Origin of the sequence: Methanohalophilus mahii DSM 5219 (assembly GCF_000025865.1) — an archaeon.
Classification (GTDB): Archaea; Halobacteriota; Methanosarcinia; order Methanosarcinales; family Methanosarcinaceae; genus Methanohalophilus; species Methanohalophilus mahii.
In genome coordinates, this window is record NC_014002.1 from 921,305 (window position 1) to 978,975 (window position 57,671).

55 protein-coding genes, 1 tRNA gene and 1 pseudogene (2 of these 57 running past the window's edge) are annotated in these 57,671 nt (G+C 41.2%); 30 read left to right on the plus strand and 27 right to left on the minus strand.

Annotated elements, in window-relative coordinates:
* A protein-coding gene (locus tag MMAH_RS04550) for an amino acid permease (RefSeq protein ID WP_013037367.1) crosses the window boundary here: on the plus strand, nucleotides 1-1,339 show its 3' portion. It extends 911 nt beyond the left edge of the window; only the last 1,339 of its 2,250 coding nucleotides appear in the window; its start codon lies off the left edge, out of view; the stop codon is at nucleotides 1,337-1,339.
* A gap of 33 nt (nucleotides 1,340-1,372) precedes the next feature.
* Here MMAH_RS04550 and MMAH_RS04555 read toward each other — a convergent pair whose 3' ends face one another.
* Nucleotides 1,373-2,932, minus strand: a complete 1,560-nt coding sequence (locus MMAH_RS04555) for a hypothetical protein (RefSeq protein ID WP_013037368.1) — start codon at nucleotides 2,930-2,932, stop codon at nucleotides 1,373-1,375.
* Between the two features lie 176 nt (nucleotides 2,933-3,108).
* The gene (locus MMAH_RS04560; protein ID WP_013037369.1) at nucleotides 3,109-3,894 is read right to left on the minus strand and encodes a hypothetical protein; all 786 of its coding nucleotides are present in this window, start codon (nucleotides 3,892-3,894) and stop codon (nucleotides 3,109-3,111) included.
* 110 nt (nucleotides 3,895-4,004) lie between these two features.
* Between MMAH_RS04560 and MMAH_RS04565 the strand changes: the two genes are divergently transcribed.
* Both MMAH_RS04565 and MMAH_RS04570 read left to right on the plus strand, forming a co-directional pair.
* Nucleotides 4,005-4,748, plus strand: a complete 744-nt coding sequence (locus MMAH_RS04565) for a hypothetical protein (RefSeq protein WP_013037370.1) — start codon at nucleotides 4,005-4,007, stop codon at nucleotides 4,746-4,748.
* Nucleotides 4,749-4,796: 48 nt separating this feature from the next.
* Nucleotides 4,797-5,984 carry an MFS transporter gene (locus tag MMAH_RS04570; protein WP_013037371.1) on the plus strand — a complete coding sequence of 396 codons (1,188 nt, stop codon included), beginning with the start codon at nucleotides 4,797-4,799 and terminating at the stop codon, nucleotides 5,982-5,984.
* Between the two features lie 83 nt (nucleotides 5,985-6,067).
* Here MMAH_RS04570 and MMAH_RS04575 read toward each other — a convergent pair whose 3' ends face one another.
* The 3 genes from MMAH_RS04575 to MMAH_RS04585 all read right to left on the minus strand — a co-directional run bounded on the left by MMAH_RS04575 (nucleotide 6,068) and on the right by MMAH_RS04585 (nucleotide 8,631).
* The gene (locus MMAH_RS04575) at nucleotides 6,068-7,168 is read right to left on the minus strand and encodes an ATP-binding protein (protein ID WP_013037372.1); all 1,101 of its coding nucleotides are present in this window, start codon (nucleotides 7,166-7,168) and stop codon (nucleotides 6,068-6,070) included.
* 41 nt (nucleotides 7,169-7,209) lie between these two features.
* The gene (locus MMAH_RS04580; RefSeq protein WP_013037373.1) at nucleotides 7,210-7,707 is read right to left on the minus strand and encodes a hypothetical protein; all 498 of its coding nucleotides are present in this window, start codon (nucleotides 7,705-7,707) and stop codon (nucleotides 7,210-7,212) included.
* Nucleotides 7,708-7,773: 66 nt separating this feature from the next.
* Nucleotides 7,774-8,631, minus strand: coding sequence for a cobalamin B12-binding domain-containing protein (locus MMAH_RS04585; protein ID WP_172632575.1), 858 nt, complete (start codon nucleotides 8,629-8,631; stop codon nucleotides 7,774-7,776).
* Nucleotides 8,632-9,218: 587 nt separating this feature from the next.
* Between MMAH_RS04585 and MMAH_RS04590 the strand changes: the two genes are divergently transcribed.
* The 3 genes from MMAH_RS04590 (at nucleotide 9,219) to MMAH_RS04600 (ending at nucleotide 13,809) form a co-directional block, all read left to right on the plus strand.
* The gene (locus tag MMAH_RS04590) at nucleotides 9,219-10,679 is read left to right on the plus strand and encodes a PAS domain-containing protein (RefSeq protein ID WP_013037375.1); all 1,461 of its coding nucleotides are present in this window, start codon (nucleotides 9,219-9,221) and stop codon (nucleotides 10,677-10,679) included.
* Between the two features lie 21 nt (nucleotides 10,680-10,700).
* Nucleotides 10,701-12,911, plus strand: a complete 2,211-nt coding sequence (locus tag MMAH_RS10215; protein ID WP_013037376.1) for a sensor histidine kinase — start codon at nucleotides 10,701-10,703, stop codon at nucleotides 12,909-12,911.
* A 613-nt stretch (nucleotides 12,912-13,524) separates the two neighbouring features.
* Nucleotides 13,525-13,809 (plus strand): hypothetical protein, encoded by a 285-nt coding sequence (locus tag MMAH_RS04600; protein WP_013037378.1) that lies wholly within the window; start codon nucleotides 13,525-13,527, stop codon nucleotides 13,807-13,809.
* 60 nt (nucleotides 13,810-13,869) lie between these two features.
* On the opposite strand, the pseudogene MMAH_RS10665 reads toward MMAH_RS04600, so the two are convergent.
* Nucleotides 13,870-14,418 (minus strand): annotated as a pseudogene (locus MMAH_RS10665) (GNAT family N-acetyltransferase).
* 106 nt (nucleotides 14,419-14,524) lie between these two features.
* Here MMAH_RS10665 and MMAH_RS04610 point away from each other — a divergent pair.
* Entirely contained in the window at nucleotides 14,525-15,088 is a 564-nt protein-coding gene (locus tag MMAH_RS04610; protein ID WP_013037379.1) for a class I SAM-dependent methyltransferase, read from the plus strand.
* Nucleotides 15,089-15,141: 53 nt separating this feature from the next.
* Here the strand turns inward: MMAH_RS04610 and MMAH_RS04615 are convergent, their stop codons facing one another.
* Nucleotides 15,142-15,699: a flavodoxin family protein gene (locus MMAH_RS04615; RefSeq protein ID WP_013037380.1), complete on the minus strand. Its 558-nt coding sequence runs from the start codon at nucleotides 15,697-15,699 to the stop codon at nucleotides 15,142-15,144.
* A 224-nt stretch (nucleotides 15,700-15,923) separates the two neighbouring features.
* Between MMAH_RS04615 and MMAH_RS04620 the strand changes: the two genes are divergently transcribed.
* Nucleotides 15,924-16,334 carry a GerW family sporulation protein gene (locus tag MMAH_RS04620; RefSeq protein WP_013037381.1) on the plus strand — a complete coding sequence of 137 codons (411 nt, stop codon included), beginning with the start codon at nucleotides 15,924-15,926 and terminating at the stop codon, nucleotides 16,332-16,334.
* Between the two features lie 80 nt (nucleotides 16,335-16,414).
* Nucleotides 16,415-16,978 (plus strand): DUF2953 domain-containing protein, encoded by a 564-nt coding sequence (locus tag MMAH_RS04625; RefSeq protein WP_172632576.1) that lies wholly within the window; start codon nucleotides 16,415-16,417, stop codon nucleotides 16,976-16,978.
* A 125-nt stretch (nucleotides 16,979-17,103) separates the two neighbouring features.
* Here MMAH_RS04625 and MMAH_RS04630 read toward each other — a convergent pair whose 3' ends face one another.
* Nucleotides 17,104-17,508 (minus strand): cupredoxin domain-containing protein, encoded by a 405-nt coding sequence (locus tag MMAH_RS04630; RefSeq protein ID WP_013037383.1) that lies wholly within the window; start codon nucleotides 17,506-17,508, stop codon nucleotides 17,104-17,106.
* 160 nt (nucleotides 17,509-17,668) lie between these two features.
* Between MMAH_RS04630 and MMAH_RS04635 the strand changes: the two genes are divergently transcribed.
* Entirely contained in the window at nucleotides 17,669-18,745 is a 1,077-nt protein-coding gene (locus MMAH_RS04635) for a (Fe-S)-binding protein (RefSeq protein ID WP_013037384.1), read from the plus strand.
* Between the two features lie 2 nt (nucleotides 18,746-18,747).
* On the opposite strand, the gene pyk is transcribed toward MMAH_RS04635, so the two are convergent.
* Genes pyk through MMAH_RS10325 form a run of 3 tightly spaced genes read right to left on the minus strand, consistent with a single transcriptional unit; the run spans nucleotide 18,748 to nucleotide 22,355 of the window.
* Complete coding sequence (gene pyk / locus MMAH_RS04640) at nucleotides 18,748-20,181, minus strand: pyruvate kinase (protein WP_013037385.1); 1,434 nt, start codon at nucleotides 20,179-20,181, stop codon at nucleotides 18,748-18,750.
* Between the two features lie 34 nt (nucleotides 20,182-20,215).
* A complete protein-coding gene (locus MMAH_RS04645; protein WP_013037386.1) occupies nucleotides 20,216-20,401 on the minus strand; it encodes a hypothetical protein in 186 nt (61 codons plus the stop codon).
* A 4-nt stretch (nucleotides 20,402-20,405) separates the two neighbouring features.
* Nucleotides 20,406-22,355, minus strand: a complete 1,950-nt coding sequence (locus tag MMAH_RS10325) for a diphthine--ammonia ligase (protein ID WP_172632577.1) — start codon at nucleotides 22,353-22,355, stop codon at nucleotides 20,406-20,408.
* 353 nt (nucleotides 22,356-22,708) lie between these two features.
* Here MMAH_RS10325 and mpgP point away from each other — a divergent pair, with 353 nt between their 5' ends.
* Genes mpgP through MMAH_RS04665 form a run of 3 tightly spaced genes read left to right on the plus strand, consistent with a single transcriptional unit; the run spans nucleotide 22,709 to nucleotide 25,316 of the window.
* Entirely contained in the window at nucleotides 22,709-23,533 is an 825-nt protein-coding gene (gene mpgP / locus MMAH_RS04655; protein WP_013037388.1) for a mannosyl-3-phosphoglycerate phosphatase, read from the plus strand.
* A 23-nt stretch (nucleotides 23,534-23,556) separates the two neighbouring features.
* Nucleotides 23,557-24,087 carry a hypothetical protein gene (locus MMAH_RS04660; protein WP_013037389.1) on the plus strand — a complete coding sequence of 177 codons (531 nt, stop codon included), beginning with the start codon at nucleotides 23,557-23,559 and terminating at the stop codon, nucleotides 24,085-24,087.
* Nucleotides 24,084-25,316, plus strand: a complete 1,233-nt coding sequence (locus MMAH_RS04665) for a glycoside hydrolase family 15 protein (protein WP_245526258.1) — start codon at nucleotides 24,084-24,086, stop codon at nucleotides 25,314-25,316. The genes MMAH_RS04660 and MMAH_RS04665 overlap by 4 nt, the downstream gene beginning before the upstream one ends.
* Nucleotides 25,317-25,407: 91 nt before the next feature.
* Here MMAH_RS04665 and MMAH_RS04670 read toward each other — a convergent pair whose 3' ends face one another.
* From MMAH_RS04670 to MMAH_RS04685, 4 genes are all read right to left on the minus strand, one after another.
* The gene (locus MMAH_RS04670) at nucleotides 25,408-26,832 is read right to left on the minus strand and encodes a ribulose-bisphosphate carboxylase (protein ID WP_013037391.1); all 1,425 of its coding nucleotides are present in this window, start codon (nucleotides 26,830-26,832) and stop codon (nucleotides 25,408-25,410) included.
* A 61-nt stretch (nucleotides 26,833-26,893) separates the two neighbouring features.
* Complete coding sequence (locus tag MMAH_RS04675) at nucleotides 26,894-29,719, minus strand: DEAD/DEAH box helicase (RefSeq protein WP_013037392.1); 2,826 nt, start codon at nucleotides 29,717-29,719, stop codon at nucleotides 26,894-26,896.
* Nucleotides 29,719-30,555, minus strand: a complete 837-nt coding sequence (locus MMAH_RS04680; RefSeq protein WP_013037393.1) for a metallophosphoesterase — start codon at nucleotides 30,553-30,555, stop codon at nucleotides 29,719-29,721. The genes MMAH_RS04675 and MMAH_RS04680 overlap by 1 nt, the downstream gene beginning before the upstream one ends.
* A 13-nt stretch (nucleotides 30,556-30,568) precedes the next feature.
* Nucleotides 30,569-30,970, minus strand: a complete 402-nt coding sequence (locus MMAH_RS04685) for a hypothetical protein (protein WP_013037394.1) — start codon at nucleotides 30,968-30,970, stop codon at nucleotides 30,569-30,571.
* A 199-nt stretch (nucleotides 30,971-31,169) separates the two neighbouring features.
* Between MMAH_RS04685 and MMAH_RS04690 the strand changes: the two genes are divergently transcribed.
* Nucleotides 31,170-32,405, plus strand: coding sequence for an ABC transporter substrate-binding protein (locus tag MMAH_RS04690; protein ID WP_013037395.1), 1,236 nt, complete (start codon nucleotides 31,170-31,172; stop codon nucleotides 32,403-32,405).
* A gap of 120 nt (nucleotides 32,406-32,525) precedes the next feature.
* Nucleotides 32,526-32,599, plus strand: a tRNA-Val gene (locus MMAH_RS04695).
* Nucleotides 32,600-32,607: 8 nt separating this feature from the next.
* Here the strand turns inward: MMAH_RS04695 and MMAH_RS04700 are convergent.
* Complete coding sequence (locus tag MMAH_RS04700) at nucleotides 32,608-33,258, minus strand: YggS family pyridoxal phosphate-dependent enzyme (RefSeq protein ID WP_013037396.1); 651 nt, start codon at nucleotides 33,256-33,258, stop codon at nucleotides 32,608-32,610.
* A 318-nt stretch (nucleotides 33,259-33,576) separates the two neighbouring features.
* On the opposite strand from MMAH_RS04700, the gene MMAH_RS04705 reads away from it, so the two are divergent.
* The 6 genes from MMAH_RS04705 to MMAH_RS04730 all read left to right on the plus strand — a co-directional run bounded on the left by MMAH_RS04705 (nucleotide 33,577) and on the right by MMAH_RS04730 (nucleotide 38,401).
* Entirely contained in the window at nucleotides 33,577-35,355 is a 1,779-nt protein-coding gene (locus tag MMAH_RS04705) for a thiamine pyrophosphate-dependent enzyme (protein WP_013037397.1), read from the plus strand.
* A gap of 108 nt (nucleotides 35,356-35,463) precedes the next feature.
* On the plus strand, nucleotides 35,464-35,808 hold the full coding sequence (locus MMAH_RS04710; protein WP_013037398.1) for a hypothetical protein: 345 nt from the start codon (nucleotides 35,464-35,466) through the stop codon (nucleotides 35,806-35,808).
* A gap of 148 nt (nucleotides 35,809-35,956) precedes the next feature.
* A complete protein-coding gene (thiM, locus tag MMAH_RS04715) occupies nucleotides 35,957-36,748 on the plus strand; it encodes a hydroxyethylthiazole kinase (RefSeq protein WP_013037399.1) in 792 nt (263 codons plus the stop codon).
* Between the two features lie 27 nt (nucleotides 36,749-36,775).
* Nucleotides 36,776-37,438, plus strand: coding sequence for a thiamine phosphate synthase (gene thiE, locus MMAH_RS04720; protein WP_013037400.1), 663 nt, complete (start codon nucleotides 36,776-36,778; stop codon nucleotides 37,436-37,438).
* Nucleotides 37,439-37,452: 14 nt separating this feature from the next.
* Nucleotides 37,453-37,644, plus strand: coding sequence for a hypothetical protein (locus tag MMAH_RS04725; RefSeq protein ID WP_013037401.1), 192 nt, complete (start codon nucleotides 37,453-37,455; stop codon nucleotides 37,642-37,644).
* Nucleotides 37,634-38,401, plus strand: coding sequence for an ATP-binding protein (locus tag MMAH_RS04730; protein WP_013037402.1), 768 nt, complete (start codon nucleotides 37,634-37,636; stop codon nucleotides 38,399-38,401). The genes MMAH_RS04725 and MMAH_RS04730 overlap by 11 nt, the downstream gene beginning before the upstream one ends.
* A gap of 191 nt (nucleotides 38,402-38,592) precedes the next feature.
* On the opposite strand, the gene MMAH_RS04735 is transcribed toward MMAH_RS04730, so the two are convergent.
* Nucleotides 38,593-39,078, minus strand: a complete 486-nt coding sequence (locus MMAH_RS04735; RefSeq protein ID WP_013037403.1) for a LabA-like NYN domain-containing protein — start codon at nucleotides 39,076-39,078, stop codon at nucleotides 38,593-38,595.
* A 229-nt stretch (nucleotides 39,079-39,307) separates the two neighbouring features.
* Here MMAH_RS04735 and MMAH_RS04740 point away from each other — a divergent pair, with 229 nt between their 5' ends.
* Nucleotides 39,308-40,492 (plus strand): NosD domain-containing protein, encoded by a 1,185-nt coding sequence (locus tag MMAH_RS04740; protein ID WP_013037404.1) that lies wholly within the window; start codon nucleotides 39,308-39,310, stop codon nucleotides 40,490-40,492.
* A gap of 130 nt (nucleotides 40,493-40,622) precedes the next feature.
* Here MMAH_RS04740 and MMAH_RS04745 read toward each other — a convergent pair whose 3' ends face one another.
* The gene (locus MMAH_RS04745; RefSeq protein ID WP_013037405.1) at nucleotides 40,623-41,276 is read right to left on the minus strand and encodes a hypothetical protein; all 654 of its coding nucleotides are present in this window, start codon (nucleotides 41,274-41,276) and stop codon (nucleotides 40,623-40,625) included.
* A 224-nt stretch (nucleotides 41,277-41,500) separates the two neighbouring features.
* Here MMAH_RS04745 and MMAH_RS04750 point away from each other — a divergent pair, with 224 nt between their 5' ends.
* On the plus strand, nucleotides 41,501-42,346 hold the full coding sequence (locus MMAH_RS04750; protein ID WP_013037406.1) for a YihY/virulence factor BrkB family protein: 846 nt from the start codon (nucleotides 41,501-41,503) through the stop codon (nucleotides 42,344-42,346).
* Between the two features lie 34 nt (nucleotides 42,347-42,380).
* On the opposite strand, the gene MMAH_RS04755 is transcribed toward MMAH_RS04750, so the two are convergent.
* From MMAH_RS04755 to MMAH_RS04770, 4 genes are all read right to left on the minus strand, one after another.
* A complete protein-coding gene (locus MMAH_RS04755) occupies nucleotides 42,381-42,701 on the minus strand; it encodes a hypothetical protein (RefSeq protein ID WP_013037407.1) in 321 nt (106 codons plus the stop codon).
* Nucleotides 42,702-42,807: 106 nt separating this feature from the next.
* A complete protein-coding gene (locus MMAH_RS04760; protein ID WP_013037408.1) occupies nucleotides 42,808-42,987 on the minus strand; it encodes a PLDc N-terminal domain-containing protein in 180 nt (59 codons plus the stop codon).
* Nucleotides 42,988-43,063: 76 nt separating this feature from the next.
* The gene (locus MMAH_RS04765) at nucleotides 43,064-44,266 is read right to left on the minus strand and encodes an MFS transporter (RefSeq protein WP_013037409.1); all 1,203 of its coding nucleotides are present in this window, start codon (nucleotides 44,264-44,266) and stop codon (nucleotides 43,064-43,066) included.
* Nucleotides 44,267-44,341: 75 nt separating this feature from the next.
* Nucleotides 44,342-45,274: a UbiA family prenyltransferase gene (locus MMAH_RS04770; protein ID WP_013037410.1), complete on the minus strand. Its 933-nt coding sequence runs from the start codon at nucleotides 45,272-45,274 to the stop codon at nucleotides 44,342-44,344.
* Nucleotides 45,275-45,497: 223 nt separating this feature from the next.
* On the opposite strand from MMAH_RS04770, the gene MMAH_RS04775 reads away from it, so the two are divergent.
* Nucleotides 45,498-46,799 carry a phenylacetate--CoA ligase family protein gene (locus MMAH_RS04775; RefSeq protein ID WP_013037411.1) on the plus strand — a complete coding sequence of 434 codons (1,302 nt, stop codon included), beginning with the start codon at nucleotides 45,498-45,500 and terminating at the stop codon, nucleotides 46,797-46,799.
* A gap of 16 nt (nucleotides 46,800-46,815) precedes the next feature.
* The gene (locus MMAH_RS04780) at nucleotides 46,816-47,664 is read left to right on the plus strand and encodes a methanogenesis marker 8 protein (RefSeq protein ID WP_013037412.1); all 849 of its coding nucleotides are present in this window, start codon (nucleotides 46,816-46,818) and stop codon (nucleotides 47,662-47,664) included.
* 1 nt (nucleotide 47,665) lies between these two features.
* Here the strand turns inward: MMAH_RS04780 and MMAH_RS04785 are convergent, their stop codons facing one another.
* Genes MMAH_RS04785 through trxA form a run of 5 tightly spaced genes read right to left on the minus strand, consistent with a single transcriptional unit; the run spans nucleotide 47,666 to nucleotide 50,579 of the window.
* The gene (locus tag MMAH_RS04785; protein ID WP_245526259.1) at nucleotides 47,666-48,064 is read right to left on the minus strand and encodes a molybdopterin dinucleotide binding domain-containing protein; all 399 of its coding nucleotides are present in this window, start codon (nucleotides 48,062-48,064) and stop codon (nucleotides 47,666-47,668) included.
* Nucleotides 48,061-49,308, minus strand: coding sequence for a formylmethanofuran dehydrogenase subunit B (locus MMAH_RS04790; protein ID WP_013037414.1), 1,248 nt, complete (start codon nucleotides 49,306-49,308; stop codon nucleotides 48,061-48,063). Before MMAH_RS04790 ends, MMAH_RS04785 begins: the two co-directional genes overlap by 4 nt.
* Nucleotides 49,309-49,324: 16 nt before the next feature.
* Nucleotides 49,325-49,786, minus strand: a complete 462-nt coding sequence (locus MMAH_RS04795; protein ID WP_013037415.1) for a (Fe-S)-binding protein — start codon at nucleotides 49,784-49,786, stop codon at nucleotides 49,325-49,327.
* 30 nt (nucleotides 49,787-49,816) lie between these two features.
* Nucleotides 49,817-50,137, minus strand: a complete 321-nt coding sequence (locus MMAH_RS04800; RefSeq protein ID WP_013037416.1) for a ferredoxin-thioredoxin reductase catalytic domain-containing protein — start codon at nucleotides 50,135-50,137, stop codon at nucleotides 49,817-49,819.
* A gap of 16 nt (nucleotides 50,138-50,153) precedes the next feature.
* On the minus strand, nucleotides 50,154-50,579 hold the full coding sequence (gene trxA / locus MMAH_RS04805) for a thioredoxin (protein WP_013037417.1): 426 nt from the start codon (nucleotides 50,577-50,579) through the stop codon (nucleotides 50,154-50,156).
* 142 nt (nucleotides 50,580-50,721) lie between these two features.
* Between trxA and hdrA2 the strand changes: the two genes are divergently transcribed.
* From hdrA2 to carA, 5 genes are all read left to right on the plus strand, one after another.
* A complete protein-coding gene (gene hdrA2, locus MMAH_RS04810) occupies nucleotides 50,722-53,076 on the plus strand; it encodes a CoB-CoM heterodisulfide reductase HdrA2 (protein ID WP_013037418.1) in 2,355 nt (784 codons plus the stop codon).
* Nucleotides 53,073-54,386, plus strand: coding sequence for a 4Fe-4S binding protein (locus tag MMAH_RS04815; RefSeq protein WP_013037419.1), 1,314 nt, complete (start codon nucleotides 53,073-53,075; stop codon nucleotides 54,384-54,386). Before hdrA2 ends, MMAH_RS04815 begins: the two co-directional genes overlap by 4 nt.
* A 51-nt stretch (nucleotides 54,387-54,437) precedes the next feature.
* The gene (gene gatE, locus MMAH_RS04820; protein WP_013037420.1) at nucleotides 54,438-56,339 is read left to right on the plus strand and encodes a Glu-tRNA(Gln) amidotransferase subunit GatE; all 1,902 of its coding nucleotides are present in this window, start codon (nucleotides 54,438-54,440) and stop codon (nucleotides 56,337-56,339) included.
* A gap of 14 nt (nucleotides 56,340-56,353) precedes the next feature.
* Nucleotides 56,354-57,436: a TolB family protein gene (locus MMAH_RS04825; RefSeq protein WP_013037421.1), complete on the plus strand. Its 1,083-nt coding sequence runs from the start codon at nucleotides 56,354-56,356 to the stop codon at nucleotides 57,434-57,436.
* Between the two features lie 95 nt (nucleotides 57,437-57,531).
* Nucleotides 57,532-57,671 carry the 5' portion of a glutamine-hydrolyzing carbamoyl-phosphate synthase small subunit gene (gene carA / locus MMAH_RS04830; protein WP_013037422.1) on the plus strand. The gene runs 958 nt beyond the window's last position, so 140 of the gene's 1,098 nt are visible here — the first part of the coding sequence; its start codon is at nucleotides 57,532-57,534; its stop codon lies beyond the right edge, outside the window.

Sequence of the window (57,671 nt, forward strand, 5' to 3'; positions counted from 1 at the left end):
TTCCACTATCAGTGCAATGAACGCCACTGTTTATTCCTCTTCCAGGGTGGCTTTTGCTCTGGGAAGAATGGGTTTTTTGCCAAATTCCCTCTCGACTATCAATGAAAAAAGGAGGACGCCTCATTTTGCAATCCTTTTCAGTTACCTGATTATAGCTTCAATGGCGCTGCTTCCCATCGAAACTGTGGCCTCAGCTGCAAATGTGATGTTTTTGATTCTCTTCATTCTGGTCAACGCAGTTCTTATAATTCTCCGTTTCAGGAGGCCTGACCTGAAAAGGGCATTCCGGATGCCTTTTGCACCCTATCTTCCCCTGATTGCAATCGTTGTGCAGATTTTTATTGGCTACTATATGGTAACTGAAATCGAAAATACTGCATTTGTAGTTGCAGTTACTATCCTCTGGGTTATACTGGGTTCTTTCATTTATTTCTCTTACTCAGAGAAGGAGCTTAAAAAACGTGCTTTGGTCAGCCGTAAGAAAATATATGAAAGAAAGCCTGCTCGAGAAGAAGGTTATAAAATACTGGTCCCTGTAAAGGATGAGGAAAGTGCCTTTAAACTTGCATCATTTGCCCGTGACGTGGCAAAGGATAAAGATGGGACAATCCTTTTTTTGAGTGTGATAACCCTGCCTGAACAGACGCCTTTCTCGGCTGCTGATGAGTACCTGCCAGAAAAACAGGAATTTATTCACAGGCTTATCGATTCAGTTGATGTACCTGCAGGAGGTATTATTAAGGTTAGCAGGTCTGCACCTGGCACCATACTGGATACTGTGGAGGAAGAAGAATCCAACATGTTGGTTATGGGATGGAGAGGCCGTACCTTCAGAAAAGACGTTGTTCTTGGCAGTACCATTGACCCATTGTTGCTCAAGGCTCCCTGTGACGTGGTAGTTGCCCGTTTCGAAGCTGACAGGGAATGGAAAGACATGAAAAATATACTCCTTCCCACAGCAGGAGGTCCTCATGCTATTCTTGCAGCAGAGATGGCAAGCAGCCTTGCCAGGAAAGAAAATGGTATTGTCACAATGCTCAATGTTGCTTCTTCGGATGAGGGGAGGAAGGTTGCAACAAAGGTATTCCAGGGAGTTTCCACTCATCTATCGGGAGTGGAAACAGAAAGCAAATTTATTGTTGGTGATGATGCAGTTTCAGTAATTGATGAAGAGGCAAAGAATCAAGATGTTATCTTTTTGGGAGCAACCACCCGTCCATTCCTCAAGAACTTCCTGAGGGGTGTGTTCCCTGAACAGGTCATTCGTGGCACTGATAAAACTGTTATCATGACTCGCAGATGGGTCAAGTTCAGGGATATGCTTAAAAAGAAAGTATAAAAATGTGAAAAGGGCCATTTGACTTTTTTTTCTTTATATTCCAAAAGCCGAACGTGTAAGCACTATAAGTCCCATCAGTAAATTCAGTACAACAAGTCCTCCAATTGCCATTACTCCGTATTTGAGCCATGTGGTATTGAAATCGAATATTGAAAGGGATTGTTGTACAGAATCCATTGTATCGTTTGCTTTTGAAAGTGTCTCTTTTGATTCTTCAAGATTGTCATTCAGGTTGTCCAGTACGGTATTGATGCGTGGTTGCTGGTCGCTATGCACACTTTCCAGGACCTCATGTGCTTCATCAAGTGCTTGAGGGATAATTCCGGGTGTATCCTTCCACACATGGGTAAGCAGCAATTCTTCTTTTTCGATTTTATGCAATTGCCTCTCATAAAGGGATCTTTGGGCCCTGATGTGGTCAAAATTACGCTGGTAGCCATCAAACTTTGTTGCAATGGAAGCTGAAACTCTTGCACCCGCAGGCTGCACTTTTTCCAGAGATAATTTTCCTGAAGATCCTAATGATTTCCTTATAGCGGAAATATTTGCCTCTGTGCTTGCAGGTATTTTGTCTTTTAAGGCCGATACCTCTTCGGTTTTGTAATCCTCTTTTCCTGTGTCGATCTTTGCAAATCGTTTCTCTTCATTTATTTTCAGATCGTCAGGATTAAAGGTTCTTTTAACTTCATCATCATCACTTACTGGCATGAAACTGGATGAATACTGCCTTAACACACCGGATTTTGGAAATTTAAGGTAGTCCGATGCATCAATCATTCCCGCAGGTTGAATTATGTCTTTGTTCTTTTCAAATTTTGCAGCAGGCATTTCTTTCATTACAGATTGCAGGGATGATGCTACCTCATCTTTGCGTTCTATCAGGTCGTTGAAGTAGGCTTTACGTGCAGTTATCCTGTCAAGTTTCAGTTTCTGTGCGGGTTTGAGGTCTGTAATTGATATGGGTACCTTTTCTCTGGTAACAAATAGTTTTTTTGCTTCCGTCAATACTTCTTCACTAACCTCCAGGTTGTCATCAATTCCTCCGAGAACATCTTCTATCATAGGCTGTTCAACGGTATTCAGGCGCTCAAGAACTTCTTTTGCATTGTATATCCCGCTGGTAAGTACTCCCGGTTCCTTGTAGAGAATATCCATTATCTGAGCGTTGATAGCTGCGATTCTTGAAAGGATTTCGAATTTTTCAAGTACATTTTCCATATCTGAAATCATATCCCAGAAATTGAAGGAAAAATCCAAAGGGTCTTCCACACCCAGACTTTGAAGTTGCTGCAACAATTCCTGCTTTTCAACTTTTAATTCATCAAGTCTGTCTTTTTCTTCTTCCCAAAGATCATTTTCTGCTCGCGGGCTCAGCCTTTTTATGGATATGAGTTCTTCTGTTTCCTGAAGGAAAGAATTTAGCTGTTCTCCTACGGATTGGATTGTTGATCCAATTATAGCAATGGATATACCCGCGGCTTCTGCGGCATCCCCGGCAGATTCACTGCTCTCATAAATCGATTTGCCAAGCGTGTATAATCCGCCTGTTGCCACTCCTGCTACTACGTCAACAACATCCCCAAAACTTACCATTTCCACTCCTCCTATAGTTTACGTACTTTTAAAACAATTCAAATCCAAAACAAAGTATAGATTAGATGGTAAATTTATGTTTAATAAGCACCAAAAAGATAACCCTCAAAAACGGAGTAATTAATATTAATCTGTTATATTAATGAAAAATAAATGAGGAGGAATAAATCCGTCGTTCAACGGTAATTTCCCTCACCAGTAACGATTTCTCCTTCTATTGGGGTCCACCCATCCTGATCTCCTTTCAGGGTTATGTGAAGATGTTCATGATACTGGTTGCCGTTCCAGCCGTAGACCCACCAATTGTTCATTCCTATAAAACTCATGGAAATATCTACCGTGTTTTCTGCAGTTGTATTGTACTGTGCATAGATGCGGCTTTCGTATTGGTACGTCTTGGCATTTTCATTTTCATCATTGGGGAATTGGTTTGGAACTTCTTTTATGCTGTATTTTGGTATGAAAGTAACTTCATTTTCCAGAGGATTTTTTGTGTCCAATTCATGATCACTATTCTGGTAGATGCTGAAACCCTCTGGATAGGGAATAGGCGTATCTTCTGAATATTCAGTGGATTCTTTTATTGTACGGTTCAGTCCTTTATCCTGACCTTCTTCTATTGGGACCGGAGTTGAATGGAATTCAGGGTCTATTTTCTGTGCTGTGATTTGCAACATTTTCCCGTGTTTGGTTTCTGTAATGGTACAGTTCCATCCGGTTGGCTTATTAAGATTATTTTCTGATTTAAGGCCCTCTGAAAAAAAAGATTCATTACCATCAGAAGGAAGAGGTAAATACAGGGTCACATTGTGGAGGGGTTGCAATGTTTTAATGCTTATATCATACTGATATTCACTCTGGAAAGTATCTTCGTACATCTGGTTCTGGTGGTTGATCCATAGAACCGAGGCTGCTATAATTAAAATGGTAAATATTAGCAATATTTTAATTAATTTGTTCATAGATGCTTTTAGTAGTATAATTATAAGTTTTTATCTCTTGAAATCCTATATAGGAAGAACAAACATATTTGATTGCTTAAGAATATCTGTTATACAGGAGATACCAATTTATGGACATTTCAAAAAGTTATAAAATATTTGGAATAACCCTGGTGGTTGCATCAACCATTCTTTACTTCTTCCATTACCTGATTTTTCACGACCCACACCACATATTCATATTCCTTGTGAGTGATATAGCATTTGTTCCAATAGAGGTTTTGCTTGTCACGATGATATTACATAAACTGCTTAGTGATATGGAGAGAAGTAAGCGGCTTGAAAAATTGAATATGGTCATCGGTGTTTTTTTCAGCGAAGTGGGAACGAAATTGCTCACTTTCTTTTCAGACGCCGATCCAGGTCTTGAAAATGTTCGAAATCGGCTAATCGTAAGGAAAGACTGGACCGACGAAGATTTTGAGGAAATTACTACATTCCTGCGCAATTATGAATATTCGGTGAATATAGGCAACGTAGACCTTGTCTACCTGCGTGATTTCCTGCGAAAACACCGCAGTTTCATGGCAGGTTTACTTGAAAATCCTTCACTGCTTGAACATGAATCCTTTACGGGTCTATTGCGTGCAGTATTCCACCTGATGGAGGAACTGGTTAATCGTGAGGATTTGCAAAATCTCCCCGAGTCGGATTTCGATCATCTTGGCCTGGATATAGAAAGGGCTTATAGCAGGCTTGTCATAGAATGGCTGGATTACATGAAGTATTTAAAGGACAACCACCCATATCTCTTCTCCCTGGCAATGCGAACCAATCCTTTTGACACAAAGAGCTCTGCAGTAGTCCATTCGTGAAGTGACTGTATTTAGTTTCCAGCTGCGGATAAATAACGAGAGAAAAAAATGAAAATTCTATCAGGAAAGCACCCATCCAGACAAATTACCCTGCTATTCCTGGGAACTTTCTGTGTTTTTCTGGCCCTTTTATCTTTTATTCCCCTGCTGCCACCCATATCTGCAGAACTCAACATTTCCCGCTCAAACCTGGGATGGGTGGCAGGAATTTTCATGATATGTATGGCCTTTTTCCAGATTCCCTTTGGCATGATGTCAGACAGGTTGGGAAGAAAGCCCATGATAATCGGCGGGATATTCATTTTTTCCAGCGGATTATTTGTGACTTCATTTGCTTATTCCTTTCTAACCCTGCTGGGGGCCCGTGCTATTTCAGGAATAGGGGCTGCAATCTTTTTTTCAACCTCATTCACGATGATCGGTGATCTTTATGAATTAAAAGAGAGGGGAAAAGCCATGGGTGTAATAGCCATTGCTGTGGGGTTGGGTACGATTTCCGGATATATAGCCGGGGGGACGCTAGGAGAAGAATACGGATGGCGACTTGTCTTCAAGACACTTTCATTGATCGTTTTTCTTGTATGTGCTATCTTTTTCCTGCTGGAAGAGACTGCTCCTGAGTATCGGGAAGGTACCCATTTCCTGAAACTTATGACCCTGTCAATCAATCTTTTCAAAACCCGCACCATTTTATTTGTGACCTTTATAGCGATGTTCTGCAACATGGCTTCCATCGGTGCCACCTACGTGCTGCCCTTTTTTGCCCAGGACCAGGGTATATCTACATCAACTACCGGTTTATTGTTCGTACCCTTTGCAGCGGTCAGTTCAATAAGTGCTTCAGGTTGCGGCAAATGCTCCGATACAATCGGCCGGAAAAAACCTCTGGTCGCAGTCACGTTCGTGGCAGCGGTAGCTTTACTCCTGTTCTGCAGGATGCCCGTGGACCCTCTGGCAATCGCCCTGAATTTCGCCCTGGTGGGTTTGTGTTTCAGCCCGGTTGTAACACTCACCTCAACCATCCTGGTGGATGAGGTGGTACGTACCGATGCAAGCATACTGGGCACCACGATGAGTACGTTCAATATGATTCGCTGGCTTGGTGCAGCGCTGGGTCCGGTGATAGCAGGGGTGATGCTGGACCAGTACGGTGCACGTGCTTCATTGCTGGTGCTGGCGTTGCTTGTGACGGCGGCGTTTGTGCTGGCGGTGGGGTTGAGGGAGAAGTGGGAGTGAAGGCTGGTTATTTTGCGTGTGGTACAAGAGTGTTGCGTCCTGATTGTAAGCATTTGTTATTTTTTGCTGTGACAGGTGAAATTTTAATTTGGGCCTGGGATTTTGATAGTGAATATTGTTCCCTTTTCTTTTTCACTTTCTACCCAAATATCTCCACCATATCTTTCGATGACCTTTTTTACTATGTATAGGCCAAGTCCTGTATTTCCGGTAGTTCCATGAGTGAAATTTTCATCAAAAATTTTATCGATTACATCATTGTCAATACCGTTTCCATAATCTCTTACACTAATTTGACAATGGTCACTTTTATCAGTTATGACAAATCTCATTTTTTCAGTATTGCCATGTTTAATTGCATTTCTTATAAGATTGTCAAATATAGAATAAATTGCTTCATCCGCTACAATATCTCCATTACCAATGATGTTAAATTCGATCGGATAATTGGAACTTACGTCTTCTATAACTTCACGAACATGGTAAACATCAAGATTTCCACCTTTAGAAATCGTATACTCCAGATTTTTCATATCGTTAACTAATTTTATACTTGCTTCAACCGACATCGTTGCTTTATCAAGATAATTAAAATCATTTTTTTCCTTTGATAGATATATTGCCATTTGAATGACATTTAGGAAATTCAATACATCATGTCTCAATATCTTGTTAATTACATACAAAAAATCTTTTATTTCTGTTTGGCGCAGTTCTATCTTTTTTCTCTCATCTATGGAATGGATTATTATTACGTACCCACTAATTTTTTCAGGATCTTCCTTTATTGGAGAAACACTAAGTTCAACAAAAACCTTGTTGTGATTAGCGGAAATAAACAGCATTTCTTTGTTCTTCAGGGGATATTGAGATCTATGTTCAGAAACCCTGAACGTTTCATTATCAGTGTCCTGTATTATTTCTTCAAAATACAATACCTCATCTACCGGTCTATCAATCATATCCTTTTCATTTCCGGTAAAAGAAATTGCATTTTGGTTTGTTAACACAACATTGAAATTTGCATCTGTTACAATTACGGGATCTGTTATATTTTGTAGTGTAACTCTGAATCTCTCGATTTGGTATTCTAAGTCCCGATTTGTTTTTACAAGATCGCGTTGAGTATTTACCAACTCATTATTCAGCTGCGAAATTTGGTTATAGATTTCATTGTCATCCATGATTATCCTAGTACTAAACATATTTCATTAATTCGTTTACTTTATTGAAATGAATGGCGACTACAAATTGATCTGTAACCACCTATCTTTTCTTCACATATTTCTATATGTTTTTCGTTATCAACCATTATTTTATCAAGATTTGAGAAGAATGAATCTATGTCTTTATCGGCAATTACTTCATCTACTGATTTAAAAACTTTTACCATTTTTATCGATAAATACGCTTTTCGTGCTAGTTTCAGGTACTTTAAAATTTCCTGAAAAATTTCCGGTACATCCAGTCCTTTAAAATCAATATCTTCTTCAGGGAGGCCGGGAGGTTTTTTATCCGGAAAAGCTTTGCCGATTTCTTCAAACCACTTGGCAAGTAAATTCACGTGTTTTTCTGTAGCAATTGCCATCATTTCTAATTCTTCATCTGAATTATCATCGATTTCGATGAGTGCTTCCCATATGCTTAATTGAACCATTTCCGTTTCTATCCAGTAGAATTTTTCAAGCATTGAGATGAGTGCTTTTTCTTCTCCTATAGTCATCAAACCATCCTGCACATTTTGGCATATGAAAACCACTTACATTGACCTAACAAATTGAAGGATATTTCATTCAAACAATTCATTTGCTACTTCCATGGATTGTTGTGCATCTGGAGCGCTAAGATCTGCACCGACCTTTTCCCATAAATCAGGGTCTATGTTAAAAGGATGCCCTCCTACCATGATTTTTGTATCATCTAAGTCTTTTGACCGTCTCAGGTCTTCAATCAGGTTCTTTAGCTTATGGACATTGATCGAAAGAGTGGCAGAAATAATAACCAATTGAGCATTTGTATCTTTGACCATCTGAATTATGCTTGATGCGGGTGTGTTTGCTCCCAGATAGTAACTATCCCAACCATCCATCTCGAAAAAATCAGCAACCATTCTGATACCCAACTCATGTAATTCACTACCTATACAGGTAGCTATTACAGTATGTCCATTCTTTTGTTGTGTCATTATTCTGGGATAAAGCTGGGACATTATGTTCTGCGTAGAAGCGGTTATATAGTGTTCTTTAGCCACACTGATCTTATTTGTTTGCCATAGTCTGCCCACTTCATACTGCGAAGGTTGAAATATGTTGAGGTAAATATCTTTTATGGATGCACCTTCCTCCAATATTTCAAATATTAAGTATGATGCTTCCTTTTTTTGCCCTTCAGTCAAAAGGTCAAGATATTGTCCGGCTAATTCTCCATATTCTGTACTCTTATCAATGTAGGAGGGAGAAAAGGTATCTTCATTTTTGAATGCCATCAGGCCTGCATCCAAATATTCAAAAACAACACTTATATCTTCTTTTGTAATCTGGCCCTGTGAAGCACATTCAGATATAACTTCTTTTATAATTTCAATATTTGTAATCAAATATTTTTCATGAATTCCCAGATTGCTCATCAATACCTTTACCCATTGCATGTAGTCTAAAAAAAGAGTTTTGCTACAAAGGCAAATTGATTCTCCCAGATAAAAAATATGATATTTGCAATCCTGCAAAGAAAACTTTTTGCCTTTCTCACCATATTTTGAATATAATTCAGACTGTCTGGAATATTGTATTTCTACAGTTTTTTCTGCAAGCATGCTGCAATTGTTATAGAGGAATTGACCGATTGCTGTACATTTTAATGGAATGTTATTGTTTTGTGGCATATTTCTCCATATGAATTAGTCATTCAGGTGTTTAATTGGAATAACCATTCAATTTAGCATTTTTAGCAAGTATCCCATATAAATATGAACAGCCAAATTATTTTATCTATTTTGTCTTTTATAAGAATTAATTCATATATTAGACTTGTGATTAGCAAGATGAACATTTTCCATATCGTATTACTATACAGCAAGTTGCTTTTTGTGAACCTTTCTGACCCTTGTTTATAATATAATAATCTCAGTGTTAAATTTATAAATTAGTTAGAAAGGAAAAGTTTAATATAGTTAATCTAATATAATATTTTTAAGTAGTTGATTTTTGTTTTTTCATAAGATATGTGGAGTGGAAATTGATTTTATTTAAAAAACCTTCGATTGATACTGCATTATTTGATCTGTGGGAAGATAATATTGCAATTATCTCTCCCGATGGCATAATTATTTACACGAATAAAAGCTGGAAACAGTTTGCTCAAGACAATGGTCTGGATCCATTAGAATGTAGTGAGGGTACCAATTACCTGCAAATATGTGATAAAGCAATCGGGGAATTTTCAAGTGAATCATCCATTGCAGGTGAAGGTATAAGGGACATAATATCTGGAAAAAAACATATTTTTAAGCTTGAGTATCCCTGTCACAGTCCGGATGAAAAACGCTGGTTTTTACTAAAAGTAACCCCACTCTCAAAAACATATCCTACGGATGTTTTTATACAGCATATCGACATCACTGAGAGGAAAGAAGCTGAATTGCTGGCAAAGAAAGAACAAAGGCAGTTAAAAAAGGCACAATCTATCGGGAATATGGGAAGCTGGCAATTTAATCTCAATACCGGTACTATAACTATTTCAGAAGAAGCTTGCAGAATATATGGACTCGAGATTGGTAAAATTTATACCATCACAGAAGTGCAAAAAATTCCTCTTCCTGAATACAGACCAATGTTAGATGATGCACTGGAGAAACTTGTTAAAGGGGAACGGGAATACGATGTTGAATTCAAAATAAAAAGGCCCAGTGATGGTCGTATTGTCGATATACATTCAGTTGCCGAATATGATTCACAAAATAATACTGTTACAGGTATTATTAAGGACATAACAGATAGCAAGAAATCTGAAGCACAAATCCTGAAAAATGAACAAGAACTTGATGCGATCTACCAAAACGCTCCCGTTATAATGATGCTGGTGGATAAAGAAAGACGAGTTCGCAAAATAAATGATTCGGGAGCTAAGTTTGCAGGCGAATATCCAGATGAACTTATTGGAATGCGAGGTGGTGAAGCTTTAAGGTGTATTCATTATCTTGATGATCCAAAAGGTTGTGGATTTGGACCTTTCTGTGATGAATGTACTGTTCGAAACACAGTAATGGATACTTTTGCTACGGGTCAATCCCATGAAATGGTAGAAGCTACACTCCCTTTTTTACTGGATGGTAAAAATAAAGAATTGACATTTCTTCTTTCGACATCCCTCATTCATTTTGAGAAAGAACCGATGGTTCTGGTTAGCATTCTGGATATTACTGCACGTAAAGAAAGTGAAGCTAAATTCAAAAGTTACATTAACAACGCTCCGGATGGCATTTTTATAACTGACAAAAATGGTTATTATGTAGATGTCAACCCTGCTGCCTGCGAAATTACAGGTTATTCAGAGGATGAATTACTTGGAATGAATCTGCTGGACCTACTGCCTCATGATATCCATGAATATGTAATTAATAAGTTTGAAGATGTAAAAAATAAAGGAAAAGCAGACATTGAAATCCCATATTTGACTAAAGAGGGAGACAGAAGGTGATGGAGGGTTACAGCTGCTGCTTTGTCCGAAAATAGGGTAATTGGGTTTGTAAAAGATATAACCAAACAAAAAAGCACAGAATCAGATCTTTCTGAAGCACTAAATCGTTCCCAACAAAAAGAAAAAGAAATCACTGAACTTTTGAATTCTACCACTGCCATTCTGGAAATTGACGATTTCGAGGTGGTGGCAAGAAAGATACTTGATGCGTGTTCAAGGCTCATAAGTGCACAAGCAGGTTATGTGGCTCTGTTCTCAGATTCAGGGAAAGAAACTGAATACCTTTTCCTAGAAGATATAGATATACCTTGCTCTTTGGATCCAAATACACCCATTCCACTTAGAGGTCTGCGAGCAAAAGTATATGAGACAGGTGAAGTGGTTTATGAGAATAACTTCATGGCAAGTGAATGGGTCAAATATATGCCTGAGGGTCATATGGTTTTACCAAACGTTCTTTTCTCTCCATTAAACATAGAGGGTAAAACAGTAGGGTTACTGGGTTTTGGCTATAAAGACGGTGATTTCACAGAACATGACGCCAGGCTTGCAAAAACATTTGGTGAGCATGCTGCTATTGCCCTGCGAAATAGCAGGAATTTTGAATTATTGAAGAAAAGTGAGCAGCGTTACAGATCCATCTTTGAGACGGCTGCAAACCTGATAACGTCTGTAGATTCAAAGGGCATAATTGTGGATTGCAATAACCAGATCAAAAACTTCCTTGGTTATGAGAAAGATGAGATAATCGGACATCCAATGTCAAAAATACTCCATCCTGATTATCACGACAAAGCTTTTGGATCTCTTCAAAGAATCATTGTAACTGGATATTCTAAGGATAAAGAGTACAAGATGGTCAAAAAGAACGGTGAACTTATTGATGCAATTATAAATTCATCAGGTATCAATAAAAGTGCTGAAGGATATGAAAGAATAAACTGTATCATTAGTGATATAACTGAACGTAATCAAAATTTGCAAAGGATAAATTTTCTTACCGACACACTACGCTGTATACGTGATGTCAACCAGACAATTGTAAAAGAATCAAATCCAGATGATTTGTTACAGGGAATTTGTGATAGTCTGGTTAGATATAACACTTATACTAATGTTTGGTTATGTCTTTTTGACGAAAACAAAAAAATAAATATAATCAAAGAAAGTGGCTTCAGCGATAAATTTGAAGAATTTGTTCATAGTCTCAAGAATGTTGGTTTACCATATTGTGTCCAACGTGTTTTGAAAGAGCGTGACTATATCATTTTAGATAATCCTGTTAATGAATGTATAGATTGTCCGCTTAAAGATGAAAAAAATGGTACAGCTATTTTTGTATCGAAATTACAATATGGCCCTAAAGAATATGGAATAATTTCATTATCTATACCTGAAAAACATGCAAATGATGAAGAGATAATTTCTTTATCTAAAGAAGTAGTTGGTGACATTTCCTTTTCTCTTTACAATTTAGAACTGGAGGCAACGAGACAAAAAGGGGAAGAATCATTAATTGAAGGAAGGATTGTGGCTGAAGAAGCCAATCGTACTAAATCCGAATTTCTTGCCAACATGAGCCATGAATTGCGCACTCCTCTAAACTCGGTCATTGGTTTTTCTCAGGTACTGGAGACGAACTCATCTAATCATCTTGACGATAAAGAACAGAAATATGTAAAAAATATTTATGAAAGTGGAAGCCATTTGTTAGAATTGATTAATAATATCCTTGACATTTCAAAAGTTGAATCTGGCAAAATGGATTATCTGCCCGAAACAGTGAATCTTACAGAAATAATTGATGATACAATAGTCCTTGTCGAGCCTATGGCAAAAAAGAAATCAGTAGATTTACACTTAAATATAAAATCTGAAGATCTGGAAATACATGTTGATAGATTGAAATTTAAAGAAATAATGTATAATTTGTTGAGTAATGCCATTAAATTTACACCTGAAAAAGGTACGGTCTCTGTTAATTCTAAATGTGTGAATAAAAATTTTCAAATCTCGGTTTCAGATACCGGAATTGGTGTGCCCAAAGAGAAATTTGAAAGTATATTTGATCCTTTCAAACAGGTAGATTCGACTTCTTCCCGTTCTTTTGGCGGAACTGGTCTTGGACTTGCTCTTGTGAGAAAATATGTGGAGATGCATGGTGGAGAAATCTGGGTTGAAAGTGAAGTTGGAGTTGGCAGTACTTTTACTTTCACACTACCATTTGCTTGATAAAAAGATATTTTATCTGGCAACAATTGCTATATTTAGCGCTTTGCCGAATACCATGATACAAAAAAGTAATACCATGGATGACATAAATAAAAGGCAAATCAAACCCATTATTTGATAATTTACACCCCGGTTCGAGTTATTATTCGTTGAATTTGATTTGTTTTTTTGAATAATAAACTCCTTTTCTCCCATACTATACATAATAATGTTGGTAATTGTGATTTTATTAAATGAGTTTACGATTATTTACAATTATATCTTAGTTATTTTTGAAGGTTAGTGTTTTCAATATTTTGTTCTCAATATCTATGATTGAAAGAGAACTTACTATAATTGCTGTAACTACAATTATTGTAACAATCATAAAATCATCCCTCATTTTATATTTGATCTGATAGCTGAGAATATGTTATAAAAAATTTATACATATTTATATAAGTATACACATCCAAAACAATATACTCTGGCATCAAAAGTAAGTGAAGCAATTGACGTTAAGGTCCAGGTATAAAAAGTTGAAAATACAAGTCCTGCCATACAAACCTGTCGCTATGTTTAATTGTAATAAATTAGAATATCAAATTGTGGTTGGAATTGGAGGGGAACAAAGATGAGACAAGGGGAATTCTATAAGAATAATGAAACTGGCAAGATTGGGAAAATTGTAGAAACAAGCCCACTGGCAATTTTTTTAAAAATAGATGGTAATTTTGTCGAATTTGAGAGGGATATATTTTTGGATTATTGGTCCAGAGTCAAGGACGAATCGGAATACGAATTGGAACTTACTCTGTTATATGATGAAATATGCCAGATCGCAGACAAGCAGAATGTGGACACCAAAAAATTAATAACCTATCTAAATAATCTGTCCGAAAAGCAAAGTAATTCTTAACTTTTTGGAATCAATAGTTAGTCAATTTTTTGATGGAAAAGGTAGATTGAATGTTCCTATTCAATCTTCACAATTGTCCATTGTATAACACAGGGGTCTATGTTTAACCCCTTTTACCCGTGTAGGTCCTTCATTTTTCATACCGATTTTTATTGCAACTTTCCTCGAAGCAATGTTGTCCTTATGTGAAAAAGCGATGAACTGTTTGCAATCCAGTTTGCGGCAAGCGTGATGCAAGAATATTTGGATAGCTTCGGTTGCAAATCCCTGGTTCCAGTGTTTTGGTAAAATGGACCAGTAAACCTGCTATGCTCCCTTGTCAGGGTCAGGAAGCATTCCAACAGAACCGACAAATTCATCACTGCTCTTTTTTGCAACAGTATAGGCATAGACCTCATCTGGTTCATCGTAATTTTCCATTGTTTTATGGAAAAACCTGCGGGTATCTTTATAGGATACCGGTTTTTTACTGAAGAAAAAATATTTTGTAGCTTTATCATTTGAGATAAACCTGTAGAAACCAGCAAAATCTTTCTCCTCCAGCGGCCTTATGACAAGCCTTTTGGATTCTATGATTTCATGTATTCTTGCTGGCATGGGCATACACATGGGTCAAAGACTTATGTGTTTTACTGTTGCTGATATCAAATGCAATTATATTGCAATGTGTAAAATATGGCGAAAAACTAATGAAATAGATTATTGATTATATCACATGAGCTTTGATAACCCTGGTTTTTTCGAAAAGTTGCGAATGGAAGTGCTCTGGAACCGTCTGGGAAGTTTCCGCTATAAGCAATATATTCAGGGTCTACAGTTGAAGGGTGATGAAAATATTCTGGATTTTGGATGCGGAGGAGGCGCGGCTTCCAAGCATATAGCAGAAGCCCTTTCAGACAGCGGCAATCTGGTTTGCATTGACACCTCAGCCTTTTGGATGGAGAAAGCAAAAAAAAGAATGAAGGATTTTTCAAATGTTGAATTTATCTGTGAAAGGATCGAGGATGCAAATCTGCCTGATGATTATTTTGATTCTGTTTTTATCCATTTTGTCCTCCATGACATTGATGAAAATGACAGGCAGGAAATATTAAACTCCCTTGCATTCAAACTTAAGAAAAACGGTCTTATTTACATCAGGGAACCAACAAAAAATGATCATGGTATGTCCCCTGTAGAAATAGTAGAACACATGAAAAAAGCAGGCCTTGCAGAACTTTCCGGCATGCATGGGGAGTATTTCAGGTGGCCCCATTATACCGGAGTTTTCCGTAAGTAAAAAGTAAATTTATGCCTGTGATATGAAAATACACAGGCAGAAATCTTCGGGAATTAGTCGAGCAGTTCTTTTCCGGCAGTTTTTGCCTCATCCATTAATTCCGTGTTATCTTTAACTGCTCCGGGCTCGTAGTAACCGGCACCAAGCAATGTATTCCTGATTTCCATCCCGAAAAACTGGTTCATCAGTCCCCCGAACTCGTCAAATACCGGTTTGTACTGGTTCTTTTCAGGGAACCCCTGGGAACCCACCAGTACAAGTTTCTTTCCGGCATTGATACGGGGAGAGAAATCCGGGTTAATCAGGGAATAGAACCTGTCTATGAATGAACGTGCCTGACCCGTGAACTGGCCGAAATAGATGGGTGAGCCAAAAACAATACCATCAGCATCTATGATTGCATCCAGGGCTTTTTCCATGTCGTCTTCAAGTTTGCATCTTTCGTGGACCTTACAGTAGCCACATGCCTGACATCCGGTGAAATCCATCTCATTTATATTGAACTTCCTGACATCAGCCCCGTTCTCGGAGGCACCATCAAGAACTTGCTGTACGAGTACATCTGTATTCCCATCTTTACGTGGGCTTCCTACAAAACCTACAACTTTCATTGTTCCACATCCATCTGGCTTTAATAATTATTTTCAGTTTCCTTTAGAAACATTATGTGGTGTGTAAGTATGTGCTCATATACTTAAGTGTTTATTCATGCACATACTTCTGTTTGATATAAACTATCAGTTTTTTATTTTCAGAAAACGCTGGATTATCTTTTTAAATAACAGTACTCATCTTATTATATCAATAAAACTATCGAATATAAGGGAGTGTCAATATGGGAGTAGAAGATGTAATGAAAGAGGTCTCTGAGGAACTTGAGAGACTTGTCAGCACTAAAACCGTTGTAGGCGAAGCGATGGAAGCAGGTGGAAAAACTATCATACCCATCAGCAAAGTGTCCTTTGGCTTTGGTAGCGGCGGTGGTGAAGGTAAGAAAAGTGCAACCGAATCGAGCTTTGGTGGTGGCGGCGGTGCAGGTGCAAAAATAGAGCCTGTTGCATTTCTTGTTATATCTGAAGAAGATGTCAGGTTGCTGAAATTGTCCAGTAAGGGGGACATAGATAAACTAATTGAATCCGTACCGGAAATTATCGGAAAGATAAAAGACATGAAGGGTAAGATGAAATCTTCCGATAAACCCAGTGAAACACAAGAAGAAAGTTCGACAGAAGAGGAAAAGAACTGATCTTCTCCTGTCGATAAATAAGGGTTTACAGGTCTATGTGGCCTACAATTCTTTTTTTTGTTTTATTATTACTGCTGTTAGTGATATTTGTAATATTTTTTGCAGCGTTTGATCTGGTATTCAGTTTCAAAATCGACAAAAACGGATATAGAGGCAATTTAAGGGTAAGTTTCTTACGCTTATCCAGAGTCATCAGTATCGAGGATTCCAAAAAGGAAGAAGTAACAGAGTCCTTTGCTGTTGCAGGTAGGGCCGACAAATCTAATAGCGCAACAGTTAAGAAAGTTTCATCGTTTATATCGGTATTTCATGATATTAAGTTTCCTCTTCTAAGGTTGATGAATGATACCTTAAGAGCTATCCGGTTTCGCAGTTTTTCCTTTAACCTTAAATGGGGTTTTTCTGATCCTGCAGCTACGGGTATTACTTGCGGGTTTTTGTATGCAATACTCTCGATAATCAATACCAGAGCTATCCATTGTGATTATCAAATCTTGCCCCTGTTCGATGAAGAAAAACTCGAAATGGATTCAAAGGCATCTTTGCGTTTTCGGTTTTACAGATTTGTTCCAGGAATTATTCGTTTTACCACAAAAAAAACAGTCCTCAAAAATCTTTGGATTTTGCTAAGAAAGAATTATTGAATAATTTGGACCCTAAAATAAGATAAAGAAATTATACTCTGTTTATTGGGAGGGGACCTTGACAGGGCAAGGTCACACTTCCTCTCCAAATGGGATTTAACAGGGTCGGATTTAATTTAATTACTTTAGTACCCACCGGTATTTTCATCATCCTCAGTACCGGAATCTGTAGTATTCTCCCCTACAATAACTGTACCTGTCATTGAGGGATGTATGGTACATTCATAATCATAGGTTCCGGCTTCATCAAATGTATAAGTGAAAATTTCCCCCTGGCCCAGGTTACCGGAATCAAAATCCTGGCCTGTTACTGTATGTGTGGCTGAATCTTCATTGGTCCATGTAACAGTATCCCCAACTGATACCTGTATGGTAGCTGGTTTGAACTGGATATCTTCCATAATCACATTGGTCGTTTCTACAGCTTCGCCGCTTTCTTCTGCTTCGTTACCGGATTGCTGATACCCAGCACATCCTATAGCTAGAAATACAGCTATTAGCACTACTAAAATCATAGATACTTTCTTCATTACACTACCCCTGAAATATTAATTTAAAAATCAATGTTGATAAGTCTTTTTCTTGATTTTGCGGAAAATCTGTTTTTGTACAATTTTAACATAATTAAATCAGTACTTATTTATTGATACTGAATCACAGTAAAAGACAGTTGGTATTCAGAGGCAAATTATGAAAAGTTACCAAGAACTTGCAGATTCATGTATTGAATGTAACAAATGTCTTGATGTATGTCCTGTTACAAAAGTTACGGGCAATGACTCTTTTACACCCCGGGCTAAAATATCCCTTCTTAACCGTATTGAGGAAGGAAAAGAACTTACAGAAGACGAAATGAACAATGTGTATCTTTCGACACGCTGTGGTGCCTGCGATGATGTCTGTCCCGTGGACATTCCAATCACGGATATCATACAGAGGGAAAGACAACTGCTCGCAGAGCAGGGCAGGGAACCGGAGAAAACCGGAAAGATCTGTCAGAACATTCTGGTAAATAATGTGCCGGGACACATGGACGATGCTCATCGTTTTGACTGGATAACCAATAATCTGGAAATCGCTGAAAAGGCAGAAATTGCTTATATGGGTGGCTGCTGGGTATCCTTTGCTCAGCCGGAGATTGCACGTTCAACGATACAATTACTGAATGCTGCAGATATCAGGCCTATGTTACTTGAAGAGGAAAAATGCTGTGGTCTTTTCCTGATTGACAATGGCCATCTGGATGAAGCTGCAGGACATGCACGTAAATATGTGGATTACATCGAATCACAGGGAGTAAAAAAACTGGTGGTCTCCTGCCCGGGATGTTATGAGGTCATCGGGAAAGAGTATGCAAAATTAGGCCGAAAACCGGAATTTGAAGTGGTATTTTCTCTTGACCTCTTCAGTGAGCTTGTCAGGGAAGGCAGATTGCAGCCACGTAAGACCACGGGTACGGTTTCTCTGAGGGATGCATGTCCCATGAGGAAAGAAAAGAATGTTCCCAGACAGTTGATTTCATCGATGGGATATTCCATAGAAGAACTGTTTGAAGGTACGGTTTGTTGTGGTGCACCTGCAGGTGTCAAACCCAATTTCCCGGAAATATCAGGTAAAATAGCAAATCTAACCCTTGAAAACCTTCAGGAAGGCAACACACTGGTAAGTTACTGTCCCTTTTGCCAGTATCATCTGGACGGTGTTTCCGGAAAGCCAAAACCAGTGATAAAAGATATCTCTACGTTGCTTGCAGAACAAACACTTTGAAATCATTCGATCTGCAAAATTTTCAGCATATTGGTACCTCCCGGTTTACCGGGAGACTGGCCTTCTGTGAAGACTATAAGATCGCCCTCTGATGCGATCTGATTTTCTTTCAGTAACCTGTTTGCGGTTTGTTCCCAGCTACCGCCTTTATTCGGGGAATATATAGGATAAACCCCGTATGAAAGGGTAAGCGTTTCACATATTTCCTGCCTTCTGCTCATAGCGAATATCCAGCAATCGGGTTTAAGCCGGGAAATCCTGCGTGGAGTCTGGCCGGAAATGGTGGGTGTTACAGTGTGGTCTACTTTCAAACGCTTGATGGCCTGATAAACCTGCAGGGCAATAACATCACTTACTGACATGGTAAGTTCATCGATGCCCTTTGTAAGCAACTCGGTCCCCCAGCCGGTTTCATTCCTCCATTTTTCGGTCCTTGAAGCGATTCCAGTCATCATCAATACAGTTTCAATCGGGTATCTTCCTACTGCCGTTTCCCCGGAAAGCATCAGGGCATCTGTACCGTCAAGTATTGCATTTGACACATCAGTTGCCTCTGCACGTGTTGGGCGAATATTTTCTGTCATTGATTCAAGCATATGTGTTGCAGTAATGACAGGTTTGCCCCGCAGATTTGCCTTATGTATAATCTCTTTTTGCAAAACCGGCACTTGCTGGATCGGGGTTTCCACTCCCAGATCACCTCTTGCAAGCATTATGGCATCGGTATGATCAAGAATATCATCTATGTTTTTTACAGCTTCTTCCCTTTCTATTTTTGCCACGACATAAATGGACTCACCATGCTGCTGGGCAAATTGTCGCAGTTTTTCAATATCAGATGAATTTTCTACAAACGAGAGACTGAATATGTTTATTCCTTCCTCAAGGGCAAACTTCATGAACCTCAGGTCGTCATCTGTCACAGCATCCAGAAATATCTTGGACCCTGGCAAATTTACCCCTTTGTGGGATGTGAGATAACCCCCGATTTCAACCTTGCATTCCACTCCTTTATCTGTATTTCCCAGGCATCGAAGCTGGATAAAACCGTCATTAAGAAATACATTGCTTCCCGGGCTCACACTTTCATAAAGCCTTTTGTAATTAACAGGTATGATGTTTTTCCCACCTTCTATATCCAGAGGAGTGAGATAAACAGTATCTCCTTTTTCAAGGGTTAAAGGTTCATTTTCCAGATCGCCAACCCTTATTCTGGGACCTGGCAGATCGGCAAGTATGGCCACAGTTACTCCCAATTCAGTTGATAAACTACGGATCCTGTGAATAACTTCCCTGTGTTTTTCCAGATCACCATGAGAAAAATTAATCCTGGCTACATTCATCCCCTTAAGTATCAATTGCCTGAGTACGGGTTCGGGACTGGAGGCCGGTCCAATCGTGCATACAATTTTGGTACGGTGATCTGGTAGTTCCATATTTATACTCTTGTGTTTGTAAGAAGGTCAACTATTACTCTTCTTTCTTTTTGGATGTGGTGGCCTTGCACCATTCTTTCATCTCGCGGTCAGCTTCTGTTGTTTCTTCTTCATTACTGCTTACAAGTTCACACCAGTCATCTATTTCCTCTTCAGCAGTTTCCCCGGGCTCTTCTTCCTTTTTCTTAATAGGTTTTGGTTCATTTGATGGTGTAGGCATATAATCACTCCCTTTGCGGCTTGTCCTTTTGTACAAGTATAGTATCCTCTATATTAAGGCGTGCAGTATACTCATCGATATCTATGACAGTGCTCTTTTTTATTTCTATTCTTTTGGAGTATAAGGGACAGTCAAGAACGAAACTTTCAAATTCTCCACCTTCTCCGGCGATGTTCAGTCCGATTTTTTCATTCAGTTTTACCAGTTCATAGATCTCGTTTTTGGTAATTTCCTTGCCCAGCCACTTGCTGCTTAAACCATAGGCTGCAATGCTACTGAATAGAAAATGAAAATTTTCTTCCATTAATTTGTACATTTCTTCTTCCTGATCCATGTGCCAGAGGGGTGAATATACATGCATCCCAAGTTCTGAGCAGATATTTTCGATTCGCTCTTTCTGGTAAGTTGAATACAGGGCACCGGTTACAACTCCTTCGATCCCGTATTCTTTTTTTGCCCTTTCGATTGCTTTTTTCAAGTCGCCAAGCTCAACTTCCTTTTCACCTGCGGTTTCCTGTTCCAGAAGGGGGATTCCCATGGCCTGGGATTGCAGGGATGCCATATTGATATTGGGCGTATGGAACATATAGGAATCCGGATTCTTGCTTTTAACTGTGATCAGGCATTCGATCGGATAACCTGCCTCTTTCATTTTGTACATTGCGAAGTGACAATCTTTTCCTGAACTGAACAGTACTCCCAGTTTGGGTTTGTAGTTTTTTTCCATGCTCTTCAGATAATCCGTTTTATTTTTATAACCAGCTCGTTTTGCCAGTTTTTCAATAGCCCTGTCAAACTTACTCCCATACTGGGCCGCCTTTTTACCCCTGAATGCAAACTGTGCAGGAATTCCAGATATTTCAGCCACCTGGCGCAGTATCATCTTATTGCCCTTTTCATTAAGCTTAAGGGTAGCAGGAATCCCCAGGGCATATTCTGCAACATGCCTGTTCAGGAAGGGGGAGCGTAAGTCCAGTTGCAATTCGGATACAATCAGCCCGTCCCTGTACGTATCTTCCAGATGGATATTTAAGGCATCCTTCAGGCATTCATTGTTCAGGTCAGTTGCTCTTTTGTGCCTGTTATAGCCACCGAAAATTTCATCTGCCCCGCTACCTGTAAAAAGAACGTTGATCCCGTCCTCTTTTGCTGCCCTGGATGCTATATAAGTCGGCAGGGCAACCCCAACCATGGGTACGCTTGTAGTTTCTATCAGAGGAATGAGTTTTCTAAGTATTTCTTCTGTATCTTCAAGGGATGTTTCAATAACTTTCAGAGGTAACTCCAGCTCTTTTGCTATTTTTAGGGCATGCTGCACATCGGCTGCTTGTACCTCACTTTCAAGTCCTGCTACATAGCAACAAATATCTTGCTTGCTATATTTTTTACACAGCATGCTTACAAGTGTGGAATCCACACCTCCTGAAAACAAAATTCCTATCTTGGAAGAAGGAAGACACCTGTTGACAGAATCCCCAAGCAGACGATATAACTGGTCTATGATTTCATCAGGTTGTTTTGTTGCAGGTTCAGCTGATGGTTTCAGTTTACAGTCAATGTATGTATCTAATTTCCCTTCTTCTGTATCATAGCTAAGGGTACTTCGGGGGTCAACCTTCTCAATATTATAGTAACCAGCCATTTCAAGATATTTCTTTTCGGATGCAACAGCAAAGCCATCTTCTGTGGAATACCAGAGAGATTTCACTCCTAACAGATCAGTTCCACAGGTAATCCACCTGTTGTTTCTTGTTATAAAAGCAAAACCACCAATTAAGTTTTCCTTAAAATCTTCGAGAAACGCTGTATCTTGCAGTCTCCCTTTTTTATCTCTCAGGAGAGTATTCAGTTTTTCTGCAAAATCATGAGATTTGATTTCACATAAACCGCTATCTATAATTGTTGTAGTTGATTTCTTATTTCCGTTGGTATTGGATTTTCCATTTATTTCCATTAATAAATGATTTGCAGTGGAAATTATAATTTCAGTTTGCCCTTTCCCAATTTTTTCAATGATGTTATTTTTTGTTGCAATACTCATATGAGGATTGAATATTGAAATTAGCTTTTGCATCATGTGAATTAATACCTGCCACTTATTATTTCTTGTCCATCCAGTTGGTAAACATTGTCATTGTTTATCGTGGACTTTGTTTTGTATTTTGTTACAGGTCCAAACAGTTTCTTCTCCAATTATTTATATACTTCTTCTAACAAATGAAATCTACAGAGACAATAAACCGCAATCAAATATGTTTGCAGAATTTTGAGACTCTAAATGTGATACCTGTATGGGAGTGTTCAAAAATGGAATATATTATTTTTACTGATCTTGACGGCACTTTAATCGATCGTGATAGCTATTCATATGAAGCTGCCCTTCCTGCAATAAAATTGATTGATCAGAAGAATATCCCTCTGATTTTCTGTACCAGTAAGACCCGCGCTGAAATAGAAGTTTATGTCAAAGAATTAAATATTCATCATCCCTTTATTTCTGAGAATGGTGGGGCTATTTTTATCCCTCGTGGTTATTTCAATGTGGACTTTGAGTATACAAGAGAAAACGGGGATTATGAAATAATTGAACTTGGAACCCGCTATGAAGAGCTTCGCAGGGTACTTTCAATTATTCGGGATCGTACCTCTCTTCCTATTACTGGTTTTGGTGATATGAACGCTGAAGAGGTAAGTAAGGATACGGGTCTTGACATAGAATCCGCAACCCTTGCCAAAAGCAGGGAATATGATGAAGCGTTTAAAATGGAAGACGATGCAGGAACAGAACTGCTCAAAGAGCACATTCTTGCACAGGGGTTGAATTTCACCAGAGGCGGAAGATACTGGCATTTGATGGGAGATAATGATAAAGGAATGGCAGTTTCGATCCTGACTGAATTATACAGGAAAATTCATCCCTCTGTGGTAAGTGTGGGACTGGGGGATAGCCAGAACGACCTGCCCATGTTACAGACAGTGGATGTGGCTTTCCTTGTCCAGAAACCTGGCGAAAGGCATGATCCAACTATTGAAGATGATGATATAAACAGGGTTGACGGCATAGGACCCGAGGGATGGAACCGTGCAATTCTTAAATTAATCGGATCTAATGAGAGCAGAGATACAGTTTGATCTTAAAATAAGGGGGAATTATTGTGATACGACTTGAAAATATGCTACCCAAGGCTTTTCTTGTAGGCATAATCGAAATGGTGGATATGGTAGGGCCGGAAAAGACTTACCACTGGATTGAATCCATTGGTTATAGGCTTGCTGAGATTGAAGGTCCCGGATTTGAGGGCGCAAGGGATGACAATATAAACTATTTACCTGTATGTCCGTTTGGCAATGATCTTGTCGAGTTTATAGAAATATATGGGGAAAGGCCAGAAGAATACCAGCAACTAATTGATTATGTAAAGGATCAGAAACAACAATCTGAAGAGGGATGGAACTATCCTGCGCTTTCCAGTGCCCTGGGGATATTGCATTACAGCTACAGTAGAAAACGTGCGGAGCTGGCAGGTGCCAAACTCCTTAATCTGGGTAGTAAATCACCTGTAAGTAAAGCAAAAGAATATAATGAACAGGCCATTGAAAGGTCCGGTATCTCAAAGGATGAAGTTTCCGGCTATCTTGATAAATCATTTTCCGTATTTAAAATCGAATATCCTGAAGAGGAGTGATCCTATTGAATTATCTGGAAGCCCACAGGCTTTATGAAAACAGTGTCAAGATTCTACGTAAAAATCAGCATGAAAAGGGTGGATTCTATGCAAGTCCTCCCGGTACAAGATATCCTTTCATCTATCCCAGGGATCATTCGATGGATATCCTTGGTGCAATAGATGCTGATCTTATGGACCAGGCCCGCAAAGGGCTCGAATTTATGTTGAATGCCCAAAAACCTCTGGGTGAATTTTCCCAGAGGTATGATATAGACGGTAATGATGCAAGTTATAAGGATTTGCAGATAGACGGAAACGGTCTTGTCCTTTATGCGCTTGGGAAGTATTTTGAGGCCACAGGTGGCTCATTTTTTGATAAGATGGCTGATAAGAAGTTCATCGAAGAATACTGGCATGTTGTAGAAAAAGCAGTCGGTTTTATCCTGATGAATAAAAACGAAGAAGTTGATCTTATCCATACAGTTAACAGCATTCATGAATATCCGGCTTATGAGCATGGTTTTGAGATTTATGCCAATTGTGCATGCTGTGCAGGTGTACTGGAAGCCGTGAAGATGGGTGAGGCTCTGGGCAAGGACGTCTCAAATTGGAAGGAAGAAGGAGGAAAGATCAGGAACGCCATCATGACACGTCTCTACACTCCCCGCAGGCGTTCCTTTATAAAATGTATCCGTGTGAAGGATAAGAGCAGTAACCCAATAGGTTATGATGCATTTGCCTCCAGTGTTATTGATGTGGATGCTGTGGAATATGCACCTGCCTATTTCGGCCTCCTCCCGGATTCGGATATTAAGATAAAATCTACAGTAAAAAGAATTCATGATAATTTATGGGACAAGGAAATCGGCGGCCTGAACCGTTACCCCGAACACTGGGACCGGAATAATGGTGGCTATGGTCCGTGGTGCCATTTTACCTGTGAACTTGCAAATCATTTCATCAACATTGATCAGAAAGAAATGGCGGAAATGTACCTGGGATGGGTAGTTGATATGGCTCATGAGTACCAGTTACCTGAACATATTTCAACCATAGAACGGTTTGAGATGTGGCTGGAGGATTATACCAATGCCAAAATTCTCAGGGACAGCAAGATGAAGATGATAGAACATGTCCGTGCCCATCCCAAGTGGAATGATGGACTTGCGTATGTCACTATTCCGCTGATATGGCCTCATGCCGAATATATCCGGGCCTATAAAAATTACATGAATAAGTACGGCTGATCTTTTTTATTTCTGGCAATTTGCTGCGAAGCCGCAATTTATCGGCCCGCAGCAATTGCACGCACAGGAAGCACTTTTCAATTACATGATGTTATTTTTCCGGGAAGAATTCAATAGCCTGCTCGAGTTCCCTGTGATTTTTGGCATAATCCTTGATATCAATTCCCTGCAGATAGGCATCACATGCCTGTATCAGTGCTTTGGCTCCTGATCGGGTTCCTTCCGGATGGGCATGTACTCCCGATCCCATGGTCGTGATGAAATCAACGTTGCCCATCACATCGATGAAGGGCTTCAGCCTTACGGGGTTCAATCCTCCGGAAACAATGGGACAACATTTTTTCATACCTCTCCAGCTGTCTTTTTCCAGGATCACATGGTGGGCTATGTCTTCATTCACAAGTTCTATGGCATCCTTGTCCGTTTCCATGATCTTGGCCCAGCTCTGGTCGAAGAAATGGCCATGTGAACTCAGGTACTGGATACCGTGGGCCGCAACAACATCTTCCTCGGGAGTTCCTTTCATTTTTCCGACTCCAGCGGTACCTGTGTGGATTCCGGAGGCGCCTGCCAGGCGTGCGAATTTAGACAGTACCAGCACGGAAAAACCAATTGGGTTCTCCGGACGTGTGAAGGCACCGTGGGCAGCCCTGTGGAAATGCAGGAAAACATCGGGATACCTTCTCCTGATGGTCTGGACAGCCATCCATCCGGCGGTAATACCGTCGATAAGGAAAGCGTAACTTCCCGGTTCAAACCCTGCATTCCTGATCATTTCGCAGCGCTCGATCATGGTGTCAAAGTCCGGTGCCGAGACGTTGAATGAATGCACTTTTTTCTTCCCGGTTTCCTTTACTGCTTTGTCCATGGCTTCCTTAACGTGCTTTACCATCTTGTCGTAGGGGCAGAAGTCCTGATTGGCCTGTGGCTCATCATTTTTGACAAAATCTCCCCCACCTGCCCAGAAGTCATAACAGACTTCGGCATATTCGGCAGATGTCAATCCCATCTTGGGTTTCACGATGGTACCGAGGATAGGCCTGTCGTAAACTCCGAGATAACTGCGCATGTCATCGACTGTGAAACCGGGTCCGTCATATTGTTCAAGCATTGAGGGGGGAAACCAGACATCCAGCAGTTTGAGGGCTGATATCTCTTTCATGCCCAGGACGTTTCCCACGATGTAGGTCAGGATATTCTGTACATTGCCTCCCCTGTCAAACAATCTCCATGGATAGGCTATCCATACAAGTTCTCTTTCCAGGTCCATCTGGTAGACCAGGGCATTCATGACCTTTGAGAACTTTGTCTCGGTATTTACCCTGAAATTAGTACCCGTTGATGATTCCGCTGCGATTTCAGCAGCTGCCTGTAACATATTCATTTCCCCGCCGGGAACGAGCCTGAAAACCGTAAGCAGGTATTCACCGTTGGTAGGGTCGGGCAACTCAAGGTTCACATAACCTTGCTGTTTGGGATTCAATGACTGGACTAACTCTTCAATTTTTGAGCTCATGATAAGAATAACAGTTTGTAATGTATTTTAGTTTTTGGAAGGAAACAAAATGCAGACTTCATCAACCCCAAAAACGTTTCGTTTTTGCATAGTTGCGTTCGGCTTCCATGATGTCCCTGTAAAAATCTTCCTCATCCACCTGCATCTTCTGGATGATACGGGTGGCGGTTTCCGGCCCAACGCCGCGGCTTGCCAGTGCAACAACTGCTGTCCTTCCCTGGGTCATTACGATGTTGGCATTGCGAAATACTTTCTGGATGCGTTTCTGGTCCTCTTTTGAATCCATTAGATCTTTTTTCTTAACCAGTTTAATCTCTTCTTCCTCCCAGGGTTTCAGGGCAGCTACCATCCGGGATTCACAGATCGGACATACAATATTCTCAGGTACATTTTTGACTTTTCGGCGGGATACCCATTTCGTACAGTGTACACAGAACAGGATCACTCTGTCGTTCTCAATACGGTTTTTCAGTGCTGTTATGATCGAACCTTCAGCTCTTTCCGGTGCTATCAGATCTTTTTTCGCATCGAAGCCTGCTCCACCCAGAGGTGATGGAGGACCAGTTGTAATGTTGATTTCTCCCTGTTGCACCTTTTCCAGTATTTCCTTTGTGCGACTTACATCCAGCATATTGTGGAAAATCTCTCTTAATACTTCATCGTACATAGCCGAGTTTTCATAAATGTCGATAAGTTTTTTCATGCTGATCTTATCGTAGTCCACTTCTTTGCTGATGGCACCGAATTTGCGGGCTACCTGCACCATCTTCCATTTCAAAAGGGAGGTATTTTTCAGTGTCATCTCCAGGATAGGTTCCACATGTTCGGGAAGTGTATCGGCTATCATGGAACGTATCTGTTCGGCACGGAAACTTACCGGCAGGGCGAGTTTAATGCGATAGGGATCTGTCTCCTGTCCAACACTGCTGCCAAAACGGGCCGCAAGAAGGGCTGTCAGTACCTTGCCCAGGGTCTCGTTGGTATTGTGCCCGAAACAGGCATTGATAACCATTCCATCTTCCTGCTTCTCGATAATGACCTGTCGGTCATGTGGCATTGGGCATTCCTGATCCACATGTTTTTTGATTAGCCTGAAAAAACCATCTGCTGAATATTTATCCACAGGATAGCGTTCCATCAATGTATTAATGATTTCCTTCTCTTCTGCACCTGTTGTAATCAGGTCTGCAGTTTCCCGGCGCAGTTTCCCGACTTCCTGTGCCACCTCGAAGGGAACGGGGATTTCCTCCCCCACCCAGCTGGGAATTTCCCCCATACTTCTCACCGGTTCAACCTTTATGCGCCCTCGTTCAGGATCGAGTTCCAGTACTCTCCACACCTCTCCCCGGGTTATGAAAATCGCTCCGGGATTGGCAAAGTTAACCACAAAGGCCTCATCCAGTGTCCCGACCGCCTTGCCGGTGACGATATCATAAACCTCGAACTTTCTCTCATCCGGAATCATGGAAAGGTTCTGGTAGTAATACTGCCAGCTCCTTTTGCGCCGACTGATGGTACTGGAACCTTTATCCCGCCACACAAGCCTGTTGTATGTTACCTGCTCCACAATCTTTTCCAGCGCCTGCAGGCTCAGGTCTTTGAAAGGGTAAGTTCGTCTGAGAATGGAAAGTATACGGGGAATCTCTATATCCCCGAAGTCCAGCACGATGCCTGAAAGCTGATTGGCAATTACATCCAGGGCCCCGCTCTGGGGAGAAATATCTTCCACTTTACCTTCTCTGGCAGCTCCAACGATGGCCATACTTTCGGCGATATCATCAAATTCCAGTGCAATGATCGTTCCTTCCGAAATTTCATGAATGCGATGTCCCGCCCTGCCAACCCTTTGCAGCAGCCGGGCAACCTGTCTGGGTGAGCCATACTGGATTACATGATCCACACTGCCGATATCGATTCCCAACTCCATAGAGGATGTACAGATAAGGCCTCGCAAATCCTCGTTCTTGAAGTTCTCTTCTGCTTCCAGACGGGCTTCATAGGACAGGGAGCCGTGGTGTACCCCGATGGGCAGGTCCAGCATCCTGAAACCCGATGCGAGCACTTCGGCACTTTGACGTGTGTTGACAAAAATCAGGGTGGATTTTTTTTGCATTACAATATCCTGAATGCAACGCAGATGTGTGGCCAGTTCCGCAGAACATCCTATATTACGTGCGGTTTTGAGGTCTTCATCTTCCATATGAGGGGTGACCACTTTGAACTTGAGCAGGCTGAGCATTTCCACTTTTACAATCTGCATATCTCTTTCTGCTCCTGCAAGGAAGGCTGCCACGACATCGGGATTGCCGACTGTTGCAGAAAGCCCTATTCTCTGGAATTCTCCCGACAGTTCCACCAGCCTTTCCAGCCCGATGGCCAGCTGTGCTCCCCTTTTGGACTCGGCAAGTTCATGGATCTCATCCACCACGATAAAACTCACATCTTCCAGGTTTTTGCGCAGCCTTTTACCTGTAAACATTGCCTGCAGGGTTTCAGGAGTGGTAATCAATAAATCCGGAGGATTCTTTGATTGCTTCTGGCGCTCATACTGGCTGGTATCCCCGTGTCGCACCATGACCTTGATATCGAGTTCCTGGCCCCACCATTGTATACGGTGCAGCATATCCCGGTTCAGTGCCCTCAGGGGTGTTATGTATAGAGCAGAAATGCCTTTCCTGTCTTCTGGTTTTTTGGAAAGGATGTGATCAAAAAGAGGAAGGATAGCAGACTCTGTCTTTCCCGAACCGGTGGGCGCAATAAGCAAAACGTTCCTGTCTTCCAGTATGGGTGGAATGGACTCTTGTTGGGGTTGGGTAGGTGTATGGAATTGCTGTTTTTCAAGGGCTTGTCTGATATGAGGATGTAACTGGCCAAATACCGTATCCATCACCGGTTCCCCCTCCTTTTGGATTTACGCTTTTTAGTAATACTGAGTTTTTTTATATCTTTCAGTTTGCCCATGTACATTCCGTCAAGCAGGTAAATGTCCGCATTTGCCACGTCAATGGAACCTGACGAGAATGCAGGACCGAGCAGGTCATCAAGAATCGCTTCGTTAAAAGCTACCCCTCCGCAGAGTTCATTGAATGCAGGAATAACTACAACATCAGGTTGTGTATCACTTTCCGGTATTTCAATACCGATCTTTTCAAAATGGTTTTTTAGTTTTTCATGATTCAATTTAGTTTTCACCCAGACCTGCTCGGATGTGGAATACCCCAGGCAGTCGGTGATTCGCAGGGTAGGATGATTGTGGGCTACAATTAGATGTTCTGCTGTGATAAGTCGTGGATCGGGCCATGTGTGGCCGTGGAAATATCCAACCCCCTCTATTATGTCACCTCTGGAAGGATGGAGGTGAATACCTTTGTTTTTTGGCAGCAGGAATTCAATTCCGCCGTCATGGTTTCCCGGGAAAATGTCGATTTCTGCATGGATGGCGAGTTTTTCGAGGAACATGGGTATCTCATCTCGCTCCTGCCATGAAATTTGTGGGACATTGTGCTTTATATCACCCAGCAGCACTATCCTGTCGGGTTTTGTCTGTTCGATATAACTTTCTATCTTTTTGAGTCGCCTTTCAAGACCGCTGGGAACCAGAAAACCACTGTTGTAGAGGTCCCACTCGATACCAATATGGATATCCGATATTACAAGGGAGCGGGATTGGCCCTTTACCAGCAAGGCAGGTTCATCCACTAGCGGCTCGATCTCAATTGTCATTTATTCCTTTCCTTTAACGCTGGTGTTTTTCAAGTTCATCAAGTCTGTTTGATAGGTCCTGTAATTTACTGTCAATGCCTTTGAGGTCTTCATGTACTTCTATCAGACGGTTGTACATCGGGCTGCGTGCGTCCTTTACTGCCTGCTCTTGGGAGAATTTCTGCTTACTGGGAACTATATAAACATAGGCAAACCACATACCTGTGAAAGCCACGAGAAACAGGGCTATTACAAAGAATAAATAATGAGGAAACAGGGTGCGTATGAAAGAATCCCCTTCGCTATAATATTGCAATCTGGTGATCATCAGGAAGTTCATCAAGGAGAAAAGGAACATTGTTTCTCCTACAAGTACAAGTAGTCCTCCCAATTTTGTGGACATGCTTTTTTGCCGGGGTAATATCTTATCGAACATAATTCATTTCTCCCTGTGGAATAATGACACCTGTTATATGATTATTTTTTCAGAAGGTAGAAATCTGACTATTATCATTTTTCCTAATTGTATATTTGATTGTCGCGCATAATATTCATGCACTTTTATATATTTATAACTTGAATATAGAAATAAATATATAAACAAGCTTTATGTTATCTTGTCTGGCGATTATTTTATGAAGCGAATAACAGGTTTTTTAATAGCTATTTTAATTTTGTCAACTCTGGGAATGGGTTGTACCGAATCGACAGAAGAACCTGCCACCGAATCGGCAGATATCACCATAGGTGCTCTTTTACCAGTAACAGGTGACCTTGATTCTATCGGTGTGGCAAGCCAGACAGCTCTTGAGTTATCCAGTAAAGACATTAATGATTATTTCTCAGGACTTGGTTCAGATAAGCATGTGGAAGTGGTAATTAAGGATACTGAGGACAATCCGGCTAAAGCGCTGGAACAACTCAAAGCACTTGATGAGATGGGTATAAAGATTGTTATTGGTCCCCAGTCAAGTAACAATGCAGAAGCAGTTTTGGAGTATGCTGAAAACAATGGTATAGTTCTCTTGAGTACTGCCTCCACAGCTCCTTCTCTGGCTGTAGCTGATGATAACCTCTTCAGGCTTGTGCCTGATGACAGTAATCAGGGAATGGTTCTCGCTACAATGATGAAAGAAGAAAAAGTCGATACTGTAATTCCAATTTACAGGAACGATACATGGGGTAATGGTCTGAGTGAAGAAACTGCAAAGCACTTTGATGGAACAGTAATGGAAGGAATCAGCTATGACTCTGCAACTGAGGATTTTTCCGCAGAAGTTAAAGCCTTGAATGAAAAGGTAATTTCTGCAACATCCGATTCCAATGAGGATTCAGTGGCAGTTCTCCTGTGTTCTTATGAAGAGGTTATGGAAATCTTCTCACTGGCCGAAGAATATCCTGCACTATCAAATGTCAAGTGGTATGGTAGTGATGGTGTAGCCCTAAATGAAAAGTTACTTGAAGAGGAAGTTGCCGGTTTTGCTGTGAAAACCAACCTCAGAGCACCAATCTATGGCTATGAGGAAGAAAACGACCGCTACCAAGTAATCGAATCCAGAATTGAGGAAGAACTCGGCAGGGCTCCTGAAACTTATGCACTGGCTGCATATGATGCTCTTTGGCTAACCACATTTGTGGACCTCGATGCATTGCCTGAGAATGATGAAAGCACAAAACTGGCAATGAATACCCTTTCAGATACTTACTTCGGTGTCACCGGCTGGACAAAGCTGGATGAAAATGGTGACAGGGTACACTGGGATTACGACATCTGGGCAATCAATGAGAATGATGGGAATTACGAATGGAAACTTGATGCCAGGTATCAGGTCGACCCAGGAGAAGAAGGTAAATTGATGTACGTTGAATAAAAGTGGTGTCTGTCACCACACGTTTTCTTTTTTGTCTTCCTATAAAGTCACCGATTCCCATTTTTAATTTGTCGAAAACCTTATATTTTATTGTGGTTCACTTGGGTGAATATCTTTTATGGGCCCGTAGTCTAGCCGGTTATGACGTCGCCTTCACACGGCGGAGATCCTGGATTCGAATTCCAGTGGGCCCATTGAATTCTCAATACTTCCTTTCCCCGAATATAGCCGAACCCACACGCACCATCGTAGCCCCTTCCTCTATGGCTACCATGTAGTCATTGGACATACCCATTGATAATTCCTGAATATCGATGTTGCCCCCGTTTTCCTGCTTCATTTCATCAAAAAGGGCTTTCATCTTTTGGAAATAGGGACGGGTTTGTTCGGCAGGGACAAAAGGAGGGATGCACATCAGCCCTTCCACACGGATATTTTGAAGGGAGCGAATTTCGTTTATCACTTCTTTGATCCTGTCCAGCCTGAAACCATGTTTCTGTGGCTCATTGCCTATGTTTACCTGAAGGAAGACCCTTTGCACCTTATCGATATCCCCGGCTCTAGTGTCAATATTATTTATTACTTTCAGGGAGTCGACTGACTGGATAACATCAAAATACTCCACGGCCCTTTTGACTTTGTTAGTCTGCAGATGGCCTATCAGATGTGTTTCACAGGGCAGGATTTTCTCACTTTTATCTTCATATTCCTGAACCCGGTTCTCTCCGATTATGGTAGCTCCGGCCCGGATGGCTTCGTTGATCCTTTCAGGTTCAATAGTCTTGGTGACACAAACAAGTGTCTTGTCCCCGATTTCCTCGAGAATCCTCTTGATATTTTCATCGACTGGCATTGATGTCCCCGTGATGCTTTATTCAAAATCTGGTATATTTAAATCATTCTGATTGTGAATTTTATTCTGGTATCTGCCGGCAAGATGGGAAGTGATAGGAATACTTTTTCAAAGCATTTTATTAAAACCACAGGAAAAATTATCATTCATTAGTATCAACATAGTTTCGGTATATAATTGTTAGACTTGCAGCTATTGACAAATCTCAGGGGTAGATGTTTGTGTTAAGGGAAATTCATTGTTTGGAGTTCCCTGCATTTGATAAACAATCCTGTCACATGAATGCTACATATAATAGGGGAATTTTGGAGGAAATGCATGGCAAAATACAGATGTTCGGTTTGTAACTGGGTTTATGATGAGGAGGCTGAAGGACAGGATTTTGATTCACTGCCTGATGACTATACATGTCCGGTATGCGGGGCTCCCAAATCCGCTTTTGTTCCTGAAGGCGGGGAAAAGGAAGATGAATCGGTAGAAACGACTGTTGCCGATAAGATCGTCGAACAACTGGAAGCATTCGGTGTCAGGTTTGTCTATGGGATTCCCGGGGATTCCAACCTGCCCCTGATAGACTCCATCCGCAGGAGTGATAAAATAAAATTCATTCTCACAAGACACGAAGAGACCGCTGCTTTCATGGCTTCTGCGCATGGAAAAATCACCGGCGGGCTGGGGGTCTGTATCTCCATAGCGGGTCCCGGCTCTACAAACCTTATCACCGGCTTAATGGACGCTGCAACTGATAGAAGTCCGGTACTTGCCTTTGCCGGTCAGGTGGCAGAGGTCTATCTTGGTAGTGAGGCCTTTCAGGAGATCGACCAGATAGAACTGTTCTCCCCCTTTGCTGAATTTACAGAAACCATTGCCCGGGAGAATCAGGCGCTCGGTCTGGTCACAAGGGCTACTAAATATGCCTTCAAAAAACCCGGTGTTGCGGTACTCAGCACACCCACTGATATCCTTGCCGGCAAACTTAACGGGGATGTATATTCCGCAGAAAAGAGGTTGTTTTCAAACCAGACTGCTCCCAGGTCTGAAGATGTAAAAAAGGCTGCAGAATTGATAAACAATCACGGGAAAGTCACTCTCTTTGCAGGTTGGGGCTGTCGCCACAGTGGTGAATTGCTAACACAACTTTCACAAAAAATCAAAGCCCCAATTGCCACCACTTCTAGGGCCAAGGGTGTGGTACACGAAACCGATCGTTATAGTCTGGGTGTACTTGGTTCAATAGGGTCAAAACATGCAGCAAAAGCTGTACAAAATAGTGACCTTCTAGTTATCATAGGTTCGGGTTTCAGACAGGCCAACCTTGTTCCTTCAGGAATCAAAATTGTCCAGATAGATATCGATCCGACCAAAACCGGAAAGACCTTTGATGTAGATGCAGCTATTGTCGCAGATGCGGATCTTGTACTAAGGGATCTTCTCCCCCTTGTTGATGAAAAGGAAGAAAACACTGGGTTTTTAGAACACATCGACCGGATGAAAAAGGAGCATTATGAGGAACTGGAGGCTGATGCAAAGGACCTCTCCATCCCTGTAAATCCCGGTTATGTGATACAGGCCATTAAACGCCATGCAGCCACTGATGCTATAATTTGTTTAGATGTGGGCGACCATACATACTGGTTCTACAAGAAATTCATGTGTGAAGGGCAGAAGACTTTCATGTGTGCTAATATTGCCAGTATGGGATTCGGACTGCCGGCGGCCCTTTCGGCAAAACTTGATAATCCTGACAGGCAGGTAATTTGTGTCACAGGAGATGGCGGGTTTGGAATGCTTATGGCTGATTTCACCACTGCTGTGCGTGAAGAGCTTGGGATCAATGTCATTGTCTTTAATGACGGCAAACTCAAGAACATAAAAAAAGAAGAACTAAGGTCCAGTTATCCTGAATTTGGTGTTAGTTTCCCCAATCCCAATTTTGCGGAATATGCAAACACTACCGGAGGCGAAGGTTACAGGATAGAGGATCCGGCAAAACTGGATGAAGCTCTTGAAGAAGCATTCAAATCCACCAGACCTACTCTTATCGATGTGGTTGTAGATCCTGATAAGACTGCTGCAAGTACCAAAAGAGCGGATTGAATATAACAGTGATATATGCCGGCTATATGATGTCCTGCCGGCAAAATTCATTTTTTTGGTTTGGGTAAAACGCAACTTTTTAACCAATAATTCCCAAAATAGAAGTATATGGCACGTAAACTAGATGAAAAAGACATAAATTTACTGAAAAAGCTTGCACCTGAGTGCAGTGATCTGGAATGTAGCAGTTCAGGTGTCAATTTCAAGTCAATCCTGCCACCTGTTGCAAATCATTTCTCCAAGGATATATCTGATTTCTCCCATCGTCTGGAGTCACTCTCAGAAAAGGAACTGGAATATCTGCTGGATCTGATAAAAGATGGCAGAGAAAGTCTTGGTTGCTTGAGACCGGATTATGTCATGGCTTTTCAGGAAATAATTGCCAGTAGGGTGGGAGGAAAACAGGCTGGTGAAATTATCAGGATTTATACTGCTAATGATATCTGTGAATAAATTGTAGAAAGGCAATAAACCTGTAAATCCTAGCATTCTATCTTAATTCTCTTTTTACCATCTGGCTGACGTAAGGTTTATTAGATATTATGCAACATCTATTCACGATTGTGAAAAACCAATAATGGAAATTTTACGGAGGAAGGCAATGAAGGATGCATTAAAAACACTGAGAGAAACAAAACCATTGGTCCATCATATCACCAACTGGGTTACAATTTATGACTGTGCAAATATAACAAGGGCTTTTGGCGCTCTTCCCGTAATGGCTCATGCTGTAGAAGAATGTGCTGATATGACTAAAATTTCCTCTGCTCTTGTACTTAACATCGGAACCCTGACGTCTGAACTTATTGAATCCATGATAATTTCCGCAAAGGCTGCAAACAAAAAACAAATTCCTGTTGTACTCGATATAGTAGGAGTAGGGGCAACCCAATTCAGAAACCAAATGGCTGCAAAGATCCTTGACAGTGCTCATGTTGATATCATTAAAGGCAACTATTCTGAGATTGCAAAACTGGCAGGTGAAAATGCCCGCACAAAAGGAGTTGAAGCAACTTCTATCAATGCTGATCCCGGCCGGCTTGCAAAGAATTTGGCCATCTCAAGATCATGTACTGTTGTGATGACCGGCAAAGAAGATATAGTCAGTGATGGTTCAAGGATATTTTCCATAAAAAATGGCCATGCAGAAATGGGTTCAATTGTGGGCACCGGTTGCATGGCTGCTTCAATAATTGGTTCATTTGCAGCTCTGAACGATGATTTCTGTGATGCAGCAATAGATGCTTTATCTTTCTTTGGGGTTGCCGGGGAATTTGCGGCTGCTAAGTCAACCGGCAGCGGCAGTTTCAAGATGCATTTATATGATGAAGTATCCGGGCTTACTGATGAAAAAGCAGGACCTATGACTAATGTTGAGAGTATTGAAGGCTGAATTATAGATTTATGAGGGTCTACATTTATGGCATTCTGGAAATCTTTGCTTAAAGATATTGATTTCTACCTTGTGACAGATTCCGGCCTATCCAGGAAAGGTACATTGTCCGATGTAAAATGTGCAGTAGCGGCCGGGTGTAAGATTGTTCAGTATCGGGAGAAAGACAAGACCACAAAAGAGATGATTGAAGAGGCGATCTTGATCAGGAAAATATGTGGCGAAAATGCTATCTTTCTGGTAAATGACCGTATCGATGTAGCCCTGGCTGCAGGAGCTGATGGGGTACATATCGGACAGGACGATATGCCGATTGATTCTGCGAGAAGGATTCTAGGTGAAAATAAGATAATCGGACTTACAGTCCATGATACAGATGAAGCAATCGAGGCAGAAAGAAAAGGAGCTGATTACGTAGGTTTCAGTCCGGTATTTGATACTACTACTAAAAAGGATGCGGGTATGGGTGTTGGGCCGGAAAGAATTCAGGCTGTGAGAAAGACAATTAATATTCCGATCGTTGCTATAGGGGGTATCAATAAAGACAACTGTATTTCAGTTATTGAAAAAGGAGTCGATAGTTTGGTTGCTATTTCCGCAATCGTTTGTAGTGATGATGTCAGGAGAGAAACAGAGTATTTCATTGAAACTATACGCAAAACAAAACAAAAATATATCCAGCAAAGTTAATGTAAAGTGATAAAATGATTCTGCATTTATCAGATAATTCTATAGAAATCCGGGCTGATAGTATACCGTTGAAAGATGTACTGGAAATGGCAGGTATAAATCCTTTATCTGTTATTGTAGCAAGGGAAGGGACCGTAATACCAGCAGAAGCAACTGTACATTCTGAAGATACCCTTAAAGTATATACGATATCCCATGGTGGCTGAAACCCCCCTTCTATGCAAAATCTGTGGAGCAAACGCAGTATCAGGAAGGGGCAACTTCCTTTGTGAAATTCATTTCTGTGAAATGGTAGAAAAGAAAGTTAGGGCACATATCGAAGATCAAAACCTTATTCTGAATAATGAGCATATAGCAGTTGCATTATCAGGGGGTAAGGACAGTAGTGTTCTTTTGTACATCCTGGCTAAAATACTTCCAGAATTTGAGGGAGTGAAACTTACTGCTATTACTGTTGATGAGGGTATACCGAATTACAGGGAAGAAACCCTTACTTATGCACAAGAACTTGCAACTTTTTTGAATATTGAGCACAGGATAGTATCTTTCAGAGAAAACTTTGGTGCACCCCTTCCCGACCTTTTGAAAAAAAGAAATGTTTCAGCTTGCACTCTTTGCGGTGTTCTCAGGAGAAAGATACTGGAACAGGAAACCTTTAGCATGGATGTCCCAAAACTTGCGACAGGACACTCTTTAGATGATGAGGCGGAAACCGCCATGATGAACATACTTACCGCAAATATAGATGCAATAATTAATACCGCATCCCCAAATTCCGGTAAGGAATCATTGAGGATAAAGCCCCTTTCAGTCTTAAATGAGCATGAAATTGCATTATATGGAATCCTCAAAGGCATATTTCATGAGTTTCCCGAATGTCCCTACGCAGGCCCTTCGCTTCGTGCAGAAGTCAGACAAATATTTTTGGATCTCGAAACAAAATATCCAAAAATCACCGGGTAGTTTGCGAATAATTATAGCTCCTTAATATCCTCGATAGCAAACGTAGAGAAACCTTTTGCCAAAAGTAAAAAAGAATGCAATATATGTGGTGGGCCCACATCAGGTGAGATATGTCGTGCCTGCCTCCTGGTCGGCACAAAAAAGTAATTTTTTAAACCAGCCAGTTCCAGGGAATCAGTATAGTACTTTATTCATCTATCCAGTAACATCCTTCTTTCAATTGGATAATGGGCTGTAGCGGCGTTAATAAGTTCTTCGGCTGTACTTTCTTTAAAGGAGTGAACTTCAACCCGTACGCCAATAGCTTTTAGGTGGTTTATCAGATCGACAAAATCGCCATCTCCACTTACAAGCACAATGGTATCTACTTTGGGTGCAATGGAAATCGCATCAATTGCTATCCCCATATCCCAATCTCCCTTGGTGGAACCATCAGGTCTGACCTTCAGGGCCTTGCTTTTTACTTCCCATCCAATTGAACCAATAAAACTCTTAAAACCTGACTGGTCGATATCCGGGGTTTCTACAAGATATGCTATTGCTCTTGTCAATTTTCTTTCCATAACGACAGCACGTAAAAGTTTTTCGTAATCAAGTCTTCCGTAATGGATATTTCTGGCAGAATAGAACATATTCTGCACGTCTACAAAAACCGCTAATTTTTGGCTGCTAAACATGGATTACCTATAATATTTTGTGTTTAATTATTTATTATCTTTCTTTCTCTTTTGGAGTAATGTTTTGACTGTTTTTTATGTTTCATAATATAAAAAATAAAGGTTCAAATTTATTTGTTGCGTACTATTGGTTAGTACCTGTGGTTCTCAAGTTTTATACATATAGACGACTGTATAATACATCAAGGATAAAACATGTTGGATATAAGTCTCAATTGGGGGTAAAGGTATGCAAATCAAACTTTTGCTGGTCAGCGTGATAGCACTGGCATTACTTTCATCAGCTGCAATGGCGGTTGAAATTACTGTGGATGACAGTGGCAATGGCAATTATACAACAATTCAGGATGCTGTAAATGCGGCAAATGATAGTGATACGATTATTGTCTATCCAGGGGCATATAATGAAAATGTGGATGTGAACAAATCAGTAATCATTATCTCACAGTCCGGTAATCCGGATAATACCAAAGTTCAGGCGGCTTCTTCAGCAGATTATGTTTTCAATGTGACCAGAGATAACGTGACAATCAGTGGTTTTAATATAACAAATGCTGCAGGAACTTCTAAGGCTGGAATATTTCTTGATGGTGTCCAGCACAGCATAATAAGTGACAATAAATTCTCTGAAAATTATTATAACATCTTCCTCAATGATTCCAGAAACAACGAGCTGACCGGCAACATCGTATCCAGCAGCAGTTCATCAGGTATTCAATTGGTAGATAGTGGTAGTAATGTTATTTATAACAACTATTTCAACAATACAATTAACATTCAGATGTCCGATAGTGCAGGTAACTCCTGGAATATCGCAAAAATGGCAGGTCCAAACATTGTAGGCGGGCCTTCAATTGGTGGTAACTATTGGGCACATCCTGATGGTACAGGACATAGTCAGATATGGACAGATGCAAACAATGATGGCTTCTGTGATTCACCATTTTATATCACTGACATTGATATTGATTATCTTCCCCTTACGACCAATGCAGCCATTGATATTGAAAAACATACCAATGGTGAAGATGCTGATGAGAGATACGGTCCATACATAAGGTGGAATTATGAGGTCAGATGGGATTTTTATGTCAGCAATACCGGCAATGTCAACCTGACAAACATTGTGGTAGAAGACAATAAATGTGGTATTGTGGGTACCATACCCATACTTATGCCAGGGGAAACTGTGCAATTCACAGAGACTACTTCTTCGTTGCTGGGCCTGCAAAAGACCAAAGCAACAGCCACTGGGACACCAACGGTAGGTCCAGATGTAATGGACTATGACCGCAGTTACTATTTCGGGCATGATTCACAGCCGGCTTTCGATATCCCGACTGCCCAACCGTTATTGACTGTGGGCTTCCTTGGTATAGCAGTTGTACTGTTTATGAGAAGAAAAACCAAATAAGCAGGTAACTCAACTTTATATTTTTAAATACTCCCGATTTATGTTTGAATAGTAAATTAAAAAATTCAATCATGTCTAGTATGTCTGGTGTATGAAAAAAAGAAAGGGGTATATTTTCCTCTTTTATTGTTTATCCTCGCATGAAGAATGAGAAAATCCTATCTATCATTCTCTGTCCAACACCTTTTCCATTGTTCCCCGGATTTTTATCCGGTTTGTCTTTTTCATCACCAGCATCTGTATTTTCTTCAAAAGTCTGCTCGCCACCACAATCAATACAGCAGGGTGTATAATTGAAGTAGGTTGCCCAGTTGTTGCCATCAAAGGCTTCACCGTCTGCCCAGGCAGTTTCACTTACGTCCCAAACATTTTTCTTATCATCACTTGACGGACTTACAACTACTGCATGGGCTGCAATGAAGATCTCATTACATGATTCCAGGGGCACTTCGTATGTTACCTTTTCCCGGTAACTCTCCCATTCATCCTTATATGTGAACTGACCAGGTATCGGATTCCCGTTTTTTTGTGGCAGTTCATCAGGATCATCGGCTATATCCAGATGGGTTTCTGCTATTCTCCAGGGTTCATCCACTTCGTAGGTTATTTTGAGTGTCGGCTGGTTATCCACACATATTTCCGACAGGTTTACTATTCCTACGTCTATATGTTGACCTGCATAAAGTGTAACCGTTTTCTGACAGTCATCTTCAGCAAGAGCACCAGTTACGGACATTGTCATAAGGACAATGAAAACCAGAACTAATTGAATTTTGAGTTTCATAATCTCATACCACCTTTAGATATTGAACTGTAGAAGGCAACCCATCACTGAATGGATTCAGCTCCTATCGTACCATAATGGTATAAGCTGACCATGTATAAATAAATATATAGATATAAATAGAATTATATTTACTAACTTCTCAATAAAACAGATTTACAGTTGAAATTATCTTTTGGACATAGGAGAACGACCTATATACATCAGGAAACAATTTGGTATTAATGAAAGCACTACCCGGACTTTTTAGGGAAACACTGTCACATTGGAATGAAGATGATGGTATGACCAGCAGTGCGGCTCTTTCATTCTATCTTATCGTAAGCCTGCCTGCCATACTTTTGTTCTCGGTGTCTGTAGGGAGTTATTTCTTGAAGGCACGTCATCTGGAGTCTGCCATAATCGGCTACATCGATCTGATGGCAGGAGATACGTTAATACATATGGTGGAGATCCTCCTTAACCAGATACCCGACATTGCATCCCTCACCGCCGGGGCAACTATAAGTTTCCTTCTCCTTGTATGGGCCGGCGGGAACCTTTTCAGGCAGTTCAAGAAAATAATTGATAATATGTGGGGAGTCTCCAGTACTGAATCAGACTGGTTGCATAATTTCCTGAAAAAAAGCTTTGCGTCTGTGATAGGAGTATTTGTGGTCGGTTTTTTGCTGGTATTGAACACATTAGTTGAAGCATTTTTCCTGATGGGATATGGTTTATTGAGTGAGTTGCTGCCCTTTAACCTGAGAATCCTGCAATATGCCAGTTCGTTTTCGAATTTCCTCATTCTACTGATGCTATTCATATATGTTTACAGAGTGCTGCCTGAGGCCAGAATAGACATGAGATATGTTTTAGAGGGCTCATTTTTCACAGTATCGCTGATTACAATAGCCAAGTATTTTTTCGCCTTTTACCTGTCTCATGGCAATATAACCACAGTTTACGGAGCCATAGGTTCCATCATTGGATTTTTACTCTGGGTATATTTTTCATTCATAGCAGTGACCTTTGCGGCGGAGATGATCAATGTACGCTCAAAAAATGTCAGCAGGGAAAAACCTGCTTGAGAAAAGAGATGACAAGATGATTTCCATCTGAAAATCAGATATAATCGTACTTTTTCAGGATATTTTGCAAATCCATTATCAGGTCACCACTATTTTTAGCATCTTCTATCTCATGTAGTAACAGCTGTATCAAATCATCTGCATGCTGGCATTTTTTGTAGTACTCGGGATCCAGAAGGACATCTTCCGGGATTTTTTTGCTTTTAACTACCCTGTGCAAATCATTTGTATATATTATTGTCTGGTCACAATAAATTCTCAAGAATCGTGCATTGCTTCCTTCTACTTTTTTATATATTGTACTGATCTTGTCAGAAGCCAGGTATTTACCCTCTTTTACTTTTATCCATACCATATTGATGAGCCCTGAACCGTACACATCGTTTCAACTAAATATAGTTTTTTAAGAATAATTAATAATGGAAAATAAGTTTTAGCCAGTAAGTGATTCAATCTGCTAATCATCTCTTTTTGCCAATGAAATAGTAAGCTATAGCTCCAAGTACACCAAACAACAATGCAGCTAATACCCATATGATTTTCATAATGGTACTAAGTCTTCGATTATTGGTAAATACATCGTATATTACCCATATGGTAGCCAGTAAGGTTACAATTCCCCATATTTCTTCTAATACCATTTAGTTCTCCTCCGGTCTATTAGATATATCTATAACTTTGTTTGTCGGATTATATAAGACTATGTAGAAAATTAGTTTATTGTGGCGCCCATTCTCGAATGCTTTCTCTATGGATCCCTTTCATTATTAACAACCCTGAAGCCAATATCAATATCGCACATATATGGAATGGTGTCTCGAATGAGACATAGCCGGCCAGTATCCCCCCAAAAAGGGGTCCGGTTGCCATACCTGCTGCTTGAGCACTTGTAATTATGCTTATCCGACTGCCTGTTGAATGCCCGCCTGTCATGTCCACTGCCAATGCCATCAAAGGTGTTTCAACTGCCGCCATTGATATTCCCTGCATGATTCGCAGTATTATTAGCTCTTCAATATGTATTACATGTCCCAATCCGATAACAATCACGGCATTTACTGCAACACCTGAGATAATTATCCATTTGCGTTCTATGCGATCGGACAGAATTCCCATTGGTGTCTGGAAAAGAATACGGGATATTACATAGGCTGAAACTGCCAGGCTGAGGAGAAACTCACCGGTCTGAAGCCTCTGCTGGTAGGCCGGTAGAAGGGAGAGGACAATGGTGATCCCTACCATCATCATGAATATTGCAACTGCAAGGACATAGTACTCCTTCTGGTTTGCATGATCCACGATTCCGGACTCTTCTGGTGGTGGTGGAGGTGCTGTTTCTTTTACGAAAAATTGCACCAATAACAAAGTTGCCAGTACAAGAGATCCACATATATAGAAGCCAATTTCAAAGTTTGATATCGCCAGTATTCCCCCGGCGATGACAGAACCTATCCCAAAAGCAAAACCCCTCAGGCTTGAGTATATTCCGATTGCCTGGCCCCTTACAGATGAAGTGGAAAGATGGGTAACCATTGCTACAATCGCAGGAACTGTGGCTCCAATGGCAATTCCCTGTATAATACGCAGCAAGGTCAGACTCTCAAGGGAGGAAGTATATGGATAGGATAAACAGAGAAGGGTGTAAATGACATATCCCACAACAAGAAAATCCTTTCTTCTGTTGAGATGGTCACTCAAGCGTCCCATAAGAGGCTGGGATAGTGAGTTTGCAATTCCAAAAGCTGCAGTTGCAATTCCCGCTTTCAGTACTGCAGGCATCTCTGCTATTATTCCTGCATCAAGCTTGGCAGCATACAGTGGTATAAAAAACAGTAGCATACCTGTTGCCAGATCTTTGAATATCTTGGAAAAAGACAGGATGTAGAGCTGCCTGTTTATGGAATTATGCTCGTTTCTCATATTTGTTTCCGGTTATCTATAGGATAATCATAGTAGTTAATTTACGTTTAAAGATTTCCGGAAAAACTTGCTGGTTTATATGAGATTAAATGATGTATCCAGAAGTTGTATGCATATATTACCCGATTGCATAAGGCCTGCCCATAGAATGGGTTCTCCTGCTGCTAGCAGGTAGTGCGAGGTTACATTTTTCTCTGCTTTTATGTCTTTTATGTAACTATGTCCATAAAAAAACACAAGTAATATCATCATCGAAGCTGCCGGGATGATATCGGTAAGTATTCCATATGCAATTACAATTATCGTTAAAAGGTTCAGTACATTCAGCATATTGAGAAGTTTTTCGGAATTTCCTTTCATACATACCGGAATTGTCAACAAACCTTTTTTCTTATCCCCTTCTGTATCTCTCAGATCAAATAGGATCTGTATCTTAAGCATTCTCAGGAAAATAAAGACGGAAAGCAAAATTGCAGCGCTTGTTATTGGTTGGGAATAATAAGCCAGAAGAAGAAAAACCAGTAATGCCCAGACAGCTGAAACAAAAAAATTCTTAAATGCGGGAATGAACCGTGTCAGATTCTTGAAATATGAGTGATATAGCAATCCTAAAACGAGGATGGAAAATCCGATAACCATGTTTGTGAGATCGCTCCATATGATATATATGATACTCATGCCAAGCGCAGCGCCACAAACGATTAGTTTAATCTTTTTTTGATTGTGATCTGCATCTATATAGACCGATCTTTCTGAGTTTGTTTCCTTATCTTCTTCTGCTCCAGTTGTGTAATCATAGAAATATATTGCATAAAACATAAGATAGATAGCAGCCAGGAAATCCAAGCTTATAAATATGTTACAAAAGACTGAAGCCATGTAGACAACCCCGACGGCTCCAGCTGCAAATAAATGTCCTCCATATATGAACTCCTTCCAGAGGTTTTTTTCGATCTTTGAAAATAGTATATCCTGAAAGTTCCAATTTCTTCTTACTATTTGCTCCATACTGAGGTATAGTTATGTGCATTAATGTAAATTATATGGTTAAAAATAATTTAATTATGTTCATAATACCAGTATAAGATCATATTTATGAATCCTATATTATTAATTATGAACATAGAAATACAAGAGATGCCATATCTGAATGACCTTTCGCCGGTTAAATTTCACATGGTAAATCTTTATAAATATTGAATCCAATCAAAAACGAAAGGGTGATCCTCCGATGAAATACTGGCAGCCAGAATATGAAACCATGCAAAAAGATGAAATGCGCCAATTACAGTTAAAACGACTGAAAAAAACGGCTGCAAACGTCTATGAAAACGTTCCTTTTTACAATGAAAAATTTAAATCCCTTGGTATCTCCCCGGAAGATATCAATTCAATTGATGATATTTCACATCTCCCTCTAACAAGAAAACCGGACCTCCGTGCCAATTATCCTTTCGGACTTTTCGCGACTTCAAAAAAAGATATTGTCCGTATTCATGCATCCTCGGGAACCAGTGGAAAACCCACGGTCGTCGGATATACAGAAAATGATATTCGTACATGGGCAGACATGATGGCCCGTGATCTTAAAATGGCAGGAGTTGGATCGGATGATATTTTCCAGAATTCTTTGAATTATGGACTTTTCACCGGTGGGCTTGGCTTCCATAACGGTGCTGAAAGACTTGGTGCAATGACCGTTCCCGCGGGCACCGGCAACACTGCCAGGCAACTTGAAATGATGCAGGACTTTGGAGTAACTGTAATTAATTGCACTCCTTCTTATGCCCTCTATCTTGCTGAAACTGCAGAAGAGATGGATATTCTGGATAAACTTTCATTACGTATAGGCACCTTCGGAGGAGAACCCTGGTCATCCAATACACGAAAAGATATTGAGAATGTCTTTGGAATGAAGGCTTATGATTCCTATGGTTTATCTGAACTTATCGGTCCCGGGGTTGCTTTTGAGTGTGAGGAGCAGGACGGGTTGCATATATGGGATGATCATTTCCTTGTAGAGGTTCTGGATTCTAATGGGGAACAGGTCGCAGAAGGAGAAAAAGGTGAACTTGTCCTGACATCCCTCACCAAAGAAGCCTTCCCTGTAATACGCTATCATACAGGTGATATTACCCGATTGCTTGAATCCGAATGTGCATGCGGAAGAACAAGCACTCGAATTTCCCGTATAATGGGCCGGGCAGATGATATGTTAATCGTACGCGGGATCAATGTATTCCCATCCCAGATTGAGGATGTACTTGTGGGTATCAATGAGATTACTGATCAGTTCCAGATACTACTCAAACGTAATGAGCATAAAATGGATGAAATTACTGTCAGGGTGGAGCTTTCCGATAATGCTTTTACAGGGGAATTGAAAGATCTGGCTGCTGTTAAAAAACATGTCGAAAATGAACTTAAAAGTGTACTGAATATACGCACCAATGTTGATCTTGTGGAAAAAGGTACTATTCCTCGCACCACCGGAAAAGCAAAACGTGTAATCGATCATCGTGAAGCACTCTAAATGGAAGTTTAAATATATGCCACATGTAATGGAATTATTGGGAAAAACCCGTATTGTTGTACGGGATGGCAAAGTCATCGAGGTTGGGGAACCTGCCGTAAAATGGTGTCCCCTTTTTGATAAGTTGCGTGGAATCAAGGAAATTACTCCAGAAGCTGCCCGGGAAAATATGGAATTTCGGATAAAGGATTTTGGTCTTTTCACATCCGAAAGGAAACTGGAGCAGGATGTTTTCGTAGGATTCGGTGCTTCTGAAGTCATGATGACCGGTCTGAATCGGGATATGCTTGATACGACTGTCACCGTGTGTGATGGAGCAGGCACTGTGATCACAAACAATCCCAAACTTGTACAGGGAATGGGTGCCCGGATCTCAGGACTGATTGAAACAGAACCCATAGATGCTGTAATTAATGGTATCGCAGAAAAGGGCGGAATTGTACTTGATCCAGCCACTGCTGAAATAAACCCCGAGGGTGGCGTATTGAAAGCAGCTAAACTGGGATACAGGAGAATTGCAGTCACCGTGGTCCATTCCGAAAATGCAGCACGTCTGAGGCAACTTGAAGCTGAAGATGACCTGGACCTGCTTATCATTGCAGCACATACCACAGGTCTGGGAAAAGAGGAAGCAATGGAACTTTTCCAGCATGTGGATATTACGACAGGATGTGCTTCCCGCCAAATACGTGAATTAATAAAACCCCTTGCACAGGTAGGTACGGCAGTACCGCTTTTTGCATTGACACAAAAGGGTAAGGAAATGCTGCTCGAAAGGGCAAAGGAAGTGGAATCCCCTGTCCTCATAAATACAATGTCCCTGCCGGTGTTACCGGAACATAAACAGCCCCGGGAACTTGTCTGAATTATTCAAAGGAAGTAATTGAACTCTCCTTTGATCTTTCCATTTTTGCTTCTATATACTTGAACGCAGGCACTCCCGTACCGCTTGTTTCAGCAGATACAAGTGCATTTACCCAGGGTCCATTTACCATATAAGCGGTACCGGAATGTGGTTCTTCATAAGTAGATTGTAGGGCTTTTACAACTACTTTCCCTGAATTGTTTTTAATCGCTACAAGATCTCCTTCCTTTATTCCAGCCTTTTTCATATCCTGTTTATCAAGTCGTATGATTGCTGTGAGATTTGCATAATCATCTGAGAAACGGCTATCACTATTTGCTGCACTCTGGAAGATATCACGATGAGTGATAATGAGAATCTCCATTTCAGGAGATGACAGGAACTGATCAAAACCCATCATATGGCCTCCATTATTTTTTTGAGGATGTCCGCATCGGCCATTTTGTCCGATTTTTCCATCTGTTTTAGTTCAATCTCTACCCCATCCATACGGATTGCTTCCCCTTTGCATTCCACACCAGTAACAGCTGCCGGGATTGTCACATTTGCAATTTGGGATGTGAAGGTCTTGCAGGGGTCAATTACAATGGTTGGGATTTCTTTGAGATTTGCAGCTATACTTCCGGGCAGGCTTGAAAGGGGATCTGAACCTATTATTAGGGCAGCGTCTGTTCTTTTTTCTTTCAAGACCTCCACAACTGAATATTGGGGGCCATGATCTGTGTTTTCCCCCTCAAAACTTACCCTGTTAATAAAACCTGTCTGGTCAAACAGAAGGTGGTTGAAGCCACGCATATTATACTGCCCGACCATGGGCATCAAATGGAAGTCCGTCTTCTTGTTCAGGGCTTCCAGGAGATTTTCCATGGGTGATAGGTCAGGCATGGAATAGACCAGTCCCAATCCTGCAAATATCACACCGAATTCTGCCTTTTTCAGTACATTTGCAAGTTCGAGAATTTCTTTTGGTTTCATGCCAAAAGTTACCTTCGGTACCTTTCCTGAAAGGGCTTCAGTCAGGGCCCCGACAAATTCTGCGTCTGCTTTTGGCGGAATACGGTAAAAATTATCTTCACAGATTATCGCTGTATCCGATTTACGTACATCAATTACTATTGCCGTCCTGTCTTCTTCCCACCCTCTCTGGCGCATTTTTCCCCTGGGGAAATAAGAATATTTAGAAAGATGTCTAGGATGGGAATTTGAAGGATCACATCCCCAGAATACAATTACATCAGCCTTGTTCCTTACCTCATCCAGGGTACAACTTTTGATTGTATCGTTGAGAATTGCTTCAACAATAGGACCCTGGCAGAATGACGAGGTATCATCAATGAAGGCATTGGTTTTCTTTGCCAGTTCAATGGCTTTTTCCTGGGCTTTAAGACTTGAATTTCCCATACCAAATATGAGAGGATTTTTGGCATTTGTCAGAATTTCAGCTGCCCTTTTAATTGCATCCTGAGGTGTGGCATTTTTTGCATCCACAGTACACTCCAGAGGCTGCTGGCAATTTTTTATCCAGGCAACCCCTTTGCGGCAGGCGCTATCTATAGTGGTCTTATTTTCTTCTTCTTCTTCTCTGAGTTCTATATCATCACACAGAAGAGCGCATCCTGTACAAACATGGTATTCTCTTTCCAAAGGCTCCCTCCTAAAATCAGACAAATTCAATTGCTTTTGTTGGGCAGGTAACTATGCAACCGCTGCAAAGTATTTTATTCTCTCCGAATCGGCGGCAGTCTTCCACATTGGAAAGACGTACTACACCGTCTTCAACTCTCAGGATGACCCTTTCGTTAGTAGGCGCGTTTCCACTACCTGCACCTTTAGAATCTTCTGCAACATTTACGGGACAGGCGACGACACAATTTCCACAACCTGTACATCTATCCTCATGTACGATCATCCCGGTTTCTGATGCTTGTTCTGCAGGTGAAACCAGGCTTTTAATTTTTGTGTAATTTTCACTGTATTTATCCTCTTCCAGCATCGGAGTACATTCGTCGAGGTTTTTCTCCCTGGAAAGTAAGGCTGCAGCAAAGGCCATACATGAGGATTTTCCGCATTTCTTGCAGTTGGTCTTTGGTAGAAGCTGATATATCTCCATCACACTGGCCATTGTTTCACCACTGACGGACAAAAGGAAATCTTAGTCTTCTGAATCATTTTGTTGCTCTTCTTTTTTCTCATCGTCTACCTTTTGGAAGAACAGATCACAATGACATGAACCATCTGTGGCAATCTCATCCTCATGGTAGATGCAGGGGCAGATTATTTTCCGGTCTTCCTTTTCATCCCCTGAAGGTATTCTGCAGGGACAGTAACCTTTGCCGTATTTTATTTTGTTGTTCGCCAGCCCCTCAATTACCAGATCCAGCATTTCAGGATCGGGATTTAGTTTGTATCCTTTCTTTTGAGCATATTTAGTAACCCAGTTTTTTGTTTTTACTTTGTCTTCTTGACTGACCATAGCTTTTTCACCTTAATCATTCAGATTTAATTCCTAATACCTCTTCGATTGATGCTTTAAGTTTATCTTTTGTGGTATTGCCTACCAGTTTTTCTTTTACTTCACCCTTTTCAAAAAGCAAAAGTGTTGGAATCCCTACTACATTGTATTGTTTAGCAATATCCTTTGATTTATCTAGGTCAATTATTACAAATTTGACCTTGCCCTCATATTCAGCAGCTACCTCTTCAAACATAGGGGCCATTTTCTTACAGGGAGCGCACCATTTTGCAAAACAATCGACAATTACAGGAGTTTCTGCTTTCACAACTTCCTGTTCAAATGCCAGGGAATTGACTTTATAGAGATTTGTACTTATGGTTTCTGTAACAGGTTCAGACGTTGACATTGCAGGTTCGCCTTTGCCGAAAAGTCCTTTGATAAAATTTCCCAGTCCCATCATTGATCACCTTCAATGAATTAGTTATATCTTCCTTCTATATTATTTCTTTTGTGCACAGTGTTCACACAATTCACACGACCGTCATTTATCCAAAGGTATATCATGTCTAAGATGAAATCAGAGAGCCACGAAGGGACATTTTATGAGAATAGGAGTATACATTTGTCACTGCGGGCTAAATATTGCGGGTGTAGTCGATATTGAAACTCTTTTAAAACAGGTAGAATCCCTGGATGATGTTGTGGTCGCATCAGATATCCAGTTCATGTGTTCGGATTCCGGACAGGAAAAAATTACAAAGGATATTGAAGAACATGATGTAGAACGTGTGCTTGTTGCAGCCTGTACTCCTAAACTTCATGAGACTACTTTCCGCAATGTTCTGGAAAAATCAGGCATCAATCCGTTTCTTCTTGAGATTGTTAACATCAGGGAACAGTGTTCCTGGGTGCATATGGAAAACCCAAGGATGGCCACCCAGAAAGCGTTTGATCTTATCAAGATGGGTGTGGCAAAACTAAGGTTTCTAAAACCCCTCAAGATCCAGAGTACACCTGTTAGCAAGGAGGTGCTTGTAATTGGAGGTGGTGTGGCAGGTATTGAAGCAGCTCTGAATCTTGCAGATACGGGCTATAAAGTCCATATGATTGAAAAAGAGCCCACTATTGGGGGAAAGATGGCTCTTTTGAATGAAGTATTTCCTACTAATGATTGTTCTATTTGTGTCCTCGCCCCGAAGATGACCGAAGTTGTGAATCACCCTGACATCGAGCTTCACACCCTTTCCGAAATTACCGCAATTGAAGGTTCGGTCGGTAATTTTGAAGTTACAGGTATCACTCAGCCCCGCTATGTATCCGAAGAAAAATGCAAGGGTTGTGTGGATGAATGTTCAAGGGTATGTCCCGTAGAAATTCCTTCCCGATTTGATAGTGGACTCGGTAAAAGCCGGGCAATCAATATCCCTATTCCTCAAGCTGTTCCACAGGTTGCATATATCGATGGTGATTATTGTGTTGGCTGCGGTCTCTGTGCGCAGGCATGTCCTGCAGATGCAGTGGAATTTGAACAGCAGACCACTCAATTCCAGCTGAATGTGGGAGCAATAATTATTGCCACAGGATATCGTTTGTTTGATGCATCCAGGAAAGAGGAGTATGGATATGGCATATATCCCGATGTCATGACAAATATGGAACTTGAGCGGCTACTGAATGCTTCCGGACCCACCAGAGGCAGGGTAACCTGTCCTTCAACAGGCGAGGTTGCAGAGGAAGTGGCATTTATACAATGTGTGGGTTCGCGGGACGAATCTGTGGGAAATCCCTATTGTTCACGGGTTTGTTGCATGTCAGCAATGAAAAATGCCCAGTTGCTAAAAGAGCGCTATCCGGATATTCGAATAACGATTCACTATATTGACATACGTGCCTCGGGAGAGATGTATGAAGAATATTACACCAAAACCCAGGCCATGGGGGTGGATTTTGTAAGAGGGCGAGTAGCTGAGATTGTGCAGGAGCACGATGCTTCCCTTTCCCTGCGTTATGAGAACACCTTAGAATCCAGAATAGAGGAAAAACAGTACGATCTTGTCATATTATCCACCGGCATGGAAGCTGACCCGTCCGCAAAACCAATTGGGAGTATGCTGAAAATGGCAAAACGGCCTGACAGGTTCTTTGCTGTTTCCCATCCCAAGATGAAACCAGTGGATTCACATATCAATGGTGTTTTCCTTGCAGGCTGTGCCTCTGGTCCCAAAGAAATCCAGGTTTCCATTGCACAGGGCAGTGCGGCTGCATCCCGAGCCATAAGACTGCTTCATCCTGGTGAGCTTCGTACCGATCCCTTAAGCGCTCATGTGGATTATGATACCTGTATCGGATGCGGTGTCTGTACTGATGTTTGCGATTACGGTACCATTAAAATCGAAAATGGCAAGGCCTTTGTTGATGAAGTTTCCTGCCATGGTTGTGGTACCTGCAGTGCAGCCTGCCCGGTTGATGCTATTTCAATGCATAACCATACCGATGAACAGGTAAGGGCACAGATAAAGGCAGCTCTGGAAGTAAAAGATGAGTTTCCTCTTATTGTTGCATTCCTGTGCAACTGGTGCAGTTATGCTTCAGCAGACCTTGCCGGAACATCCCGTATCCAGTATCCTACCAATGTAAGAATCATAAAGGTAATGTGTGCGGGCCGTGTAGATCCTGATTTTGTGATGGAGGCCTTCGAAATGGGTGCAGATGGCATATTTGTTGCCGGTTGCCGCCTCGGGGAATGTCATTATGTTCATGGTAATTATCATGCCCAGACCCGTATGGAAAATCTGGGAGAGACCCTATCAAAAGAAGGCTTTGATTCTGGCAGGTTGCGCGTTGAATGGATATCAGCTGCAGAAGGGGAAAAATTTGCCAGTACGATTGAAGATTTTGTTGATTATCTGAAAGCAATCGGTCCAATCGGCTCTGAACTTGAGGAGGCTGACAGATGAGTGAGGAGCTGGAAGAAAAATGTGCTGTAGAACATTCCCTTTCCGTGGAAAAGGAAATGGATGTGGAAGGCAGTCACATTATGTATCGGCAAAGAACCGATAAGGGTACAAGAACACTTGATTACGATTACAAAAGGTGTATTGGTTGTGGCCTTTGTGTCCGGATATGTCCCACTGAGGCCCTTGAAGCCGGTCCCATACATGAGATCGCCACTGGAATGGATGCCCCTCCTGTAATGCTGGATCTTGATAAATGCACATTCTGCTCCATGTGTGCCAATTTCTGTCCTGTAAATGCATTTCGGATGTCTGCAGAAGGTGATTTGCCGGAAGATGACCTGTTCCCTGTTTTGGAAGGACGGGCAATGATAAATGAAAAATGTCTTCCATGTCTGCTTTGTGAGGCAACCTGTCCCGAGGATGCAATTGACCTTGAGCTTGAAATGCAGACCAAGGAGGAACTTGCCCCATTTAAGGAAGGCGAAGAAGGCGTGATAACCATTGATGAGGATAAGTGCACACTTTGTGGTCTTTGTGCACGTTTTTGTGATGCTTTCATGCTGCTTGAAAAGGAACCGGGCCCGTTGGATCCCACGCCTTTTGAACAGCTACTTGTGGATGAGGACCAGTGTGATTACTGTGTTTTGTGTGCAGACATCTGTCCGGAAGATGCTATCGAGGTGAAGGGGACAAGACGTGGGGAAGCACCCGTAATAGAGGGTGGTGCCCGGATTGATCCGGAGAAATGCACGGTATGCGGTTGGTGCGATATTGTTTGTCCCTATGATGCAGTGGATATTACCAAACCTTTTGAGGGTGAGTTAAAGCTTATCGATGCAAACATAAACAAATGTGACCCTACAGGTTGTCATGCCTGCTTCAATGTCTGCCCTTCCCATCTCTGGTATATTCCCGAAAGCGGGCAAAAAATAGCCGCCAGGGATGATCTCTGTACTTACTGTGGGGCCTGTGAAAACGCCTGTCCTGATAATGTAATGGAAGTGAAGAGGGATAGTGTGCGCCATTCCCCGATACCCTATACCCCATGGTCAAAACAATGGGAAGATGCTATTGATGCACTGGTAAGTGGCGATCGTAAAAGGCCGGATACCTCAAGAGTCCTGGAAATGCCTGAAGAAAAAGCAAAGGAGCACATTGATATCGAATTCCCGGAAATTGATGAAAATTTACAGGAAAAAGTAAAGGAGAAAATGGAAAAGCTGCGCCCTGCTCTTAAAGATGTAAAATTAAGGCGTAAATGGGAAAAAAGAAAAGAAGGTACAGAGCAAATTTCAGATATCGAAAAATAACTATTTTATATCTTTACATGTTCTTGTTTAGCAGATATTGGTGATATCCATATGAACAATGATGATTATTACAGGGAACTTGGCCTAAAGTGCGGACTGGAGATCCACCAGCAGCTTGATTCAAAAGAAAAACTGTTTTGCAGGTGCCCGACTACTTTGCGTGAAACTGAAGAATCCAATGTGGAATTTTTCAGGTATTTAAGGGCAACTGAAAGTGAAATGGGTGAAAAGGACCGTGCGGCTGTGGAACAGACCAGGGTCAATCGTAAGTATGTTTACAAAGGCTATGATACTACCTGTCTTGTGGAATATGATGAAGAACCACCCCGGAAACTGAATACCGAGGCCCTGGACATTGCCCTAGTGGTTGCAAAACTGATGAACATGCGGCCAGTAGAGCAACTTCATGTAATGCGTAAGATAGTTGTTGATGGTTCCAACACAACCGGTTTTCAGCGCACTGCTTTTCTTGCAAATGATGGAACGATACCCACAAGTTTGAATGAGGTGGGTGTTGATGTACTGTGTATCGAAGAAGAAGCGGCCCAGAAGATCGAGGATAAAAAGAATAGTATTGTTTATTCCCTTGACAGATTGGGAATCCCTCTTGTGGAGATTGGAACTGCTCCCGATATAATAACCCCTGCCCATGCCAGGGAAACAGCCCGGATCATAGGTATGCTGTTGCGTTCTACCGGTAAGGTTAAAAGGGGACTGGGGACCATCCGCCAGGATGTGAATATCTCTATTGCTGAAGGTGCAAGGGTGGAGGTTAAGGGTGTGCAGGCCCTGGATATGATCGAAACCATTGTTGAACTTGAAGTTGAAAGACAGGTTAACCTGTTACGTCTCCGTGAAATGTTGCAACAGAGGGGTGCGGGAGTACATAATGAAATATTTGATGTAACTGATGTTTTCAGGGATACCGAATCCAAGGTTATCAAACGTGCACTTAAAAAAGGAAAGGTCCTTGCTATCAGATTGATCGGCTTTGATGGTATTATAGGAGAAGAAGTGCAGCCGGGAAGAAGGCTTGGCACGGAGTTTTCAGACAGGGCCAAACCTTCCGGTGTGGGTGGAATATTCCATACCGACGAGCTCCCTAAATACGGCATCACTGCAGATGAAGTGGAATCCCTTAAAAGGACTGTCGGAGCAGTTGAGGGGGATACAGTTGTACTTGTTGCCGATTCTTACAAAAAGGCACACGGTGCCATGGAAAGTGTACTTACAAGAGCACAGGAAGCCCTGGAATTTGTACCCGAGGAAACCAGACGGGCTCTGCCTGATGGAAATACTGCATACATGAGACCACTACCCGGGGCCTCACGTATGTATCCCGAGACTGACGTACCCGTAACTGATATATCTCCTTCTTACTTTGAATCCATTGAAACCCCTGAACTTCTTATCGATAAAAGCAAACGGTTCACAGAAGAATACAATTTAAATGATGAACTTGCCGAAAAAATTGTTTATTCCAGATACCTGCCTCTTTTTGAGAAAATTATGGATCGATTTGCTTTAAATGATTCAATAGGTGCTACTCTGGTTGCACGTACTTTTACAGGCAGGTTGCCTGAACTTCGCAGGGACGGGATTGATGTCGAAAAACTACAGGAAGACCACTTTATTGCTTTGTTTGATGCCATAGGAGAAGGTAAAGCTGCCAAGGAAGGTATTGATGAATTACTGCGCCTGCTTGCTGAAAACCCGGCTTTAAGTGTAGATGAAGCCCTGAAGGAACTTGGTTTTTCAGGTATAGACATTTCTGAAATAGAATCTTTTGCAGCCAATCTTGTCAGGGAAAGAGCCGATTTTGTCAATGAGAAGGGATTGGGAGCTGTTGGCCCCCTTATGGGAATTGTCATGGGCCAGTTCCGTGGAAAAGTTGATGGTAAGGTTGTAAGTGATATCCTGAAACAAAAGATTGAAAAACATATAAATAGTTAATAAGAGTGATGAAAATGCTGAAAACGGGACCGATGGCATTTTTTTGCCTGGTCCTTATCATTTGTTCCGCAACACCGGTACTGGCTGGAGTAGAAGTTGCGAATATATATCCTCTTACTGATGACTTTAGCAGTGATTATCATTATCCTGCATGGAGTCCGGATGGAACGCAAATCACCTATATGAATGATAAGGCAATCTGGATAATGGATGCAGACGGAAGTAATCCCCATGTCATTTATGATGGAATGAAATGGGACGGAGATCCCTGTTTTTCTGCAGATGGGAAGGATATTTATTTTGCCTCAGAATCCCGAAAGCCCTATTCTTCTACATACCTCAATCTTTTTAAGATGAATGTTGACGGGTCCAATATCACACAATTAACCGATGGTGCAGACCGCCGCTCACCTTCAATCAGTCCTGATGGGTCAATGCTTGCATATTTATCCAATATCGCGGGTAATTATGACATATGGGTAATGGATATAACAAACAAATCACATAGGCAGTTGACCTTTACATCAGAAGATGAAGGCAAACCGTCATGGTCTCCTGATGGGGATGAAGTAATTTACTCTTTTAAGGATAATTTATGGTTGACAGATGTAGAATTTGATAAATCCAGGCAACTTACCCATGGTACTTCCAATGATGTCGATCCTTTTTTCCTGCCATCAGGGGAAAAGATAGTGTTTATTTCTGATCGTGGAGGAGAAACCAATCTCTGGTTGATTGATACTGAAGATGATGAGAGACAATTGCTTACCGATGACAGGAAAGTTGAATATTCTCCTGCAGCAGGTCCTGATGGTAAAAAAATAGTGTTTGGAGCCAGAGCAAATGAAACCTTTGATCTCTGGATGCTGGAAATGGAAAATCCTGAAGCCAATGATGGTTTTTCCGATATCAATGTAGAAGACACTAATGTGGAAGCAACGGAGGGTGAGGATATTTCGTTAACCTCTGAAAACAATCAGAATATGGATGAAGGCTCCGGTGGATTGATAGGTAATAATCTTGCTTTGTTTGCCGGAGGGCTTGTACTTGGCATAATTTTATTCCTGGTAGCCAGATTAATTTTCAGGAAAATATAATTGTGTATTTACAACTAATTGCACTTTGAATTAATCTTTTATTCTTCCCATCGAAATACTTATAGCCTACTTTGAACCTGTATAGGCAGGTTCCGATGATGAGTGCAGTAATAGGTTTGGAAGATGGGACAATTGTCACAGGCACCGGTTTTGGTGCCGAAGGTACAGTTTGCGGAGAACTCGTTTTTACTACTCAATATACCGGTTATGAGGAGGCACTAAGTGACCCTTCCTA

Excerpts from the sequence above, each read along its gene's own strand:
- MMAH_RS04555 (WP_013037368.1), bottom strand. The coding sequence starts at position 2,932 with ATGGTAAGTTTTGGGGATGTTGTTGACGTAGTAGCAGGAGTGGCAACA.
- MMAH_RS04560 (WP_013037369.1), bottom strand. The coding sequence starts at position 3,894 with ATGAACAAATTAATTAAAATATTGCTAATATTTACCATTTTAATTATA.
- MMAH_RS04565 (WP_013037370.1), top strand. The coding sequence starts at position 4,005 with ATGGACATTTCAAAAAGTTATAAAATATTTGGAATAACCCTGGTGGTT.
- MMAH_RS04570 (WP_013037371.1), top strand. The coding sequence starts at position 4,797 with ATGAAAATTCTATCAGGAAAGCACCCATCCAGACAAATTACCCTGCTA.
- MMAH_RS04575 (WP_013037372.1), bottom strand. The coding sequence starts at position 7,168 with ATGGATGACAATGAAATCTATAACCAAATTTCGCAGCTGAATAATGAG.
- MMAH_RS04580 (WP_013037373.1), bottom strand. The coding sequence starts at position 7,707 with ATGACTATAGGAGAAGAAAAAGCACTCATCTCAATGCTTGAAAAATTC.
- MMAH_RS04585 (WP_172632575.1), bottom strand. The coding sequence starts at position 8,631 with ATGCAATGGGTAAAGGTATTGATGAGCAATCTGGGAATTCATGAAAAA.
- MMAH_RS04600 (WP_013037378.1), top strand. The coding sequence starts at position 13,525 with ATGAGACAAGGGGAATTCTATAAGAATAATGAAACTGGCAAGATTGGG.
- MMAH_RS04610 (WP_013037379.1), top strand. The coding sequence starts at position 14,525 with ATGAGCTTTGATAACCCTGGTTTTTTCGAAAAGTTGCGAATGGAAGTG.
- MMAH_RS04615 (WP_013037380.1), bottom strand. The coding sequence starts at position 15,699 with ATGAAAGTTGTAGGTTTTGTAGGAAGCCCACGTAAAGATGGGAATACA.
- MMAH_RS04620 (WP_013037381.1), top strand. The coding sequence starts at position 15,924 with ATGGGAGTAGAAGATGTAATGAAAGAGGTCTCTGAGGAACTTGAGAGA.
- MMAH_RS04630 (WP_013037383.1), bottom strand. The coding sequence starts at position 17,508 with ATGAAGAAAGTATCTATGATTTTAGTAGTGCTAATAGCTGTATTTCTA.
- MMAH_RS04635 (WP_013037384.1), top strand. The coding sequence starts at position 17,669 with ATGAAAAGTTACCAAGAACTTGCAGATTCATGTATTGAATGTAACAAA.
- pyk (WP_013037385.1), bottom strand. The coding sequence starts at position 20,181 with ATGGAACTACCAGATCACCGTACCAAAATTGTATGCACGATTGGACCG.
- MMAH_RS04645 (WP_013037386.1), bottom strand. The coding sequence starts at position 20,401 with ATGCCTACACCATCAAATGAACCAAAACCTATTAAGAAAAAGGAAGAA.
- MMAH_RS10325 (WP_172632577.1), bottom strand. The coding sequence starts at position 22,355 with ATGGAAATAAATGGAAAATCCAATACCAACGGAAATAAGAAATCAACT.
- mpgP (WP_013037388.1), top strand. The coding sequence starts at position 22,709 with ATGGAATATATTATTTTTACTGATCTTGACGGCACTTTAATCGATCGT.
- MMAH_RS04670 (WP_013037391.1), bottom strand. The coding sequence starts at position 26,832 with ATGAGCTCAAAAATTGAAGAGTTAGTCCAGTCATTGAATCCCAAACAG.
- MMAH_RS04675 (WP_013037392.1), bottom strand. The coding sequence starts at position 29,719 with ATGGATACGGTATTTGGCCAGTTACATCCTCATATCAGACAAGCCCTT.
- MMAH_RS04680 (WP_013037393.1), bottom strand. The coding sequence starts at position 30,555 with ATGACAATTGAGATCGAGCCGCTAGTGGATGAACCTGCCTTGCTGGTA.
- MMAH_RS04685 (WP_013037394.1), bottom strand. The coding sequence starts at position 30,970 with ATGTTCGATAAGATATTACCCCGGCAAAAAAGCATGTCCACAAAATTG.
- MMAH_RS04690 (WP_013037395.1), top strand. The coding sequence starts at position 31,170 with ATGAAGCGAATAACAGGTTTTTTAATAGCTATTTTAATTTTGTCAACT.
- MMAH_RS04700 (WP_013037396.1), bottom strand. The coding sequence starts at position 33,258 with ATGCCAGTCGATGAAAATATCAAGAGGATTCTCGAGGAAATCGGGGAC.
- MMAH_RS04705 (WP_013037397.1), top strand. The coding sequence starts at position 33,577 with ATGGCAAAATACAGATGTTCGGTTTGTAACTGGGTTTATGATGAGGAG.
- MMAH_RS04710 (WP_013037398.1), top strand. The coding sequence starts at position 35,464 with ATGGCACGTAAACTAGATGAAAAAGACATAAATTTACTGAAAAAGCTT.
- thiM (WP_013037399.1), top strand. The coding sequence starts at position 35,957 with ATGAAGGATGCATTAAAAACACTGAGAGAAACAAAACCATTGGTCCAT.
- thiE (WP_013037400.1), top strand. The coding sequence starts at position 36,776 with ATGGCATTCTGGAAATCTTTGCTTAAAGATATTGATTTCTACCTTGTG.
- MMAH_RS04725 (WP_013037401.1), top strand. The coding sequence starts at position 37,453 with ATGATTCTGCATTTATCAGATAATTCTATAGAAATCCGGGCTGATAGT.
- MMAH_RS04730 (WP_013037402.1), top strand. The coding sequence starts at position 37,634 with ATGGTGGCTGAAACCCCCCTTCTATGCAAAATCTGTGGAGCAAACGCA.
- MMAH_RS04735 (WP_013037403.1), bottom strand. The coding sequence starts at position 39,078 with ATGTTTAGCAGCCAAAAATTAGCGGTTTTTGTAGACGTGCAGAATATG.
- MMAH_RS04740 (WP_013037404.1), top strand. The coding sequence starts at position 39,308 with ATGCAAATCAAACTTTTGCTGGTCAGCGTGATAGCACTGGCATTACTT.
- MMAH_RS04745 (WP_013037405.1), bottom strand. The coding sequence starts at position 41,276 with ATGAAACTCAAAATTCAATTAGTTCTGGTTTTCATTGTCCTTATGACA.
- MMAH_RS04750 (WP_013037406.1), top strand. The coding sequence starts at position 41,501 with ATGAAAGCACTACCCGGACTTTTTAGGGAAACACTGTCACATTGGAAT.
- MMAH_RS04755 (WP_013037407.1), bottom strand. The coding sequence starts at position 42,701 with ATGGTATGGATAAAAGTAAAAGAGGGTAAATACCTGGCTTCTGACAAG.
- MMAH_RS04760 (WP_013037408.1), bottom strand. The coding sequence starts at position 42,987 with ATGGTATTAGAAGAAATATGGGGAATTGTAACCTTACTGGCTACCATA.
- MMAH_RS04765 (WP_013037409.1), bottom strand. The coding sequence starts at position 44,266 with ATGAGAAACGAGCATAATTCCATAAACAGGCAGCTCTACATCCTGTCT.
- MMAH_RS04770 (WP_013037410.1), bottom strand. The coding sequence starts at position 45,274 with ATGGAGCAAATAGTAAGAAGAAATTGGAACTTTCAGGATATACTATTT.
- MMAH_RS04775 (WP_013037411.1), top strand. The coding sequence starts at position 45,498 with ATGAAATACTGGCAGCCAGAATATGAAACCATGCAAAAAGATGAAATG.
- MMAH_RS04780 (WP_013037412.1), top strand. The coding sequence starts at position 46,816 with ATGCCACATGTAATGGAATTATTGGGAAAAACCCGTATTGTTGTACGG.
- MMAH_RS04785 (WP_245526259.1), bottom strand. The coding sequence starts at position 48,064 with ATGATGGGTTTTGATCAGTTCCTGTCATCTCCTGAAATGGAGATTCTC.
- MMAH_RS04795 (WP_013037415.1), bottom strand. The coding sequence starts at position 49,786 with ATGGCCAGTGTGATGGAGATATATCAGCTTCTACCAAAGACCAACTGC.
- MMAH_RS04800 (WP_013037416.1), bottom strand. The coding sequence starts at position 50,137 with ATGGTCAGTCAAGAAGACAAAGTAAAAACAAAAAACTGGGTTACTAAA.
- trxA (WP_013037417.1), bottom strand. The coding sequence starts at position 50,579 with ATGATGGGACTGGGAAATTTTATCAAAGGACTTTTCGGCAAAGGCGAA.
- hdrA2 (WP_013037418.1), top strand. The coding sequence starts at position 50,722 with ATGAGAATAGGAGTATACATTTGTCACTGCGGGCTAAATATTGCGGGT.
- MMAH_RS04815 (WP_013037419.1), top strand. The coding sequence starts at position 53,073 with ATGAGTGAGGAGCTGGAAGAAAAATGTGCTGTAGAACATTCCCTTTCC.
- gatE (WP_013037420.1), top strand. The coding sequence starts at position 54,438 with ATGAACAATGATGATTATTACAGGGAACTTGGCCTAAAGTGCGGACTG.
- MMAH_RS04825 (WP_013037421.1), top strand. The coding sequence starts at position 56,354 with ATGCTGAAAACGGGACCGATGGCATTTTTTTGCCTGGTCCTTATCATT.